This window comes from Rhodospirillaceae bacterium, assembly GCA_028819475.1.
Lineage (GTDB): Bacteria > Pseudomonadota > Alphaproteobacteria > Bin65 > Bin65 > Bin65.
Genome location: JAPPLJ010000008.1, coordinates 1 through 56596 on the forward strand (window position 1 = coordinate 1; position 56596 = coordinate 56596).

51 protein-coding genes (1 of these 51 cut by a window edge) are annotated in these 56596 nt (G+C 67.4%); 15 read left to right on the forward strand and 36 right to left on the reverse strand.

The window, feature by feature from the left end; genetic code table 11:
* Positions 1 to 179: 179 nt before the first annotated feature.
* Genes OXM58_01750 through OXM58_01770 form a run of 5 tightly spaced genes read right to left on the reverse strand, consistent with a single transcriptional unit; the run spans position 180 to position 6974 of the window.
* The gene (locus OXM58_01750) at positions 180 to 812 is read right to left on the reverse strand and encodes a precorrin-8X methylmutase (GenBank protein ID MDE0147070.1); all 633 of its coding nucleotides are present in this window, start codon (positions 810 to 812) and stop codon (positions 180 to 182) included.
* An 11-nt stretch (positions 813 to 823) separates the two neighbouring features.
* The gene (gene cobG / locus OXM58_01755) at positions 824 to 2158 is read right to left on the reverse strand and encodes a precorrin-3B synthase (protein MDE0147071.1); all 1335 of its coding nucleotides are present in this window, start codon (positions 2156 to 2158) and stop codon (positions 824 to 826) included.
* The gene (gene cobN / locus OXM58_01760) at positions 2155 to 5526 is read right to left on the reverse strand and encodes a cobaltochelatase subunit CobN (GenBank protein ID MDE0147072.1); all 3372 of its coding nucleotides are present in this window, start codon (positions 5524 to 5526) and stop codon (positions 2155 to 2157) included. The genes cobG and cobN overlap by 4 nt, the downstream gene beginning before the upstream one ends.
* Positions 5527 to 5529: 3 nt before the next feature.
* A complete protein-coding gene (cobW, locus tag OXM58_01765) occupies positions 5530 to 6567 on the reverse strand; it encodes a cobalamin biosynthesis protein CobW (GenBank protein MDE0147073.1) in 1038 nt (345 codons plus the stop codon).
* Positions 6564 to 6974, reverse strand: a complete 411-nt coding sequence (locus OXM58_01770; GenBank protein ID MDE0147074.1) for a DUF1636 domain-containing protein — start codon at positions 6972 to 6974, stop codon at positions 6564 to 6566. Before OXM58_01770 ends, cobW begins: the two co-directional genes overlap by 4 nt.
* Before the next feature lie 173 nt (positions 6975 to 7147).
* Between OXM58_01770 and cobU the strand changes: the two genes are divergently transcribed.
* The 3 genes from cobU to OXM58_01785 are packed head-to-tail and all read left to right on the forward strand — an operon-like array spanning position 7148 to position 9827.
* Entirely contained in the window at positions 7148 to 7669 is a 522-nt protein-coding gene (cobU, locus tag OXM58_01775) for a bifunctional adenosylcobinamide kinase/adenosylcobinamide-phosphate guanylyltransferase (GenBank protein MDE0147075.1), read from the forward strand.
* A complete protein-coding gene (gene cobO, locus OXM58_01780; protein ID MDE0147076.1) occupies positions 7666 to 8280 on the forward strand; it encodes a cob(I)yrinic acid a,c-diamide adenosyltransferase in 615 nt (204 codons plus the stop codon). The genes cobU and cobO overlap by 4 nt, the downstream gene beginning before the upstream one ends.
* Positions 8281 to 8312: 32 nt before the next feature.
* A complete protein-coding gene (locus tag OXM58_01785; GenBank protein MDE0147077.1) occupies positions 8313 to 9827 on the forward strand; it encodes a cobyric acid synthase in 1515 nt (504 codons plus the stop codon).
* On the opposite strand, the gene cbiB is transcribed toward OXM58_01785, so the two are convergent.
* Positions 9814 to 10797 carry an adenosylcobinamide-phosphate synthase CbiB gene (cbiB, locus tag OXM58_01790; GenBank protein ID MDE0147078.1) on the reverse strand — a complete coding sequence of 328 codons (984 nt, stop codon included), beginning with the start codon at positions 10795 to 10797 and terminating at the stop codon, positions 9814 to 9816. The genes OXM58_01785 and cbiB overlap by 14 nt on opposite strands.
* A 60-nt stretch (positions 10798 to 10857) precedes the next feature.
* Between cbiB and cobD the strand changes: the two genes are divergently transcribed.
* Positions 10858 to 11862, forward strand: a complete 1005-nt coding sequence (gene cobD, locus OXM58_01795; GenBank protein ID MDE0147079.1) for a threonine-phosphate decarboxylase CobD — start codon at positions 10858 to 10860, stop codon at positions 11860 to 11862.
* A 176-nt stretch (positions 11863 to 12038) separates the two neighbouring features.
* On the opposite strand, the gene OXM58_01800 is transcribed toward cobD, so the two are convergent.
* From OXM58_01800 to OXM58_01810, 3 genes are read right to left on the reverse strand one after another with little or no spacing between them, the layout of a single operon-like run.
* Positions 12039 to 12809: an adenosylcobinamide-GDP ribazoletransferase gene (locus OXM58_01800; protein MDE0147080.1), complete on the reverse strand. Its 771-nt coding sequence runs from the start codon at positions 12807 to 12809 to the stop codon at positions 12039 to 12041.
* A 15-nt stretch (positions 12810 to 12824) separates the two neighbouring features.
* Entirely contained in the window at positions 12825 to 13850 is a 1026-nt protein-coding gene (gene cobT / locus OXM58_01805) for a nicotinate-nucleotide--dimethylbenzimidazole phosphoribosyltransferase (GenBank protein MDE0147081.1), read from the reverse strand.
* Positions 13851 to 13908: 58 nt separating this feature from the next.
* Complete coding sequence (locus OXM58_01810; GenBank protein MDE0147082.1) at positions 13909 to 14751, reverse strand: MoxR family ATPase; 843 nt, start codon at positions 14749 to 14751, stop codon at positions 13909 to 13911.
* Between the two features lie 256 nt (positions 14752 to 15007).
* Here OXM58_01810 and OXM58_01815 point away from each other — a divergent pair, with 256 nt between their 5' ends.
* Positions 15008 to 15514, forward strand: a complete 507-nt coding sequence (locus OXM58_01815; protein ID MDE0147083.1) for a hypothetical protein — start codon at positions 15008 to 15010, stop codon at positions 15512 to 15514.
* 366 nt (positions 15515 to 15880) lie between these two features.
* Here the strand turns inward: OXM58_01815 and mfd are convergent, their stop codons facing one another.
* Together mfd and OXM58_01825 are read right to left on the reverse strand one after the other, a co-directional pair.
* Positions 15881 to 19438, reverse strand: a complete 3558-nt coding sequence (gene mfd / locus OXM58_01820; GenBank protein MDE0147084.1) for a transcription-repair coupling factor — start codon at positions 19436 to 19438, stop codon at positions 15881 to 15883.
* On the reverse strand, positions 19431 to 19709 hold the full coding sequence (locus OXM58_01825) for a succinate dehydrogenase assembly factor 2 (protein MDE0147085.1): 279 nt from the start codon (positions 19707 to 19709) through the stop codon (positions 19431 to 19433). Before OXM58_01825 ends, mfd begins: the two co-directional genes overlap by 8 nt.
* A 182-nt stretch (positions 19710 to 19891) precedes the next feature.
* On the opposite strand from OXM58_01825, the gene recG reads away from it, so the two are divergent.
* A complete protein-coding gene (recG, locus tag OXM58_01830) occupies positions 19892 to 21973 on the forward strand; it encodes an ATP-dependent DNA helicase RecG (protein ID MDE0147086.1) in 2082 nt (693 codons plus the stop codon).
* 121 nt (positions 21974 to 22094) lie between these two features.
* Positions 22095 to 22958, forward strand: coding sequence for a sterol desaturase family protein (locus OXM58_01835; GenBank protein MDE0147087.1), 864 nt, complete (start codon positions 22095 to 22097; stop codon positions 22956 to 22958).
* A gap of 6 nt (positions 22959 to 22964) precedes the next feature.
* On the opposite strand, the gene OXM58_01840 is transcribed toward OXM58_01835, so the two are convergent.
* From OXM58_01840 to OXM58_01880, 9 genes are all read right to left on the reverse strand, one after another.
* Positions 22965 to 23669, reverse strand: a complete 705-nt coding sequence (locus OXM58_01840; GenBank protein ID MDE0147088.1) for an SDR family oxidoreductase — start codon at positions 23667 to 23669, stop codon at positions 22965 to 22967.
* A gap of 222 nt (positions 23670 to 23891) precedes the next feature.
* Positions 23892 to 25211, reverse strand: coding sequence for an ABC transporter substrate-binding protein (locus tag OXM58_01845; GenBank protein ID MDE0147089.1), 1320 nt, complete (start codon positions 25209 to 25211; stop codon positions 23892 to 23894).
* Between the two features lie 20 nt (positions 25212 to 25231).
* Positions 25232 to 25930 (reverse strand): ABC transporter ATP-binding protein, encoded by a 699-nt coding sequence (locus OXM58_01850; GenBank protein ID MDE0147090.1) that lies wholly within the window; start codon positions 25928 to 25930, stop codon positions 25232 to 25234.
* Positions 25923 to 26693 (reverse strand): ABC transporter ATP-binding protein, encoded by a 771-nt coding sequence (locus tag OXM58_01855; protein ID MDE0147091.1) that lies wholly within the window; start codon positions 26691 to 26693, stop codon positions 25923 to 25925. Before OXM58_01855 ends, OXM58_01850 begins: the two co-directional genes overlap by 8 nt.
* The gene (locus tag OXM58_01860) at positions 26690 to 27736 is read right to left on the reverse strand and encodes a branched-chain amino acid ABC transporter permease (protein MDE0147092.1); all 1047 of its coding nucleotides are present in this window, start codon (positions 27734 to 27736) and stop codon (positions 26690 to 26692) included. Before OXM58_01860 ends, OXM58_01855 begins: the two co-directional genes overlap by 4 nt.
* Positions 27733 to 28590 (reverse strand): branched-chain amino acid ABC transporter permease, encoded by an 858-nt coding sequence (locus OXM58_01865; GenBank protein ID MDE0147093.1) that lies wholly within the window; start codon positions 28588 to 28590, stop codon positions 27733 to 27735. The genes OXM58_01860 and OXM58_01865 overlap by 4 nt, the downstream gene beginning before the upstream one ends.
* Before the next feature lie 189 nt (positions 28591 to 28779).
* Complete coding sequence (locus OXM58_01870; protein ID MDE0147094.1) at positions 28780 to 29643, reverse strand: DJ-1/PfpI family protein; 864 nt, start codon at positions 29641 to 29643, stop codon at positions 28780 to 28782.
* Between the two features lie 72 nt (positions 29644 to 29715).
* Positions 29716 to 33027 carry an efflux RND transporter permease subunit gene (locus tag OXM58_01875; GenBank protein ID MDE0147095.1) on the reverse strand — a complete coding sequence of 1104 codons (3312 nt, stop codon included), beginning with the start codon at positions 33025 to 33027 and terminating at the stop codon, positions 29716 to 29718.
* 10 nt (positions 33028 to 33037) lie between these two features.
* Positions 33038 to 34414, reverse strand: a complete 1377-nt coding sequence (locus OXM58_01880) for an efflux RND transporter periplasmic adaptor subunit (GenBank protein ID MDE0147096.1) — start codon at positions 34412 to 34414, stop codon at positions 33038 to 33040.
* 276 nt (positions 34415 to 34690) lie between these two features.
* Between OXM58_01880 and OXM58_01885 the strand changes: the two genes are divergently transcribed.
* Positions 34691 to 35143 (forward strand): pentapeptide repeat-containing protein, encoded by a 453-nt coding sequence (locus OXM58_01885; GenBank protein ID MDE0147097.1) that lies wholly within the window; start codon positions 34691 to 34693, stop codon positions 35141 to 35143.
* Between the two features lie 52 nt (positions 35144 to 35195).
* On the forward strand, positions 35196 to 35732 hold the full coding sequence (locus tag OXM58_01890; protein ID MDE0147098.1) for a gamma carbonic anhydrase family protein: 537 nt from the start codon (positions 35196 to 35198) through the stop codon (positions 35730 to 35732).
* A gap of 23 nt (positions 35733 to 35755) precedes the next feature.
* On the opposite strand, the gene OXM58_01895 is transcribed toward OXM58_01890, so the two are convergent.
* From OXM58_01895 to OXM58_01925, 7 genes are read right to left on the reverse strand one after another with little or no spacing between them, the layout of a single operon-like run.
* On the reverse strand, positions 35756 to 36874 hold the full coding sequence (locus tag OXM58_01895) for a 5-methyltetrahydropteroyltriglutamate--homocysteine S-methyltransferase (GenBank protein ID MDE0147099.1): 1119 nt from the start codon (positions 36872 to 36874) through the stop codon (positions 35756 to 35758).
* Complete coding sequence (locus OXM58_01900) at positions 36871 to 37881, reverse strand: 2-dehydropantoate 2-reductase (GenBank protein ID MDE0147100.1); 1011 nt, start codon at positions 37879 to 37881, stop codon at positions 36871 to 36873. Before OXM58_01900 ends, OXM58_01895 begins: the two co-directional genes overlap by 4 nt.
* A gap of 1 nt (position 37882) precedes the next feature.
* Positions 37883 to 38677: a class II aldolase/adducin family protein gene (locus OXM58_01905; GenBank protein MDE0147101.1), complete on the reverse strand. Its 795-nt coding sequence runs from the start codon at positions 38675 to 38677 to the stop codon at positions 37883 to 37885.
* A gap of 10 nt (positions 38678 to 38687) precedes the next feature.
* Positions 38688 to 39509, reverse strand: coding sequence for a hypothetical protein (locus tag OXM58_01910; GenBank protein MDE0147102.1), 822 nt, complete (start codon positions 39507 to 39509; stop codon positions 38688 to 38690).
* Between the two features lie 4 nt (positions 39510 to 39513).
* Positions 39514 to 39816, reverse strand: coding sequence for a hypothetical protein (locus tag OXM58_01915; protein ID MDE0147103.1), 303 nt, complete (start codon positions 39814 to 39816; stop codon positions 39514 to 39516).
* Between the two features lie 4 nt (positions 39817 to 39820).
* On the reverse strand, positions 39821 to 41341 hold the full coding sequence (gene hpaE / locus OXM58_01920) for a 5-carboxymethyl-2-hydroxymuconate semialdehyde dehydrogenase (protein MDE0147104.1): 1521 nt from the start codon (positions 41339 to 41341) through the stop codon (positions 39821 to 39823).
* Positions 41338 to 41748, reverse strand: a complete 411-nt coding sequence (locus OXM58_01925; GenBank protein ID MDE0147105.1) for a 5-carboxymethyl-2-hydroxymuconate Delta-isomerase — start codon at positions 41746 to 41748, stop codon at positions 41338 to 41340. The genes hpaE and OXM58_01925 overlap by 4 nt, the downstream gene beginning before the upstream one ends.
* A gap of 154 nt (positions 41749 to 41902) precedes the next feature.
* Here OXM58_01925 and OXM58_01930 point away from each other — a divergent pair, with 154 nt between their 5' ends.
* On the forward strand, positions 41903 to 42784 hold the full coding sequence (locus OXM58_01930) for a fumarylacetoacetate hydrolase family protein (protein MDE0147106.1): 882 nt from the start codon (positions 41903 to 41905) through the stop codon (positions 42782 to 42784).
* Positions 42781 to 43245: a homoprotocatechuate degradation operon regulator HpaR gene (hpaR, locus tag OXM58_01935; protein ID MDE0147107.1), complete on the forward strand. Its 465-nt coding sequence runs from the start codon at positions 42781 to 42783 to the stop codon at positions 43243 to 43245. Before OXM58_01930 ends, hpaR begins: the two co-directional genes overlap by 4 nt.
* Before the next feature lie 486 nt (positions 43246 to 43731).
* Here hpaR and OXM58_01940 read toward each other — a convergent pair whose 3' ends face one another.
* From OXM58_01940 to OXM58_01955, 4 genes are all read right to left on the reverse strand, one after another.
* A complete protein-coding gene (locus OXM58_01940; protein ID MDE0147108.1) occupies positions 43732 to 44931 on the reverse strand; it encodes a Fic family protein in 1200 nt (399 codons plus the stop codon).
* Positions 44932 to 45121: 190 nt separating this feature from the next.
* Positions 45122 to 45298 (reverse strand): hypothetical protein, encoded by a 177-nt coding sequence (locus OXM58_01945; GenBank protein ID MDE0147109.1) that lies wholly within the window; start codon positions 45296 to 45298, stop codon positions 45122 to 45124.
* Positions 45299 to 45370: 72 nt separating this feature from the next.
* Positions 45371 to 45646: a hypothetical protein gene (locus tag OXM58_01950; GenBank protein ID MDE0147110.1), complete on the reverse strand. Its 276-nt coding sequence runs from the start codon at positions 45644 to 45646 to the stop codon at positions 45371 to 45373.
* Positions 45647 to 45672: 26 nt separating this feature from the next.
* On the reverse strand, positions 45673 to 46722 hold the full coding sequence (locus tag OXM58_01955; GenBank protein MDE0147111.1) for a hypothetical protein: 1050 nt from the start codon (positions 46720 to 46722) through the stop codon (positions 45673 to 45675).
* A gap of 209 nt (positions 46723 to 46931) precedes the next feature.
* On the opposite strand from OXM58_01955, the gene OXM58_01960 reads away from it, so the two are divergent.
* Genes OXM58_01960 through OXM58_01975 form a run of 4 tightly spaced genes read left to right on the forward strand, consistent with a single transcriptional unit; the run spans position 46932 to position 51003 of the window.
* Positions 46932 to 47789 (forward strand): FAD binding domain-containing protein, encoded by an 858-nt coding sequence (locus OXM58_01960; GenBank protein ID MDE0147112.1) that lies wholly within the window; start codon positions 46932 to 46934, stop codon positions 47787 to 47789.
* Positions 47782 to 48279 (forward strand): (2Fe-2S)-binding protein, encoded by a 498-nt coding sequence (locus tag OXM58_01965; protein ID MDE0147113.1) that lies wholly within the window; start codon positions 47782 to 47784, stop codon positions 48277 to 48279. The genes OXM58_01960 and OXM58_01965 overlap by 8 nt, the downstream gene beginning before the upstream one ends.
* Positions 48276 to 50588 (forward strand): xanthine dehydrogenase family protein molybdopterin-binding subunit, encoded by a 2313-nt coding sequence (locus OXM58_01970; GenBank protein MDE0147114.1) that lies wholly within the window; start codon positions 48276 to 48278, stop codon positions 50586 to 50588. Before OXM58_01965 ends, OXM58_01970 begins: the two co-directional genes overlap by 4 nt.
* 34 nt (positions 50589 to 50622) lie before the next feature.
* Complete coding sequence (locus tag OXM58_01975; protein MDE0147115.1) at positions 50623 to 51003, forward strand: carboxymuconolactone decarboxylase family protein; 381 nt, start codon at positions 50623 to 50625, stop codon at positions 51001 to 51003.
* A gap of 7 nt (positions 51004 to 51010) precedes the next feature.
* On the opposite strand, the gene OXM58_01980 is transcribed toward OXM58_01975, so the two are convergent.
* The 5 genes from OXM58_01980 to OXM58_02000 form a co-directional block, all read right to left on the reverse strand.
* The gene (locus OXM58_01980) at positions 51011 to 52183 is read right to left on the reverse strand and encodes an isovaleryl-CoA dehydrogenase (GenBank protein ID MDE0147116.1); all 1173 of its coding nucleotides are present in this window, start codon (positions 52181 to 52183) and stop codon (positions 51011 to 51013) included.
* Between the two features lie 138 nt (positions 52184 to 52321).
* A complete protein-coding gene (locus tag OXM58_01985; protein ID MDE0147117.1) occupies positions 52322 to 53701 on the reverse strand; it encodes a sodium:alanine symporter family protein in 1380 nt (459 codons plus the stop codon).
* Between the two features lie 323 nt (positions 53702 to 54024).
* Positions 54025 to 55719, reverse strand: a complete 1695-nt coding sequence (locus tag OXM58_01990) for an NAD(P)H-dependent oxidoreductase subunit E (GenBank protein ID MDE0147118.1) — start codon at positions 55717 to 55719, stop codon at positions 54025 to 54027.
* A 143-nt stretch (positions 55720 to 55862) separates the two neighbouring features.
* A complete protein-coding gene (locus OXM58_01995) occupies positions 55863 to 56468 on the reverse strand; it encodes a hypothetical protein (protein MDE0147119.1) in 606 nt (201 codons plus the stop codon).
* Positions 56461 to 56596: the end of a sarcosine oxidase subunit alpha family protein gene (locus OXM58_02000; protein ID MDE0147120.1), read on the reverse strand. Its footprint extends 2879 nt past the window's final position; 136 of the gene's 3015 nt are visible here — the last part of the coding sequence; its start codon lies off the right edge, out of view; the stop codon is at positions 56461 to 56463. The genes OXM58_01995 and OXM58_02000 overlap by 8 nt, the downstream gene beginning before the upstream one ends.

Genomic DNA, 56596 nt, shown 5'->3' on the forward strand with positions numbered 1-56596 from the left:
CCCCCCCCCCCCCCCCCCCCCCCCCCCCCCCCCCCCCCCCCCCCCGCGGACCCTGGCGCAGTGCTGGGATCGGACGGCGGCGCAGCGGCAGACGACCCCTCCCCTAACCCCTCCCCCAAGGGGAGGGGGATTCGAGCGGCGCCCTGTTGCAGTAGCTTCCAAGGGACTTTCCCTACGGATCATTCGCGGTCGCTCGCCAGCGCATTGACCGCTGCGGTCGCCATGGCGCTGCCGCCGCGCCGGCCGCGCACGATGAGATGGGGCAGGTCCGTCCGGGCCGCCAGCGCTTCCTTGGACTCGGCCGCGCCGACGAAGCCGACCGGCACGCCGATCACCGCCGCCGGCGCCGGCGCACCTTCGTCCAGCAATTCGAGCAGGCGGAACAGCGCCGTCGGCGCGTTGCCGATGGCGACGACGGCGCCGGCCAGCCGCTCGCGCCACAGGTCGACCGCCGCTGCCGACCTGGTCGTTTCCATGCGCTTGGCGAGTTCCCGGACAACCGGCTCGTCGAGCGTGCAGACGACCTCGTTCCCGGCCGGCAGGCGCGGCCACGTGATGCCGCTGGCAATCATGTTGGCGTCGCACAGGATCGGCGCGCCGGCGCGCAGGGCCGCGCGCGCGGCTTCTGCAAAACCCGGCGAGAATCCAAGGTCGCCCGCCAGATCGACCATGCCGCAGGCGTGGATCATGCGTACTGCCACCCGCGCCTCTATCCCGGACAGGCCGGAAAGGTCGGCTTCCGCCCGGATCGTCGCAAAAGACTGTTGGTAAATCGCTTCGCCGTCGCGACTGTAGTCGTAGTACCGCGCCACGTTGCCCGTCCCTATTCCGCCGCGGTCCCGACGGTTTCCGGGACCGGGATTTTGCAGACCGCCGAAAGCGGGGTCGCCAGGGCCTCCGCCGCGGCTTCCCGCGCCAGATTCGTGAGGTCCGGCGCATCGCCCGCCCGTCCGTTCCGGACAAGATCGTAACCGCCCGGCATCGCGACCAGCGCCGCACCGGCCGGCGCCGGATGGGCGCAGCCTTTCGCGCAGCCCGAGACATGGAGCAACCCCGTTCCCGGCAGCCCGGCAGAGGCCAGGAAGGCTGCGTCGGCGCGGGTGTCCGCATATCCGCTCGCACAACGCGGCCGGCCGGCGCAGGCGACGATCCTGCGGCGCGGATCGTCGGGTTCCGCGACGAGCCCGATATCCGCGGCCGTATTTCGGAGGTCGAAGGCGTCCGCCGGCGAAACGCCCCACAGGACAAAGGATTTCCAGGGCGTTACCCGGATTGTGCCATCGGCATAGCGCCGCGACAGGCCTGCCAGCGCAACGAGCCCGTCGGCTTCCATGCTGCCGAACGGCGCGGCAATCGCGAAATACCCCCATGCCGCGTCCCGCACCGGAGCGAAGCCGGCCGGCGGAGGTTCCGCCGCTCGCGGCGGTCCGGATTCCACCAGCCGAACCCCGTTCAGGCCCGCCGCCTCGAAAACGGCATCGACGCCGCAGGCGGCAACCATCGATTTCATGCGCCGGGCCGAGGATGTGGCCGCCGCGTCTTGCGCCCCTTTTCTCCATGCCAGAAATGCCATCAGCAGCCGGCGGACCGCGTTTTCCACCGCATCTTCCGGCAGGCGGAGCGCACGGTCGCCGCCGGCCAGCTCGACCGTCAGGCGATCACCGTCGGCCCGGATCGCGATATCCGCCGTGCGGCCGGCGAGCGGCAGGGCGACCCCGGCGTCGACCAGCAGGCCGAACTTGTCCGGCAGCGCATGGAGGGCCTGATCGTTTTCCAGAACAGCGCTCAACCGGTGCGCCAGAGCATGCGAATCGAAGCGCACAGCGGGATCGTCTGGCCCCAGCGGATCGGCGAGGACGTTGCGCACCGCCTCCGCCTCCGGCGTCGCGGCGGCAAGCCCGATCCCGGCCATCGCCGCAGCGAAACCGCCGACCGTACCGTCCGTCAGGCCGCGGACTTGCAGATGGCCCCGGTTGGTCGGCTCGATCATGCCGTTGCCGTAGCGCCGGGCCGCCTGCGCGACAGCCTCCGCCTGCCCGGCCGTCAGCGTCGCCGCGCGCGGCTTGATGCGCACCAGCAGACCGTCGCCCGACTCCATGGGCGTCAACAGGGACGGGCACCAGCCTTTGGTTACCTTTTCGATTGACGGGCCGGTCATTCGACGTCCCCGCGCAGGACCGCCGCCGTCGAGTTGCGCCGCGGCTGCCACAGGCTGCGGTCGAGCGCCTCGTTGAACCGGCCGATCATGGCGCCGCGCGCCGCCGGGTTGTTCTCCCGCAGGAACGCATCGACATCGCGGTCGCCCAGCGTTGCGTCGAAAATCAGGTCGAACTGGCGGTCGAGCCGGTCCGGCATCGTCGCAGCGAAGGCGAACACGCCGTCGAGCGCGCGCGCAATCTCGGCGCCGCCGCGATAACCGTGACGCATCATGCCGGCGATCCACGCCGGGTTGGCCGCCCGTCCCCGCACGATCCGGGTGATTTCCTCGGTGAGAGTTCTGGCCCGCGGCATCCCGGGATCGGCGGTATCGAGGTGATAGACTTCGGGTTCCGCGCCCAAGCAGTTTGCCGCAGCGAGGAAACCGCCCTCATGGGCCGCAAAATCGGTCGAATCGAGCAGATCGACGTCGCGGTGATCCTGGGCATGGATCAGGGCGTCGGCAGTGCGCACCCGGTCGGTAAACCCCTCGGGATCGGGCCGGCCGTCGAGCCCCTGTCCGTAGGCGCTGGCCGACGCGATGAGGTAGCTCTCGCCCAGGTCTTCGCGCGCCGACCAGATGCCGCTTTCGATCAGCGGGGACACGCCCGCACCGTAAGCGCCGGGAGCCGATCCGTAGATGCGCGCGGTCGCCTTGCGGAAGGCGGTTTCGTCCAGATTGCCCGCGATACCGGCCAGCGGATTGACCTCGGCGCTTTCCTGCCGCCGCCCGATCGCCCGCACCACCGCGTCGAACATCGCGATCTGCGCTTCGAACGCGTCACGGAACAGGCCGGAGACGCGCAGGGTCACGTCGACCCGCGGCCGGCCCAGCCGGTCCGCCGGGACGATCTCGAAGCCGGTCACCCGGCCGGCGCCTTCGTTCCACACGGGCTCTGCGCCGACCAGCAACAGCGCGAGCGCCAGGTCCTCGCCGCCGGTGCGCATCGTGGCGCTGCCCCACAGGTCGATCATCAGCGCGCGCGGCCACTCGCCCTTTTCCTGCAAATGCCGGCGGATCAGTTCGTCGGCCGTGCGCCGGGCCAGCACCATTGCGGAATGGGTCGGCACGGCGCGCGGATCGACGGTGAACATGTTGCGGCCGGTCGGCAGCACGTCGCCCCTGCCGCGCGTCGGCGCACCGGATGGGCCCGGTTCGACGAACCGGCCGTCCAGCGCATTGAGCAGCGCGCGGCGCTCGGAGGCGGCGCAGGCGTCGAGCCGCGCCTCCAGCCCAGCCTGCCGCGCTTCCGGCGCATGCCGCTGCAACGCCGACAGCAGCGCCGTTCGGCGCTCGGCCGCCGGAACCCGGCCGAAGACATGCAGCCCGTCGCGGATTTGCAAATCCTTGACGTCGCACAGATAGGTATCGAGCCGGGCCAGCCGGTCGTCGTCGGACAGGTCGCCGCCGGCGCCGCACTCTTCGAGCAGGCCGAGGGTTTCCGCCCGCTCCAGGATTTCGCCGCGCAGCAGGCCGGTGCGCCGCCTGTCGAGCCCGTCCGCGCCGGCATATTCGTCGATCAGCCGCTCCAGTTCGAGACCGGCGCCGTGGCTCCCGGCAGCTTTCAGAGGCGGGGTCAGATGGCCGATCGTCACCGCGCCGAGCCGCCGCTTGGCCGCCGCCGCCTCGCCCGGATTGTTGACGATGAAGGGATAGGCGACCGGGATGCCGCCGAGCAAGGCCGCCGGGAAGCAGGCTTCGGACATCGCGACCGCCTTGCCGGGCAGCCATTCCAGCGTGCCGTGCGCGCCGAGATGGATCATGGCGTCGATATCCTCGACGCAGCGCAGCCACAGGTAGAAGGCGACATAGGCGTGGCGCGGCGGGACGTCCGGATCGTGATACAGCGCCTTGCGGTCGGCTTGCCGGCCGCGGTCCGGCTGGATCGCGGCGACAATCCCGCCGTAGCGCCCGTGGCGCAGGCAGAAACGGCCGTCCTCGACCGCGGGATCGTCCTCCGGCGCGCCCCAGGCTTCGAGAATGCGCGCCTGCGCCGCTTCGGGCAGCGCCGCGAACAGCCGGCGATAGGTTTCGAGATCGAGGACCGGGCGCGGCGGGCCGTTGCACAGGTCTTCGACCAGATCGAGCGCCGACACCCCCGCCTGAACGTCGTAGCCAGCCTCGCGCAGCAGATCGAGGATCCCGACGCCGCTCTCGATCGTGTCTAGGCCGATGGCATGGGCGAGCTGGCCGGCGGCCGGATAGTCGGACAGCACCATGCCGATCCGCCGCGCCTTGCGCGGGCGCTGCGCCAGCCGGATCCAGCGCACGGCCTGTTCCGCGGCAAGGGCGATCCCCTGCGAATCGGGGGCGTGGCTGGTCCGGGCATATTCCAGACTGTCCTCGCGCGCCTCTTCCGACTTGAAGGAAATCGCCGTCGTCGAAAGCCGGCCGTCGAGTTCCGGCAGCACGATCTGCATGGCGAGATCGGACTGGGAGAGGCCGCGGGCCGATTCGGCCCAGGCCGCGCGGGACGATCCGGCCAGCATCACCTGGAGCACCGGCACGCCGGCGGCGTCGAGCGGCGACCCCGCATCGTCGCGCCGCGCGGAAAAGGCTGTCGCGTTGAGCACGATGTCCGGTTCGATTGCCTTCAGGCGGTCGGTTACGAAGGCGGCAGTCTCCGGCTCCTTGAGGCTGTTGACATAGAGGCCGACCGTCCGGATTCCGCGTTCCGCAAGCCGCACCGCCAGATCGGTCAGCGGTGCGATATCTCCGGCCAGCAGATAGGCGCGATAGAACAGAACGACGGCCGTTGCCGTGCAGTGCTGCGGGTCCGGCGCCAGCGCCTGTTCGCCGAACGGCGGGACGGGCCGGAGGTGCATCTTCGGAGCGGGCCGCAGGCCGGCGAGATGCGCCATCCGCGCCAGCGCGAGACCGACATTGTGCGGGCCGCCCTCGGCGAAGCAGCGGTCCAGGCGCTCCAGGTCTCCGGGCGCGACGGTGGACAACCCGGCAAGCCGCGGATCGGGCCGCCCGTCGCCGGGCACCAGTGCCAGCGGGATGTTCCGTTCGGCGCAAGCCCGGGCAATTTCCTCGATGCCGTAGCGCCAGAAATCCAGTCCGCCGAGCAGGCGCGCCGCAACCGCGCGCGACCGCGCGATCACCTCCTCGACATAGACGTCGACGGACAGCGGATGCCGCAACTTTCCGATATTGGCGAGCCGCAGCGACGGCAGCGCTTCGCCCAAATCGCGGCACGCCACCGTGGCGGCCGCCAGGTCGGTATCCGCGAAGGACAGGAACACCATGTCCGCCGGGCTCTGGCCGAGATCGACGGCAACGTCGGTTTCGTCCAGGCTGTGGGCTTCGCGGAACAGCAGGTGCATGGGTCAGGCAGCAAGCGCCGCGGTAATGGCCGGGCGGTCCATGCCGGTCTGCCCGATGACGACCAGACGGGTCTCACGGCTTTCTTCGACAGCCCAGGGACGGTCGTAGTGATGGTTGATCCGTTGCCCGACTCCCTGAACGGCAAGGCGCATCGGCTTGCCGGCGACCGCGACGAACCCCTTGATCCGGAGGATGTCGTGCGCGGCCGCAATGCGCGACAGGCGGTCGGCGAACGACTCCGGCGACGCGATTTCCCCGAGCGCCACGTCAAAGGATTCGAAGTCGTCGTGCTCGTGGTCGTCCTCGCCGTCATGGTGCGACGGCCGGGCGGCCAGATCGTCCTCCGCCGCTGCGTCGAGGCCGAGCAGGATCGCCGGATCGACCGCGCCTTCCTGCGTTGCAATCATCCTGAGCGAGCGGCCGGCCGACTCGGCGATCGACTCGCGCAACTCCGGCAGCGTCTCCGCCTCCAGCAGGTCCGTCTTGTTGAGGACGACGATATCCGCCGCCATGAGCTGGTCTTCGTAGAGTTCCTGGAGCGGGTTGTCGTGTTCGATGGAGGGGTCTTCCCGGCGCATCGCCTCGACGGCCTCCAGATCGTCGGCGAAGCGGCCTTCGGCGACCGCCGGACCGTCGATCACGGCGACCACGCCGTCCACCGTCATGCGGGATCGGATGTCCGGCCAGTCGAACGCCTTTATCAGCGGCTTGGGCAGCGCCAGGCCGGAGGTTTCGATCACGATATGGTCGGGCGGTTCGTCCCGGTCGATCAGCGCCTGCATGGTCGGCAGGAAATCGTCGGCCACGGTGCAGCACAGGCAGCCGTTGGCCAGCTCGACGATATTCTCCTCCGGGCAGTCCTCGATCCCGCAGCTCTTCAGCGTCTCGCCGTCGACGCCCTCCGCGCCGAACTCGTTGACGATGACGGCGAGCCGCCGGCCGTTCGCGTTGCCGAGCAGATGGCGCACCATCGTGGTCTTCCCGGCGCCGAGAAAGCCGGTGATGATGGTGGCGGGAATTTTGGCGGCGGAATAGCTCATGCATTCTCTCGCGGTTCGGGGAGATCGTCGGGATGGGCCGGCACGCGGGCGACGATGACGTCGCGCAGGGAAGGCGCGCGCTTCGACGGCATGACCACGCCGGTCTTCGATGCGGCGTAGACCAGCGCGTAGTCGATCACGTCGTCCGCCAGCTCGGCCGAGAGGTAGCCGGCGAGATAGGCCCATTTGCCCGGCGCCGAGACCGCCAGGCTGCAGCCGTGCTCGCAGTTGGCCATGCAGGTGACCGGATTGACCCGGACCGAGTCCGCCAGATGCCGCACGTGCAATCGGTCCACGACCGCCGCGTGCAGCCGGGCGCCCGCGGTGTCCTCGCCCGGCGCGGCGGGTTCCTCCCCCGCCGGCTTGCAAGTCAGGCAGATATGCAGAACCGGGCGCCGGTCGGTCATCCTTATGTGCCCCTGTTGCACCCTGTCCGGCCCGGCTGCATCCAATTTGCGCCTAGGCTAAAGGCATCGTCGCCGCTACTTATGCGTGCGCCCGAAGGGGTGTCAAGCGAATGGCCGGGCCGGTTCCGGGCGGCGAATTCGGGAACCGCCGGACCGCACGATCCGGGAGCGCCATGACTCTCGATAACCTCACTCTCGTCCTCGGAGGCGCACGCTCGGGCAAGAGCCGCCACGGCGAGGCGCTGGTCGAGGCCGCGCCGCCGCCCTGGTACTACATCGCGACCGCCGAAGCCCTGGACGACGAAATGCGCCGGCGCATCGACAAACACCGGAAACGGCGCGGCGCCGATTGGCGGACGGTCGAGGCGCCGCTCGACCTCGCCGCCGCCCTGGACGCCGCCCCGGACGGCGCGCCCGTATTGGTCGATTGCCTGACGCTGTGGCTCAGCAACCTGATGCTCGAGGACCGCCCGGTCGGCCCGGCGGCAGACGGATTGATCGAGGCGCTGGAGCGCCGGAATGGCAGGACCGTACTGGTTTCGAACGAAGTCGGCCTGGGAATCGTCCCGGAAAACCGGCTCGCCCGGGACTTCCGCGATGCCGCCGGCAACCTGCACCGCAGGGTTGCTGCAATCGCGCAACATGTGCACTTCATGGTGGCCGGGATTCCCATGATCGTCAAAGGACCGCAATGAGCGACGACACCGAACAGAATGCCCGCCACAAGGCGAAGATGGCCCACCGCAAGGCGGTGCAGGATGCCGAGGTCGCCTCGAAGCAGATCGAGAAGGGCCTGCTCATGGTCCATACCGGCACCGGCAAGGGCAAGTCGACCGCCGCCTTCGGCCTGGCCCTGCGCATGATCGGCCGGGGCCGCAGGGTCGGCGTCGTCCAGTTCATCAAGGGTGCTTGGTCGACCGGCGAGAAGATCGCGCTCGAGGCGATGGCGCCGGACATGGTCGAGTGGCACGCGCTGGGCGAGGGCTTCACCTGGGAGACCCAGGACAAGGCGCGCGACATCGCGGCGTGCCGGAAGGCCTGGGAGACCGCGCGCGCCATGATGGCGAACCCGGACTTCGGCTTGGTGATCCTGGACGAACTGAATATCGCCCTGCGCTACGATTACCTGCCGCTCGACGAGGTGCTGGCGGGGCTGGCCGCGCGGCCCGAGACGCTGCACGTCGCGGTGACCGGCCGCAACGCCAAGGCGCCGCTGGTCGAGGCCGCCGATCTCGTCACCGAGATGACTCTCGTGAAGCATCATTTCAAAGCCGGCGTGAAGACCCAGGAGGGGATCGAATACTGATGCCCCCCAAGGGCGTTTAAGGCAGAGCGGTCATGGGCGGAGCGGTCATGGGCCGGGCGGTCATGCTGCAGGGCACCGGGTCGAATGTCGGCAAATCGGTCCTCGCCGCCGGCCTGCTGCGCGCCCTGTCGAACCGCGGTCATACGGTCAGCCCCTTCAAGCCCCAGAACATGTCGAACAACGCCGCGGTCACGGCCGACGGCGGCGAGATCGGCCGGGCCCAGGCGCTCCAGGCGCGGGCGGCGCGCGTCGCCCCGAGCGTTCACATGAATCCGGTCCTGCTCAAGCCGAGTTCGGAGACCGGCGCGCAAATCGTGGTGCAGGGCAAGGTGACGGGCGACGCCCGCGCCCGGGAGTTCCAGACCATCAAACCCCGGCTGATGCCGCAGGTGATGGAGAGTTTCGGGAAAGTGCGCCGGGGCGCGGATTTCATCGTCGTCGAAGGCGCGGGCAGCGCATCGGAAACGAACCTGAGGACCGCCGACATCGCCAACATGGGCTTCGCCGCCGCCGCCGACATTCCCGTGGTGCTGATCGGCGATATCGACCGCGGCGGCGTGATCGCCTCGCTCGTCGGCACCGGGGCCGTCATCGCACCGTCGGACGCGGCCCTGGTCGCCGGCTTCATGGTCAACAAGATGCGCGGCGACCCTTCCCTGTTCGACGACGGCATGGCGGAGATTGCCCGGCGCACCGGCTGGCCGGCTCTTGGGCTGGTGCCCTTCTTCGAACCGGCCCGCTACCTGCCCGCCGAAGATTCCTATGACCTCTCGGCCCAGAACGGAGACGGGAACGACGAGGGGAACGGCGACGGGGACACAGGTGGCGCGGCGGGCAAGCCTGTCCGGATTGCCGTGCCACACCTGCCGCGGATCGCCAATTTCGACGATCTGGACCCTTTGAAAGCCGAGCCGGATATCGACCTGAAGCTGGTTGAGCGCGGCGCACCGCTGCCGCCCGGCCTCGACCTTGTCATCCTGCCCGGCAGCAAGGCGACGATCGCGGACCTGTCGGCCTTACGCGACGAAGGCTGGGATATCGACATTCTCGCCCACCGGCGCCGCGGCGGGCGGGTCCTCGGCCTGTGCGGCGGTTTCCAGATGCTCGGGCGGACGATCTCGGACCCGGACGGTCTGGAAGGTCCGCCCGGATCGGTCGATGGCCTGGGCCTGCTGGAGGTCGATACCGTCCTGACCGCCCCGAAAACGGTCGCCGAAGTCACGGGCGAATCTGTCGGGGGCGGCACGCCCTTTTCCGGCTACGAAATTCATATGGGCCGGACCTGCGGGCCGGATGCGGAGCGGCCGGTCCACCGGCTGTCCGACGGCAGGCCGGACGGCGCGCGTTCGGCCGACGGCCGGGTTGTCGGCACCTATGTGCACGGGCTGTTCGGCAGCGACCGGCACCGTGCCGAATGGCTGCGCAGCTTCGGCGCGAAGAGCGGTATCGATTCGCACGATGCCCTGGTCGACCGGACCCTCGACGAGCTGGCCCGCCACCTCGAAGCGCATGTCGATCTGGACCGCCTGATCGCTATAGCGCGATAGCGAGAAACAGGATGCAAACCGCAGCGGCCTGGAACGTGCAGGCCCGGCGGTAGAGACCGAGCGCCCGGTCAATATCGTTCGGCGTCGCCGCCGCCCGTCCGTCGCCCATCCACGGGTCGTCGACGAAGGATTCGGCATACTGCCGCGGACCGCCGAGGCGCAGGCCGAGCGCCCCGGCCATGGCGGCTTCCGGCCAGCCGGCGTTGGGCGAATGGTGGCGGCGGGCATCGCGCCGGACCGCCCGGAGCGCGCCGGCCGGCGACGCGCCGGGCATCGCCATCGCCGCAAGCACGATCCATCCCGCGCTCAGCCGCGACGCCGGCAGGTTGACCAGATCGTCGAGCCAGGCGGCAAAGCGGCCGAACTGCCCGTAGCGTTCGTTCCTGTGGCCGATCATGCTGTCCGCCGTGTTGATCGCCTTGTAGGCCGCCGCGCCGGGCAACCCGAACAGGGCGCACCAGATCGCCGGCGCCGTCACGCCGTCGGAAAAATTCTCGGCGAGGCTTTCGATGGCCGCGCGGGCGACGCCGGCCTCGTCCAGGGCCGCCGGATCGCGGCCGACGATGCGCGCAACCTGCTTTCTCCCTTCCGGCACCCCCCCGAATGCAAGTCCTTCCCGAACCGCCGCCACATGGTCGTAGAGGCTACGCTGCGCGAAAAGGGACGACGCGAGAACGGCCAGGCAGAGCACGGCGGCGAGCCACGGCAGAAGCCCGACGGCCATACCCTGCAGTATGGCGGCAGCGCCGGCCGAGACGATCAGCATTGCCGCAACGCACCACACACCGTTGAGGCGCCGCTGCGGATCGGGCAAGGTCGGCCGGTTCCAGCGGCGCTCGATCCGCTCGACGAGCGCGCCGATCCACATAACGGGATGGCCCAGCAGGCGGGTCAGGCTCTTCGGATAGCCGAACGCCGCCTCGACCAGGAGGGCGGCGGCCAGGAGAAGCAGATTGGTCTCGAACCACATTTCGGCCGTCACGATCCCCGCCGCAGCCGGACGGGCCCCGAACGGGCTGGAGTCCGCCGCATGATTCGCCACGGCGGCGATCTCTCCCGTCTGCGCCGGCGGTTTCCGGACGCGCCGGAACCGCTGATCGACCTGTCGACCGGCATCAACCCCTTTTCCTATCCCGTGCCGGCAATCCCCGACACAGCCTATACGCGCCTGCCGGAGCAGGCACAAATCCGACAGCTCAAGGAAGCGGCAGCGGGCGCCTACGGCACACGCGATCCGGAGTTGGTCGCCGTCGCCGCGGGAACCCAGCTCCTTATCTCGACCCTGCCGCGCATTCTCCCGGCGGCACAGGTCTCCGTCCTCGCGCCGACCTATGGCGAACATGCCGCCGTCTGGTCGGCCGCCGGCGCCGCGGTCATCGAAGGCGGGGAACCGGACGTGCTGCATTCCGGCAGCGTCGCCGTCCTGTGCAATCCGAACAATCCCGACGGGCGAAGGCTGGATGCAGCGGCGATCGAAACCCTGCAATCGCAAAGGGCGCGGCGCGGCGGCCGGCTGATCGTCGACGAGGCCTTCGCCGAATTCGGCGACGCACATCTGAGCGTTGCGCCCGCCGTTCCGCTGCCGGGCCTGATCGTTCTGCGCTCGTTCGGCAAGGCCTACGGGCTGGCCGGCGTGCGCCTCGGCTTCCTGATCGCGGAGCGCGGCATCGTCGAGCGGGTGGAACAGGCGCTCGGGCCGTGGCCGGTTTCCGGCGTCGCGATACACATCGCCTGCATGGCGCTCAACGACGCGGCGTGGCGGCAGGAAACGGCCGGGCGGCTGACGACGGCCGGCGCCAGGCTGGCTTCGCTGCTGGCCGGATACGGCCTCGAATCGGTCGGGTACACGTCGCTCTTCCGCCTGGTGCGGCACGAGAAAGCGCCGGCCGTGGCCGACGCGCTGGGACGCGCCGGAATCCTGGTCCGCGACTTTCCGGACCGGCCCGACTGGCTGCGCTTCGGCCTGCCGCCCGACGAGGCCGCCTGGACCCGGCTCGACAGCGCCCTGGCGGCAGTGCCCGACGAATCGCAATAGCCGGCCCGGCGCGCGCATCGTGCGGCCACCATCGTAGGGGAGGGTTTGAAACCCTCCCCTACAGCGCCGGGTCAATGGGACGGAAGAGGATGCGAGGCGCGCGGCGGCCGGGCCACGACAAATCGCGATACATCACGACATTTCCCGACACGTCCGCGCGTCGTGACCTTCCTGCCTCAGAGGCAGGCCAGCAGGCCGAGATAGGCGCCGATCTCGCTGACCTGCTGGGTCGCGCCCAGGGTGTCGCCGGTATAGCCCTTCAGCTTCGGCTGGAAAAACGCCCGGGCCGCTACGTGGCCGCAGATTGACCCGATGAGCGCGCCGAAGGCGGCAGCCGGAGATGCGGCGAGTCCCAACAGGACCAGGCAGGCCAGCGCCGTCCCTCCGGCGGTCAGGTGTGCGGTCTGTGTGACCGGGCCGGCAACCGGGCTCGCGATTCCGGACGATCGGACATAATTCGCTGTCGCGATCACGACCACGACGCTCCACCGGCTGAGTCCGTGCGCAGCGATCAGGAGGGCGAAGCCGATCCACGGCGGCACGCCCGCGACGGCGAAAACCCTGACCGCGAGGATGAGTCCGAGCGCGAGCACGCCGTAAACGCCGATCCGGCTGTCGCGCATGATCTCCAGCGCGCGCTCGGCGGTACGCCCGCCGCCGATGCCGTCCGCCGTGTCGGCGAGCCCGTCCTCATGCATGGCGCCGGTCAGCAGCGCGGTGGCGGCAAGGGCCAGCACGGCCGCAGAGAACGGACCGAACAGGCCGTATGACGCCGCAAAGACCGCGCCGCCGGCCAGCCCGACAAGGATGCCGACCGCCGGATAGTAGCGCACGGCCGCGGCGTCGAGCTCGGGCGCGTAATCGATGCCCCGGGCGGCCGGAACCCGCGTCAGCATCTGGCAGGCGATCCGGAACAGGAGCCATTGGCGGGCGAGCGCGGACCGCATCCCACGCCCCCGGCCCTAGGCCGGCCCGCTGACGCCGGCGCTCTCGAAACTCGCCATGTCCGTGAGCATCGCCGACGACGCCCGGACGACCGGCCAGGCCAGCAGCGCGCCGGTGCCTTCGCCGAGGCGCATCTCCAGGTCGAGGATCGGCCGGGCGGCGAGCGCATCGAGCATCGTCCGGTGCCCGTGCTCGGCAGAGCGATGGGCGTAGATCAGGTTGCGTTCGGCCGCCGGTTCGATACCCAGGGCGACGACGGCAGCGGCGGTGGCAATGAACCCGTCGACCAGAACCGGCCTGTTCGATTGCGCCGCGCCCAGCATGGCCCCGGCCATCATCGCGATTTCGAATCCGCCATATTCCGCCAGCGCCTGCGCGGCACCCAGGTCCGGCGCGGTCCGTTCGGCGGCAGCTTCGAGAATGGCTGTCTTGTGCGCCAGGCCGGCGTCGTCCAGCCCGGTGCCGCGCCCGGCAAGGTCGGCGACCGGGAGGCCGAGCAGCTTGTGGGCGAGGAGCGTCGCCGCGGAGGTGTTGCCGATACCCATTTCGCCGAAGCACAGGACATCAGCCGGGCTTTCTTCGGCAAGCTGCCGGCCGGCCCGCAAGGCGTCGTCGCGCTGCGCCCCGGTCATTGCAGGCTCAACAAGGCAGTTGCGGGTCCCCGGCCCGATGCGCCGCTGCACGAGATCGGGATGATCGATCGGGTCGCCGCCCACACCGGCATCGACCACCCGGACCGACGCGCCGACCGCTTCGGCAAAGACGTTGGCCGCCGCACCGCGATTCAGAAAGTTCAGGACCATTTCCCGGGTTACAGCCTGGGGATACGCGGATACGCCTTCCGCCGCGATGCCGTGGTCCGCCACGAAGATGGTCAGTTCGCAGGAGTCGAGCCGGGGCGCGACGGTTCCGGTCGCGCGCGCCAGTTGCAGCGCGACCGCCTCGACCTGCCCCAAGGCGCCGAGCGGCTTGGTCTTGCTGTCGATCAGGTCCCGGACGGTCCGCTCAAAGTCGGCGTCCGGGCCGGCATTGCGATCCGTCATGGGATTCGGCGGCGCCCCGTACCGTCGCGTCTCTTGCCCGCGCCTTGTTGTCCCCGCCCTATTGCCCTCTGCGGGCCATGAAGATCAGGCGCTCGAACTGGTGGACGTCCTGCTCGTTCTTGACCAGCGCGCCGTAGAGCGGCGGCAGGATCGCCTTCATGTCGTCGGATTTCAGCGCCTCGGGCGGGATGTCCTCGACCACCAGCAGCTTGATCCAGTCGAGCAGTTCCGACGTGCTCGGCTTCTTCTTGATGCCGGGCACCTCGCGGATGTCGTAGAACGCCTTGAGCGCGGCGCGCAGCAGGTTCTTCTTCAGGCCCGGATGGTGGACATCGACGATCTGTTCCATCGTCTCGTGGTCCGGGAAGCGGATATAGTGGAAGAAGCAGCGGCGCAGGAAGGCGTCCGGCAGTTCCTTCTCGTTGTTCGAGGTGATGATGACGATCGGCCGGTGCCGGGCCCGGATCGTCTCCCGCGTCTCGTAGACATGGAACTCCATGCGGTCGAGCTCGAGCAGCAGATCGTTCGGGAACTCGATGTCCGCCTTGTCGATCTCGTCGATCAGCAGGACGGGCGCGTCGTCGGCCTCGAAGGCCTCCCACAGCTTGCCCTTCTTGATGTAGTTGCGGATGTCGTGCACCCGCTCATCGCCGAGCTGGGAATCGCGCAGCCGGTCGACTGCGTCGTATTCGTACAGGCCCTGCTGCGCCTTGGTCGTCGACTTGATGTGCCATTCGATCAGCGACTTGCCGAGCGCCCGGGCGACCTCCTGGGCCAGCACGGTCTTGCCGGTGCCGGGCTCGCCCTTGATGAGCAGCGGTCGTTGCAGGGTCACGGAGGCGTTCACCGCCACCATCAGGTCTTCGGTCGCGACATAGCTGTCGGTGCCGGTGAAACGGATCTGTTCGGTCATCGAAAGGCCTGTGGTTCGGGACTGAGCGCGCTGGCGGCGGCGCACCCGCATGGGTGGCCGCACCCTAGGCGGGACCGGCGCGCCGATCAAGCGGCGGTCTGTCCGCCGGCCTTGAGCCGGAAAGCGGCGGTCCGGAGCGGCGATCGGGCAAGGGCGGCTAATTTGGGTGTCGTTCGAACCCGGAATTTAAATCGATACAATATCGGTGTCGACAGCTGCGCAGCGGCGGTGATAATGTTGCGCCATGATCGTGAACCTGGCCGGATTCGTTGCGCTCGGCGCCATGCTGCTCACGCTGTTTACGTGGCTGCGCCAGGATAATCGTGCGCTGCGCGCCGAGATGCGCGCCGAAATCAAGGAACTTCGCGCCGAAATGAACGCCCGCTTCGCGAAGCAGAGCGAAGAAATGAACACCCGCTTCGAGAAACAGGGCGAAGAGATGAACGCCCGATTCGGGAAACAGAGCGAAGAGATCGGCCAGTTGCGTGATCGGACGGCGCGCATCGGCAAAGAGGTCGACCAGCTGCACGAACGGACGGCGCGCATTGGCGAAGAGATCGACCAGCTGCACGATCGGACGGCGCGCATTGGCGAAGAGATCGGTCAACTTCGCGAACGCACGGTACGCATTGGCGAAGATATCGGCCAGTTGCGCGAGCGATCGGCGCGCATCGAGGGTCTGCTGGAGGCAAACATACTGCGCGGCAAAAGGGGCGCCGCGCCGGAACCGCCGCATCCCGAAGCCGCCTGAACCCGCCCGAATCCGCCTGCGGCGCCGAAGCGATTTCGGCGGCCGGCCCCTTTCGCGGAGGACTGCCGGCGGCACGGGCGCGGTGCGAGGAATAATATTATCCGGAATACGAAATTATCTCTTGACATTTCCAGTTTTGTTCTCTATTTGATCTCTTATCAGCGCCCGGAGTGCGTCTGCCGCAGTCCACAACAATATAGGTATAAATACCTTATTGCGATTAAATTGCATCTTTCCCGAGGAGATTTTTCCGGCAATTCCAAGGAGTTAGAAAGAACGGGCTGCAAAAAAATTGGAAAAATCAGACCGGTCTGTCCATTTTAAGCCGGCAAAAAATCGGGCAATTTCAACCGGCCCGCGGCTCGGTCAAGGCCCGCCGCCGGTCTCCGCGCCGCCGGTCTCCGCGCCGCCGGTCTCCGGGACGCCGGACCCCTCCCTTCCGCCCGCCAGCCCGGCCAGAATCTTCAGGATGGTCTTGACGCCGCGCATCCGGGCGGCGGCATCCTCCCAGTTGCGGCGGAACAGCAGCGTCTGATCCGGGCGCAGGGTCACCGTGCCGCGCTCGCCGGCGATGTAGGCGACCAGGGCGTCCGCGTCCGGAAACAGGTCGTCGTGGAAGGCGATCGCCGCGCCCTTGGGGCCGGCGTCGATCTTCGCGACATGGGCGGGATAGCACAACTGCTTGATCGCAACGGTCTCGATCAGGTTTTCGACCTCGGGCGGCAGGGCGCCGAACCGGTCGACCAGTTCGGCGGCAAAACCGTCGAGATCGGCGGGCTCGGCCAGGTCCGACAGGCGGCGGTACAGGCCGAGACGGGCGCCCAGGTCCGGAACGTAGGTCTCGGGAATCAGTACCGAGGCGCCGAGGTTGATCTGCGGCGACCAGCGCGCCCGGGCGGGGGCGGCATCGGCATCCTCTCCCTGCCGCGCTTCGGCGACCGCCTCTTCCAGCATCTGCTGGTACAGTTCGATCCCGATTTCCCGGATATGCCCGGACTGCTCCTCGCCCAGCAGGTTGCCGGCGCCCCGGATGTCCATGTCGTAGCTGGCGAGCGAGAAACCGGCGCCCAGCGTATCCAGGGTCTGCATGACTTCCAGCCGCTTCAGGGCCGTGCCGGTGATCTTCCGGTCCTCCGGCAGGGTCAGATAGGCGTAGGCGCGGGTCTTCGAGCGCCCGACCCGCCCGCGCAGCTGATAAAGCTGGGCGAGGCCGAACCGGTCCGCCCGGTGCAGGACGATGGTGTTGACCGTCGGGATGTCGAGGCCGGATTCGATGATGTTGGTCGAGAGCAGGATGCGCACCTCGCCGTCGTAGAATCGCGCCATGACCTGCTCGAGGTCCGCCGCCGCCATCTGCCCGTGGGCAATGGCGTAGCGTACGCCGGGCGCCAGGCGCGTCACCCGCTCGGCCAGAAGATCGAGGTCGCGGATGCGCGGGCAGACCCAGAAAACCTGCCCGCCGCGCAGCAATTCCCGGCGGATGGCCTCCTCGATGACCACCGAATCGTAGGGCAGCACAAACGTGCGCACGGCGAGCCGGTCGACCGGCGGCGTCGCGATCAGGCTGAGGTCACGCACGCCGGCGAGCGCCAGTTGCAGCGTCCTCGGGATTGGCGTTGCGGTCAGCGTCAGGACATGGACGTCAGCGCGCAGCGTCTTCAACCGCTCTTTCTGGGCGACGCCGAAATGCTGCTCCTCGTCGACGACCGCCAGGCCGAGCGTGCGGAAGCGCACGGTCTTGCCCAGCAGGGCATGGGTGCCGACGACGATATCGAGGGTCCCGGCCTCCAGCTCCTTTCGGGTGCGCGCCGCCTCAGCCGGCGCCACGAGGCGGGACAGTTGGCCGACCCGGACGGGAAACCCCTCGAACCGCTCCCGGAAGGTCCGGAAATGCTGGCGCGCCAGCAGGGTCGTGGGGACGATCACGGCGACCTGCAACCCGGCCATGACCGCCGCGAACGCCGCGCGCAGGGCGACTTCCGTCTTGCCAAAGCCGACATCGCCGCACACCAGCCTGTCCATCGGCCGGCCGGACGCCAGATCGTCCAGGGTCTCGTCGATCGCACGGATCTGATCGTCGGTCTCGGCGAAGGGGAACCGCGCGGAGAACTCCCGGGCCGGGCCCTGCGATCCGTCCGCGACCGGCGCCTTGCGCAATTCGCGCCGGGCGGCAATCGCGATGAGCTGCCCGGCCATTTCCGCAATCCGGCCCTTCACCCTGGCCTTGCGCGCCTGCCAGGCCGTGGTGCCCAGCCGGTCCAGCGTGGCGGTTTCCGAATCGCTGCCGAAGCGGGACAGCACGTCCATATTCTCCGCCGGCACGAAGAGCGTGTCGCCGCCCTGGTAGGCGAGGCGCAGGCAATCGTGGTCCGCACCGGCGGCGGCGACGGTCTCCAGCCCCTCGTAGCGGCCGATGCCGTGCTCGCGATGGACGACCAGATCGCCCTGGCTCAGCGTCGACAGTTCGGTGAGGAAGGCGTCGGTCCTGCGGTCTCTTCCGGGCCGGCCGCGCAGCCGGTCGCCGAAGATGTCCTGTTCGGTGATGACGACCAGGTCGCCGCTCTCGAAGCCGTGGTCGAGCTCCGCCACGGCCAGGAACAGGCCCTTTTTCTGCCCGTCCCACCGGTCGATCCGTTCGGGCGACAGGCCGCCGGCCTCATTCAGGAGGCGGGCGAGCCGCTCGCCCGAACCGGCGCTGCCGGCGAGCAGGACCACCGGCCGGCCGGAGCGCCGCACCGCCTTTATGTGCCCGCTCACCGCTTCGGCGACCGGAACCTTCTCGCTCGCCCGGATATCGGCGAAACTGCGGCCGGCGCGGCCGGAGATTGTAGCATCGGGCACGTCGGAGGCCATGCCCTCCGGTGCGGCAAAGGGCGAGAAGGTGCCGGCGTTCGTGCGGCGGAGCAGCCCGGTCCACTCTTCCCCGTCCAGAAAGAACCGGCCGGCCGGCACGGGTTTGTAGACGAACTGTCCTGCCGATTTCGGCGCATCGTCCATATGGCTGCGCCGCGCTTCGAAATAGTCGGCGATCGTATCGAGCCGGGCCGCGACCGCCTCGGCCGCCTGAAAGTCGAGGGTGACGCGTGCATCGGGCACATAGTCGAACAGGGTGGCCATCCGGTCGTAGAACAGCGGCAGCCAGTGCTCCATGCCGGGAAAGGCCTGGCCCGCCGAAACGGCCTCGTACAGCGGATCGCGGGTCGGATCGCCGGAAAAGGCCGCGCGGTAGGAATCGCGGAAACGGGTGATCCGCCGGTCGGTCAGCACCAGTTCCGACACCGGCCGCAGAACGACCCGGCCGCTCGCCCGGATCGTGCGCTGGGTCAACGGATCGAAGCGGCGGATCGCCTCCAGGTCGTCGCCGAAAAAATCCAGCCGCACGGCGTAGTCCAGCCCCGGCGGATAGATGTCGAGCAGGCCGCCGCGCAGGGCGTATTCGCCCGGCTCGCGCGCGGTGCCGACCCGCCGGTAGCCCTGCCGGAGCAGATAGCGCAGCACCGCCGCCATCGGCGTGCGCTGGCCCTTCTGCAGGGCCACCAGCGACTTGTGGAAGGTTTCCGCCGGCGGCACGCGCTGCAGGGCGGCGCTCACCGTCGTAACGACCAGCCTGGGCTTGCGCCCGCTTCGCCCGGCCAGCCGCGCCAAGGTCGAGGCGCGGGCGGCGAGGATATCGGCGTGGGGCGAGGCGCGGTCGTAGGGCAGGCAGTCCCATGCCGGAAAGCGCAACAACGCAGCCTCCGGCCGGAAGAAGCGGACCAGGGACACGATCTGGCTCAGGCGGCGATCGTCGGCCGCAACATGGACAACGTCGCCCCCGGCCGACAGCGCCGCCAGGATGCGCGCGTCGATACCGGCGGGCGCGCCGTGAATGACGCCCGCGCCGGCCCGGTGACGCGGCCGTTCCTGCGCCTCGGCCTCAGGCATGGCGTGTCCGTTGAAAGGCGATCACGTCACGCAGCACCGGCGTGTCGTAGGCCGGGTCCGGCGGTTCAAACCCTACGATCCAGCCATAGACGTCGGGATCGGGCGCCATCAGCAGATCCTCATACTGGGCGAGGGCCGCCTCGTCGTAATCGGCCAGCCGGGCATCGGCGAACGGCCCGAACAGCAGGTCCAGCTCCTTGGTCCCCCGGTGCCAGGAGCGAAAGGTCAGCCGCCGCCGCCAGGTTTCGATGTTTTTGTTTTGTTCCGCCATAAAACCTGTTTGCGCCCCGAAACCGGGCGTCCCCGCGGCACATTCCATAACCCGCAACGGCCGGCTCGTCACACGCGACGCATCGGCGCTCCGCCATCGTCCGGCAGATTCGGCCGTTCGTCGGTGGCCGGGCGCGCTCTCCGCTCTTGCGCTGCGGGCCAAGCCTTCGGACACTCTCCGTCATGCGTCCGCAATCCCTGTTCCCGATCTTCGGCGATATCGGCGCGCTGCCGGGCATCGGCCCGCGGCTGAAGGGGCTGGTGGCGCGGGTCGCCGGGCCGCGCATCGTCGACCTGCTGTGGACCCTGCCGACCGGGCTGGTCGACCGTCGCCATGCCCCGAAGGTCGCCGAAGCCGTGATCGGCGAGATCGCCACCATCACCGTGCGGATCGACGCGCACGAACAGCCGGGCGCGCCAAAGCGGCCCTATCGCGTCATCTGCTCCGACGAAACCGGCTTCCTGACCCTGGTGTTTTTTCACGCCAAACAGGACTGGCTGGAAAAGACCTACCCGGTCGGAGAGACCCGGGTGGTCAGCGGCCGGGTCGACGAGTTCGGCGGCGGCCGGCAGATGACCCATCCGGATTTCGCAGTCCCGGCGGCACAGGCGGACAGCATCCGGATGGTGCATCCCGTGTATCCGCTCACCCAGGGTTTGACGCGCACGGCCATGAAGCGGGCGATCGACGGCGCGCTCGATCGCGCTCCCGTGCAGCCGGAATGGGCCGATGCAGCCCTGATCGCGCAGCGGCAATGGCCAGACTGGCGCGAGGCCCTGCAACGGGCGCACCGGCCGGAAAGCGGGCCGGACCTGCTGCCGGATGCTCCGGCGCGGGCGCGTCTCGCCTATGACGAACTGCTGGCGACCCAGCTCGCCCTGCTGCTCGTGCGCCGGCGCCAGCGGCGCGTCCAGGGCCGTGTGCAGGCCGGCGACGGCCGCCGGCGCGCAAAGATCGCCGGCGCCCTGCCCTATTCCCTGACCGGTTCGCAGGAATCGGCGTTGGTCGAGATCACCCGCGACATGGCGGCGCCGGCGCGCATGGCCCGGATGCTCCAGGGCGATGTCGGCAGCGGCAAGACAGTCGTGGCGCTGCTGGCGATGGCAGCGGCGGTCGAGGCCGGCGGCCAGGCCGCGCTGATGGCGCCGACCGAAATCCTCGCCCAGCAGCATTGCGAGACACTCCGGGGCCTGGGCGCGCCGGCCGGTCTGCGGGTCGAACTGCTGACCGGGCGGCTCAAGGGCGCCGGACGAAAGGCGCTCACCGCGGACATCGAAGCGGGAAACGTCGACATCGTCGTCGGCACCCACGCGCTGTTCTCGGAGGACGTGAATTTCCGCGACCTCGGGCTGATCGTCATCGACGAGCAGCACCGGTTCGGCGTCCAGCAGCGCATGGCGCTCGCCGGCAAGGGCAGCGGCGTCGACATGCTGACAACGACGGCGACGCCGATCCCGCGCACCCTGATGCTGGCGGCCTACGGCGATATCGACACCTCGAAACTGACCGAGAAGCCCGCCGGGCGCCAGCCGGTGGACACCCGCGCCATGCCGCTCGACCGGCTCGAACAAGTCGCCGCCGGCATCCGCCGGACCATCGACGGCGGCGCACAGGCATTCTGGGTCTGTCCGCTGGTCGAAGAATCCGATGTCCTCGACGTCACCGCGGCGACGGCGCGGCACGCCTGGCTGCAGGAGCGCTTCGGCGGGACCGTCGAACTGGTCCACGGCCGGATGAAGCCGGCGGAGAAAGACGCCGCCATGCAGCGCTTCCTGGCGAACGAGACGGCCGTTCTGGTCGCCACGACGGTGGTCGAGGTCGGCGTCGACGTCCCGAACGCCAGCGTCATGGTGATCGAACACGCCGAGCGATTCGGCCTCGCCCAGCTCCACCAGCTGCGCGGCCGGATCGGGCGCGGCGCGCGCAAGTCCTCTTGCGTGCTGCTTTACGAGCCGCCGCTCGGCGAGACAGCGCGGGCGCGGATCGACGTGCTGCGCAAGACCGACGACGGCTTCGTCATCGCCGAGGAAGACCTGCGCCTGCGCGGCGGCGGCGAGGCCCTGGGCACGCGCCAGAGCGGCATGCCGGCCTTCCGGCTGGCGCGCTTTCCCGAACATGGCGGCCTGCTGGAGATCGCCCGGACCGACGCCCGCGTTGCCCTGGAACGGGATCCGGAACTCAAAAGTCCGCGCGGCGAAGCCCTGCGCACCCTGCTCTATCTGTTCGAACGCGAGGAAGGCGTCCGGATGCTGCGCTCGGGATAGGCGCCAATTGGCGGCGACTCCTTCGGATTCCTCCGGCCGGCACCTATATTCCGGAATCATCGGCCCGTCCGGTGGAACCCGAACCGGGTCACGGGCTCGACAAGCTTCTCGGGAAGCAGACATGCCGGAGTTCATCAGCGCCAGCGAACCGGCCATCAGGCTCGGTTTCTTTCTCGGCATTTTCGCCCTGGTCGCGCTGTGGGAGATCGCCGCGCCGCGGCGGTCGCTCTCCCGGCCGCGCTGGCTGCGCTGGTACGGCAATATCGGCATCGTGGCGCTCAACACGGTCCTGGTGCGGTTGATCTTTCCGCTGGCGCCCGTCGGGCTGGCCCTGCTCGCAGCGGAACGCGGCTGGGGCCTGCTCAACGCGGTCCCTCTGCCCTTCTGGCTCGAGGTCGCGATTGCCGTCGTCGTGCTGGACTTGGTCATCTATCTCCAGCACGTCATGTTCCACGCCGTGCCGGCGCTGTGGCGGCTGCACCGCATGCACCATGCCGACCTGGATTTCGACGTGACGACCGGCTCCCGGTTCCATCCGGTCGAGATCGTCCTTTCTGTCCTGCTCAAGCTGGCCGCCGTCGCCGTGATCGGCCCGCCGGCCGTTGCCGTGCTGATTTTCGAGGTGCTGCTGAACGGCACCTCCATGTTCAATCACGGCAACGTGCGCCTGCCCGCGGCGCTCGACCGGGCGTTGCGCTGGATCGTCGTGACGCCGGACATGCACCGGGTCCACCATTCCGACATCCCGGCGGAGACCAACAGCAATTTCGGCTTCAACCTGCCCTGGTGGGACCGGCTGTTCGGCACCTACCGGGCGCAGCCGGCACTTGGCCACGAGGGAATGACGATCGGTCTCGATACCTTCCGCGACACGGACGAGCTGCATTTGCACCGAATGCTCTTGCAGCCTTTCCGGCGCGGCAGGGGCGGCTACGCGATCAACCGCCGACCCTGGGACGGCGGCGGGGACGGCGGGGACTCCTGACCCCGGCTACACCGAGCGCGTGATGCCGCCGTCGACGCGGATATTCTGGCCGGTGATGTACGCGCCGCCCGGCGATGCCAGAAAGGCAATGGTTTCGGCAATCTCGCCGACCGTGCCGTAGCGCTGCATCGGGATTGTCGCGCTGAATTCCGCCTGCTCCGGGAAGCTGTCGATATAGCCCGGCAGTACGTTGTTCATGCGGATATTGTCGGCAGCGTATTTGTCGGCGAAGAGCTTGGCGTAGGCGCCGAGCCCGGCCCGGAACACGCTCGACGTGGGGTAGGTCGGCGACGGCTCGTAGGCGGCATAGGTCGAGATGTTGACGATGGCGCCGCCGTCCTGGCGCTGCATGACCGGCGTCACCAGCCGGGCTGCGCGCACGACGCAGAGGAAATAGACCTCCATGCCGGTGTGCCAGTCGTCGTCGCTGATCTCCAGGATCGGCGCCCGCGGGCCGTGGCCGGCGCTGTTGACCAGCACGTCGATCCGGCCCCAGGCCGCTATCGTCTTGTCGACCAGCGCCTGGAGATCGTCGTTCGACCGGTTGGACCCGGTGACACCGACGCCGCCCAACTCATCCGCCAGCGCCTCGCCCTTGCCGGAAGAGGACAGGATGGCGATCCGGTAGCCCAGTTCCGCCAGTCTGCGGGCCGCCGCGGCGCCCATGCCGCTACCCGCCGCCGTCAGCACGGCAACCTTTTCGTCAGCCATCGTAGCCCCTCTCCCCGGAAATCGTTTCGCCGCGGACCGGTTGTAGCGGAACTGCCAGGTCAGTCACCGGAAAATGTCAGCGCGCCGGGGAAACCCGATGCCAAGCGGCGCAGGCCTCCCGCCCCGCCGCATCGGATGCGGCGGCCCCGGTGGCCTGGATTGCCGAGCGGCGACCGGTGGACGCCACCCCCGGAAGGAGCAGCGCCCAAGGCCGTCCGTTGCCTACAGCTTCTGTTTGCGGAAGTCGAAGCGCGGCGGCAGCAAGGATTCCATTTCCGCGCGCGGGATCCGCCGCTTGACGACGAATTTGTCGCTCAGAACTTGGCTCATATAGCAGTCGATCATGCCGCTGTGATCCTCGCCGCGCAGCAGCTTGGCCCCTTGCGGATGCGCGAGGGAATTTTCCATCTCCAGGCCTTCAAGCGCCTGGATGGCGCCCGGCGTGTCCTTCTTGCGCTGCCAGCCCGACGCTTCGATGGCCTTTTTCAGCACGAAAAAGTTCTCGTAGGACTGCCAGGCATGGCTCTTCGCCATGACCCGGTCGGAGCCGTTTTCCTGGGCATGGACCGGATCGATATTCATCATTTCGATGAATTTCTTGTGGTGCTCGTCGTTCTTGTACTCCAGCGGGCGCGGGAAGTTCTCGAGGAAATAGACGTTTTCCGCGGCGCCGTTGATCGCTTTCGGGTGGATCGCCTCGATCGTGCCACTGACGGAGTACATCTTCATCTTCTCGTCGAGCCGCATTGCCTTCGACTGGGTATAGAAGGCGACCGACAACGCGCCGAAAAAGACCGAGAACAGGACCTCGGTTTCTTCCGGAATCTTCGCGAGATACGGCACCAGATCCTTCGTACCCAGCGGCACCGCGATCGGATCGTTGACCTTGCCACCCATCGATTCGATCAGCTTGCGATGTTCCTGGTGATGACTGTGGCCCCAGGCATAGTCGGGGAAGATCATCGTCCAGTTCTTGCCGAGATTCTTGAAAGCCCAGGGAGCGCCCGCCGCCGCCAGGGCGTAGGTGTCGGTGCCGGTGCGGAAACTGTAGCGCGAGCCCCTGGAGCCGGTTGCTTCGGTCGCCTCGCCGGCGGAGAAATAGGGCGTCTTCAGTTCGGTCGCGATCGGGATCGACGCGAGCATGATGCCGGAATGGACGGAGCCGACGACGAAACGCGCTCTTGAGCGCTGAATCAGCGAACGCAGCTTGCGCGCGCCCGCAGCCGGATTCGATTCCGTATCGACCACCGGCACTTCGAGCTTCCGGCCGGCGATGCCGCCGCCCTCGTTGATCAGCGTCGCGGCAGCCTTGGCGCATTTGTCGTGCCAGTAGCCCCACGACGAAAATCCGCCCGTCAGTTCGCATTGATGCCCGATCACTATGGGTCCGCTCTCCTTGGCGACGAGATCGCGGGTGAGCGACAGATAGGCTGTCGACGCCACCGCGCCGCCGGCCAGGGCGGTCTGCAAGAAAGACCGGCGCGGCAGTTCCGTCCGAACCTTCTTTGCAGTCGAATTGCTTTTCTCGAATTTGCGGGTCATTTCCTTACTCCCTAAAGTTTCTAAGCGGCCATACCGAGATACCGATGAATGACATCGGGCTGGGTCTTGAGGTCTGCAGCGCTCGACCGATGGACGATGGCCCCTTTTTCCATCAGGTAGATGACGCTGCAAATCTTGAAGGCTGTCACCAGATTTTGCTCGACAAGAAGAATGGAAACGCCGGTCTTGTTGATCTTGCGGATTTCGGACCGGATTTCCTTGATCAGGATCGGCATGATTCCTTCGGTCGGCTCATCGAGTATCAGCAGTTTGGGCTGCATGACGAGGCAGCGCGCGATCGCCAGCTGTTGCTGCTCGCCGCCGGACAGCGTGCCGCCCTTTTGAGTGAGCCGTTCCTGCAATTGCGGGAAGCGACCGAACACCAGGGCGCGTTGCTGCGCCGACGGTTCGCTCCTGAGGCCGAGAAAGAGATTCTCCTCGACGGTGAGATTCGGAAAAATCCCCCGCCCCTGGGGAACATAGCCGATGCCGTGAGCCGGCACCCTGTGCGCCGCAAGACCGGTAAGGTCGACGCCGTCGAACGTCGCCCGCCCCGCCGAGGCCCGGACAAGACCCATGATCGCCTTCAGCGTGGTCGTCTTGCCCACGCCGTTGCGGCCCAGCAGACCGACGATTTCGCCGTCGGCGACATCCAGCGAAACGCCCTGGAGCACTTCCACCTTGCCGTAACTGGCGTGAAGGTCGCGCACCTCAAGCATCGGGATCGTCCTCGTCGTCCTCTTCTTCGCCGAGATAGGCTTCCCGCACAGCAGCGTTGTTCGCGATCTCGTCCGGAGCGCCCCGGGCGAGGATGCCGCCCTGCGCCATTACCGTGATCCTGTCGGCGAGATCGAACACGACCGGCATGTCGTGCTCGATGACGATAATATCGACCGCCTCGGCCAGATGGCGGATTTTCTCGACCGTCGCCGCGGTTTCCGCCGGCCCCATCCCGCAGATCGGCTCGTCGAGCAGGAGAAGGGACGGCCCGGTGGCCAGGGCTATGCCGATTTCCAGCAAGGCGACGTCGCCGTAGGACAGTGTGCCCGCCGGGACGCTGCGCAGCCCGGAAAGGCCGGTCTGTTCCAGGATTTCGTCGACGCGCTCGGCGGTCCGGCCGAAGCGGGAGCGGCTGGCGAAGGGATGCATGACGCCCTGCCTCGCCTGCGCCGCGATCCACAGATTTTCCGCCACGGTCATCGAATCGAAGACGCTCTTGATCTGCAGCGACCGGCTCATGCCGAGACGGCTGATCCGGTGCGGCGCCATCCCCGAGATATCCGTGCCGCGAAACCGCACCGTGCCGGAATCCGATTTGAGCATGCCGGAGATCGTGTTGAACAAGGTCGTCTTGCCGGCCCCGTTCGGGCCGATAATCGCGTGCAGCACGTCCGGTTCGAAGTCGAGCGTCACATGGTCCAGCGCAACCAGGCCGCCGAAGCGCTTGGTCAGGTTGTCGATCTCCAGCATGGGCGCGGTCATGAGCGACCTTCGCCGCGGACCGGCGCGGCGGCGGCGTCCTCTTCGTGCGGCGGCTCCCCTCCGGCCGCCCGATTCGGGGACGGCTGGGTCAGGCGGTCAAGCAACGCATTCCAGAAACCCATCAGCCCCTTGGGCGCGAAGATAACCGTCAGAATGACGACGATTCCGACCAGAATGGGATAGTGCTCCCACATATTGGAAAGTTCTTCGCGGACGACGATCAGGAGCGCGGTGCCGACCACCGGGCCGAACAGCGTCCCCGCACCGCCGATGATCGTCCAGACCACGCCCTCCCCGGACACATGATAAAACATGTACGTCGCCGAAGCATAACGCCCGAACATGGCGAACAGGCACCCCGCCAGCCCGGCGAACGCGCCCGCGATCACGAAGGCCGACCAGCGCAGGAAGTAGACGTTCAAGCCGATCAGGGATGCGCGAACATCGTTCTCCCGTACCGCCATGAGCGCCATGCCGAACGGGCTCCGGACGATCAGGAACTTCACGAAATAGGCCGCTGCTACAACTGCGAGAATAAAGAAATACTGCACCGTCTGGTCTGTGAGGCTGAGTTCGAATTCGCCGATTTCCAGCATGGCCGGCATGACAAAACTCGTTCCGTCGTCGCCGCCGGTCAGCGGTTTCGCGCTCAAGGCGATAAAGTAGAAAATCAGCGAGAAGACGACGGTGATGATCGCGAAATAATGCCAGGTGAGCCGGACCGCGAGCGCGCCGGTGATCGCCGCCGTTCCGACGGCAACCGCCATGCCGAGCCCCAGGGCCGGCCAGAATCCGAGTCCGAGCTTGGCGATGCCGATTGCAACGCCGAACATGCCCATCCCGAAAAACAACGCCTGCCCGAAAGACAGCAGCCCGGCATAGCCGAACAGAATATTGACGCTTGCCGCGAACAGGGACCAGATCAGGACTTCGGCCAGGATATCGAGCCAGAATTCGTGTTCGAGCGCCTGCAGGATCCAGGGCGCCACGATCAGAAGCGCCACAACGGCAAGCAGGACGGTACGGTCGATGCGCGCCTTCATCGCGTTGCGCCGGTGAAGAGCCCGTGCGGCCGTGCAATCAGAACGGCGCTCATGAGGCAGAGCGATACGATGCGCGCGACTGTCGGATCGGTGAAGCTGGTCACCACGCCTTCGGTAACGGCAAGAAGAACCGCGGCGGCCACCGTTCCCGGCAGGTTGCCCAGGCCCCCGATTATGACCGCCATGAAGCAGAAGGGCAGCACATCGACGCCGGTCTGGAAGTCCACGGTTGTGATCGGCGCGGCAACCGCCCCGCCGAGCGCGGCCATCGAGAATCCGAGGGCGAAGGTGACCATGTAGACAGTGCGCGCCGGCACCCCCATGGCAAGCGCGGTGTCGCGGTCGAAGCGGACGGCGCGCATCCACGTACCCAGCTTCGTGCGATGCAGGAAGGCGAAGAACACGAAGATCGCGACGACGGAAACCGCCGCCGCAAAGATCCGGTAGTAATCATACTCTATGCCGAAGAGCGGTATCGTTCCTTCGATCGGCGGCAGAATGCGTTTCGGGGCGGCGCCATAGCCCGCCCGCACGACTTCCTGAATGATGATCGAGAGGCCGAACGTCGCCACGATGGAGAGCGCCGCCATGCCGCGGATCGGCTGAATGACCGAGCGCTCGACCAGGGCCCCCAGCAAGAAGCCCAGCAGCGGCACGATCAGGAACGCGAGCCAGTAGTTCCCGGTCGCTTCGAGCACGAACCAGGTGAGGACCGTCCCCACCATGAAAAAATCGCCGTGCGCCAGATTGATGATGTCGAGCAGACCGAAGATGATCGATAGGCCAAGCGCGATCAGCGCAATGATCAATCCCCAGACCAGGCCGTTCAGGGCCAAGGCGATGACAAGATCCATTGGCCGGCTGCTTACCCGAAGCGCTTTCCGCTATGCCGGAACCCGCTTCCGATTACGTCCGCGAGAGAGTTCAGGGTGAGATACAATTGGTAAAGTGTCCCCCGGTTTGAAAAAATGCGCGCAATCGAGGAATTTCCCGATCACCGCGCAAACGGTTCTCCGATTTGGAAAAGCTGGTTTGAACCGGCCCTATGCTGCCTGGACTGCGGCGCGAACCGCCGCCTCGCGCTGGGCCTGACGCTCGCTCGCCGCGGAACGGGCCGCCGCCTCGATGTCTGCGCCCGCCGCTTCCGGCGATCCGGCATCGAACGGCGGCTGCGGATTGTATTCTATTGCGAGTTGTATCTTTTTCGCGACATCCGGGCCGAACAGTTCGCCGGCAACGGTCAGGGCGAAATCGATCCCGGCCGTCACCCCGCCGCCCGAGATGATGTTCCCGTCGATGACGACCCGGGACGGGTCCGGAATCGAGCCAAACGCCGACAACATTTCCCGCGACATCCAATGGCACGCCGCCCGCCGCCCCTTCAGAAGCCCCGCCGCTCCGAGGACCAGAGAGCCCGTGCAGACCGACGTGACGTAGCGCGCGCCCTGGGCCTGCCGGCGAAGAAAATCCAGAGTGTCCGTATCCGTCAGCAGGGCGTTCATGCCGGCGCCGCCCGGCACGCAGACGAGGTCCAGCTGAGGACAGTCGTCATAGTTCACATCCGGCAGAATCCGCATTCCGCCGCCGGACCGCACCGGGTCGAGGGATTTCGAGACCAGCAGCACCTCGGTGTCGGGAAAATTGCAAAAAACCTCATGCGGCCCGGTCATATCGAGTTGCATAATGTCGGGAAAAAGCAGCAAGCCAATTCGAAATGCCATGTCAGGACCATCGATTTCCATCCACCCGACAGGATGATTCCACGATTTAGAAAGCCTTGCAACCTGCCGACTCCCAAGGCTTTGCAACGCTCCGGCAAATACGATCGGTTCGCGGATTCTCCCGGCCGCGGCGCGTCGACGGAACGTCTCCGACGAGCCTGAGTCCGGCGAAAGATGCGTCCGCACGAATTCCGGTCGCCTTCGCCGGCGGGACTTTAGCGCGGTCCCGGTTTCCACCGGCAAAGCCGGCGGGCGACGTCACTCGGCCGGAACCGGCACCCCGGCGGCGCGCGGGTCGCGGCCCTGGAATACGCGCCCGAAATCGGCCTGGATGGCGATCAGCGACGGCACGACGAACAGGACCAGCAGGGTTGCGACCATCAGGCCGAAGACCAGCGTAATCGCCATCGGGATCAGGAACCGCGCCTGGAGGTCGGTCTCGAACAGGAGCGGAGTCAATCCGCCGATGGTCGTCGCCGAGGTCAGGATGATGGCGCGCAGACGGTCGCGCGCGCCGTTGGCAATCGCATCGTAGACCGGCTCCCCGGAATCGATGCGTTCCTTCACCACCGACACCAGGATGATCGAGTTGTTGACCACGATGCCCGACAGGCCGATCAACGCAATCAGGCTGAGGATGCTCAGGTCGAAGCCCATCAGATAGTGGCCGAGCACCGCACCGATGAAACCCATCGGGATCACCGACATGACGACCAGCGGCCGCAGATAGCCGGCGAACACCCAGGCGAGGATGATGAAGATCAGGGTGAGGCCGATGCCGGCGCCGATCTGCATGTCCTTGAAGGTGCGCCTCTGCTCCTTGTCGCGCCCTTCGAAGCGGTATTCGACGCCGTATTTCCGGGCGATGTCGTCCAGTCCGGACTTTTTCATTTCGGCGACCGCCTGCTGGGTCGTCATCACGCGGGTGTTCAGATCGGCCGTCACGGCGACCTCGCGCAGCCCGTCCTCGCTCTTGACCCGGGCGAATCCCTGTTTTTCCCGAATGCTGACGACGGCGCCCAGCGGCACGAATCTGCCGTTGGGCGCGCGCAGATGCAGGCTGTGCAGCGCTTCCGAACTCAGCCGGTCTTTCGGGAAGCGCACCCGGACGACGACCTCCTCGTCGCCGCGCGCAAACCGCTTGGCGATCGCGCCCTCGAAGGTGTTGCGGACCTGGCGGCCGACGCTTTCCGTCGTGAAGCCGAGTGCCCGGCCGCGCGGGGTCAGTTCGAGGAGCGTCTCGATCTTGCCGTAGGGCAGATTGTCTTCCGTCGCCCGGACGCCGGGAATCGTCTTGAGGACGAGCTTCAGTTCCTCGGCCGCCTTCTTGAGTTCGACGGTCGAGGCGCCGGTCAGGCGGACATCGACATCCCGGCCCGGCGGCCCGCCGGTTGCCGACTTGATCTTCAGTTGCTGCTGCCCGGGCATGCTGCGAATCCGCTGTTTCCAGGCCGCGATGAATTGTTCTGACAGGATCGTGCGCCGGTCGGCCGGGACGAGCTGCACGAACATGCCGCCGACATGGCCGCCCCGGACCGGCGATTCGTTCGGCCGGGTGCCCAGGGGGTAGCCGATCACGCTGTAGCTGAAGCGGACCAGGCCGTTCTTGCCGCCGGTCAGGTGGCGTTCCGCGGCGCGCATGGCCCGTTCCATCTCCTCGACCATTGTCTTTGTGTGCGCCCGCGGCGTCCCGGCGGAGAACTCGACGGTGGCGAAGACGTTGTCGACCTCGGGATTGGCGAAGAAGACAAAATTCATGCGTCCGCCCGCAACGATGGACGCGGCGCCGATCAGGGCGGCGAGCGCCAGCGCGACGGTCGTATAGCGCCAGCGTATCGTCGCGCGGACGATCGGGAGAAAGATCCGCTCGCGGAAAAATTCGAACGCGCGGTCGAAGCCGCGCTTGAACGCCATCAGGATGCGGACAAGCAGGCGAAGAGCCAGAACCAGGGGAATCACAGGCCAGAGCCAGACGAGCGGGATGCCGAACAGGGGTGCGAACCAGCCCGCGCGCCCGCGCCGCCGGGCGGTGAGTTCCAGCGCGTGGCGCATATGACCGGGCAGCACGAGGAAGCATTCGACCAGGCTGGCGATGATCACGGCGATCACCACCAGCGGGATCGTCCGGATGATCGAGCCGATGACGTCGGTAATCAGCAGCAGCGGCAGGAACGCCGCAATCGTCGTCAATGCCGCGCAGATTACCGGCGTCGCCATGCGCCGGGCGCCCGCTTCGGCGGCCAGCTTGTTGTCGTAGCCCTGCCGGTGCAGCGCCTCGGAATGCTCGCCGACGACGATGGCGTCGTCGACGATGATGCCGATGGCCATGATGATGCTGAACAGGCTGACCATGTTTATCGACTGGCCGGACAGCCACATCACCAGCATCGTCGCCGCCAGAGAGATCGGGATGCCGGCAGCCACCCAGAAAGCCACCCAGCCGTTCAGGAACAGGAACAGGACGATCAGCACGATGATCAGGCCGGACGCGCCGTTCTCGAGCAGCAGGTTGATGCGGCTGCGGACCAGTTCCGCCTGGACGTCGAAACGCTCCAGTTTCAGGTTGGGCGGCAGGGTCGGGCCGATTTCAGCGAGATACCGGTCGACCTCGTCCGCCAGGATCAGGGCGTCGTCCGCCGGCGTGCGCTTGGCGTGCAGTTCGATGGCGCGGTTGCGGCCGCGCCAATAGGTCCGCCCGTCGTCGTCGAAGGCCTCCCGCACATTCGCGATGTCGCGCAGCAGGATTTTCTCGCCGCTCGCCAGCGATTTGATCTCGATCCTGCCGAGTTCCCGGGCCGATTTGACGTCGCCGACGCTGCGCAGCTGGCGTTCCGCCCGGCCCGCGACGTCGCCGGACGGGACATCCTGCGTGATCTGGCGGATTTTCTGGGCAACCTCGTTCAGCGTAAGTTCGAGGCGGCGCAGCGTTTCCGGCTTGATTTCGACCAGAATTTCCTCGTTGCGACCGCCGCCGATGTCAATCTTGTCGATGCCCCGGCGGAGCAGACCGTCGCGGACCTGCTTGGCGTAGACTTTGAGCGCGGCCTCCGAATACGGCCCGGACACCAGGATGCGCGACAGGGTATCGTAGCGTACGATGCGCCGGACGGTCGGCGTCTCGGCATCCTGCGGCAGGGTGGTGACCTGACCGACCGCCGTTTCGATGTTCGAGAGCGCGCTCTGCATGTCCGAGCCCGCTTCGAATTCGACAGCGACCGAGGCCCGCCCTTCGAACGCCGACGATTTCACCGCCTTTACGCTGTCGATAAAACGAACTTCCCGTTCGACGGCCTGAACGATGTTGCTGTCGACATCGCTGGCGCTGGCGCCGGGCCATGCGACGGAGACCAGCACGACATCGATGCCGAAATCGGGAAAGAACTGCGTGGTCATCCGGTACAGGCCGAAGAAGCCGGCGACCAGCATCAGCACCATCAGCAAATTCGCCGCCGTGCGATGCCGTGTAAACAGGCCGATCAGATCGTTCTTGCGGCGGATATTGCGCGGCCCGTATCCGGTCTCGGACCGCGTGCTGCCGGGCTCCCCGGAACGATCTGCCGAAGCGCTCATCGGGGCGGCGTCACTGGGTCTTGCGGGCAGACGCAGAGGGCACGTTGACCTTCAGGCCCGGCCCGATTTCCGGAAATGTACGTGCCACGACCCGGTCGCCGTCGGCGATTTCGCCCCGCACCAGGATATCGTTGCCGACCCGCCCCGCCACAGTCACCGGCCGCCGGACCAGGCGTTCGTCGACCGCGATATACACGAACCGGCCGTCGTCGAGGGCGTCATCCGGCAGCCGGAACACATCCCGGTAGGTCGTGTCCGCCATCCTGACCTCGACGAAGACGCCGGGCCGCAGCAGGGTCGTGGTGTCCGTCGCCTCCAACCGGGCGAAGAGGTTGACCCCGCCGCTGGCGCTCGACACCAGGCCGGAAACGCGGGCGATGGTCGCGGGAAAGGCAAAATTCCGGCCGCCGGTCTGCCAGACGACCGATGCGGGCCGGCCGATCACCCTGCCCTCGCGGACCAGGCGGCCGTACTGGGCGTCGCTGACCTGGAACTCGACCTCGAATCGCCCGGCGTCGGTCAGGCGGGCGATCTTGTCGTTGACGCCGACCTTCTTGCCGATTTCGGTGAAAATGTCGCTCAGGAATCCGTCGAACGGGGCGACGAGCCGGGTATCGCGCAGGTTGCGTTCGGCGCGGGTGAGCGCCCATTCGGTGCGCGCAATGACCGCCTTCTGCTGCACGAGGCGCGCTTCCAGCGTCGCGGCCCGGCGGATGCGTTCGTCGAGCTTTTGCTGTTGGCTGCTCAGCGCAAGTTTCGAATCGTCGAGCAGTTTCGCGGTGCCGGCGCCGCGTTCGAGCAACGATTTCCGCCGGGCGAGATCGCGCTGACGAAGTTCGATCTGGTTCCGTGCGTGCCGGATCAGGGCCTTTTCGCCCTTCAGGTCCGCCTCGATTTCGGTCAGGCGCGCCTGCGACTCGGACAGCTGGGTCTTCCGTTCGGTTACCGCGATCCGGTAGTCGAACGGATCGATCTCGACCAGCAGATCGCCTTTTCGGACGATGCCGCCATCGGAGAAGGTCGTGGCGACGCGGACGACCCGGCCGGAGACCAGGGGCCGCAACTCGACATCGCGCCCGGCGACGATATTGCCGTAGAGCACCAGCCGCGGCACGACCGTGGCCTTGGACGCCGTGACGGTGTCGATGAAATAAACCTTCTCCGCCACCGGCTTGCGAACGACCTCCGGCCGGGTGGCCATCATATACTGGAAGGCCAGGAACGCGCCGCCGAGGACGGCCACCGGGACGGCCGCCTTGAACAGCAGGAGGATACCGCGGCCGAGCGCGCGGAAAAAACCGCCCTTGCGCGTCCGGGGCGCGGCAGCCGCCCCGCTATCTCCCGACGGCTGAGCTGGACGGTCTTCTCGTTGAGCTTCGGCAGTCATGAGCGCCGACTTTCCTGAATTTGCGGCCGGGCAATCGGCTTGCGGACCGCGCGTTCGACAAATTGGTGAACGACCCGCGCATTGCGAGTCCGTCGCAGCTTTATACGGCAAGTTACGTCAAATTCTGCAATTTTTCCATTGCGTCGAAATCAGGAACGATGCGGGGGACAAGCTTCCTCCTTCGCCCTGCCGCCTTCCCGTCCGCCACGAAAGGGCTTGACCTTTGCGGCCGGTCGGGGTCCGTCTGGCGCTTCCGGACAGGAGCCGCAGCCAGCGATGACACGCGCGGAATTCGACGACGCCTTTCAGAGGCACATGACCTGGCTGCTCACCGGCGGCAAGGCCGGGGCGCAGGGAAATTTCCGCGGCGCGGCGCTCGACGGCTTCAACCTGCACGGCCATACGCTGGAAGGCGCCGACTTCGAGGGCTGCTCGCTGCGCGGCGCCGAACTGATCCGGGCAGACCTTTCGCGCGCCAACCTGAGGGGGGCGGACCTGTCCGGCGCGTTCATGCACCGCGCCCTGCTGGTCGAAGCCGACCTGACCGGGGCGGATCTGACGGCCGCCGAGATCAACCATGCCGATCTGGAACGCGCAAGGCTGGCCGGCGCCAACCTCGCCGGCGCCGATCTTCACGAAGCTCGGCTCGACAATGCGGATCTCGCCGGCGCGCGGCTCGACGGGGCAATGGTCGACGGGGCCCTGGGCCTGGCCGGCGGGACTGCATGACGGCCGGCGTCCGGATCGACAGTCCCTTCGCCGTTTGAGGAGCTTGCGCCCCATGACCCTGTACAGCCTGAACGGATTTTCGCCCGACTGCCATGAATACAGCTGGGTGGCGCCCAACGCCACGCTGATCGGAAAGGTAGTCCTGGGGAGGGACGCCAGCGTCTGGTGGCAGGCGGTGCTGCGCGGCGACAACGAGCCGCTTGTAGTGGGCGAAGGCAGCAACATCCAGGATTTCGCCATGCTGCACACCGATCCCGGCATTCCCCTCACCGTCGGCCGGGACGTCACGATCGGCCATCATGTCACCCTGCACAGCTGCACGATCGGCGACGGTTCCCTGATCGGCATCGGCGCGACGGTCCTGAACAATGCGGAGATCGGGCCGAACTGCCTGGTCGGCGCCGGCGCGCTCGTCACCGAGGGCAAGGCGTTCCCGGAGGGCTCGCTGATCGTCGGGTCGCCGGCCAAGGTGGTCCGCCGGATGGACGAGAAGCAGATTGCCGCCATCCGGCTCAACACGACATACTATGTTCAGAATGCCCGGCGTTACCGGGACAGGCTGAAGAAACTGGCAGAGCCCGGCGGGTAGCGCGCCGGGCCGGCCGCCCGGCCCTATCCCCACACCTCGCGGGCGACGTCGGCGATCAGGCCGAGCTTCGCCCATTGCTGCGCGGCGCTCAGTTCGTTGCCGTGATGGGTGCTCGAGAAGCCGCATTGCGGGCTGAGGCACAGCCGGTCCAGCGGCAGGAAGGCCGACGCTTCATCGATCCGCCGCAGCAGGTCGCCCCGGTCTTCCAGGTCGCCGGTCTTGGTCGTGACCAGGCCGAGCACGACATGCTTGTCGTCGGAAGCGTGCGCGAGCGGTTCGAAGCCGCCTGCGCGGCCGGTATCGTATTCCAGGAACAGACCGTCGACGGCCAGGGTCGGGAACAGGGTCTCCGCGACGCGGCCGTATCCGCCTTCGGCGACCCAGCTGCTCTTGAAATTGCCACGGCACATATGGGTCGTGACGGTCAAGCCCGCCGGCCGGTCGCGCAGCGCCTCGTTGGTGACGTCGCGATAGAGGTGCAGCACCTCGTCCGGGTCCTCGCCGCGGTCGCGGAAGCCGGCGCGCTGGCTGTCGTCGCACAGATAGGCGAAGCTGACATCGTCGATCTGCAGGTAGGTGCAGCCGGCGTCCGCCAGCGCGGCGATCTCCTGCCGGTAGGCCGCCGCGAGGTCGGACCAGAACAGGTCCATGTCGGTATAGGCCGCCGGATCGACGGCTTTTCTGCCGGCGCGCAGCTGCATCATGCCGGGACCGGGAATCGTGATCTTCGGCGTCGCGCCGGGCGCGAGTTCGTCGACCGCCGCCTTCAGCCGCCGGAACGCCCCGACGAAAATGCCGCCGTCCGGCCAGCCGACCTTGCCGATGCAGCGGACCAGCGGCGGCTGTTCGGCAATCTTGAATCCGCCGCCCAGTTCGGTGTGCCACAGTTCCATGCCGTCGAACCCGGCGAGAAAATCGAGATGCCACCAGTCGCGCTGGTATTCGCCGTCCGTGATCGCCCGCAGGCCGGCGTCACGCTGGCCAGCCACGACATCGCGGATCGCCTGCCCCTCAATGCTGCGGAATTCGTCCTCCGCCATCGCTCCGGCCTGCCAACGCCGCCGGGCGTCCGCCAGCACCTGCGGCCGGAGCAGGCTGCCGACATGGTCGGCGCGGAACGGCGGACTCGTACGCTCGCTCATGCTGTTTGGTTCTCCTCAGCTGGGCCGCCGTCATAGCGGTACAGGCCGGCAATCGCCGCCTTCTGGGCCGCCAGGGCGTAGACGATATCGATGGTCGGCGTGTCGATACCGGCGATGTCGCCCATTTCGCGCACGGCATTGACGATAACGTCGAGTTCGACCGGCCGCCCTTGCTCGTAGTCCTGACGGGTCGAGGTCTTGAAGCCGGCCAGCGAACCGCCGAGATCGATGCGCGCCTCGGCCGTCATGCCGGGTTCGAGGCCGAAATGCATGCCGACCGCCGCCGCCTCCTCGAACATGTCCAGCATCAGCCGCCGGATGTCCGGCGTCGCGGCCAGGACATCGTTGATCGCTCCCGTAATCATGCTGATCGGCGCGAATGGCAGGTTGCCGAGCAATTTGATCCACACCTCCTGTTGAATGCCTGCCGTCGCTTCGGTGCCGATTCCGGCAGCGGTCATGGCGTCGGCCAGGCCTGTGACCCGCGAACTCAGCGTGCCGTCGGGTTCGCCCAGGATGAAGCGGTTCAGTTTGTTGTGCCGGATCAGGCCCGGCTCCGGCACGTCGCAGGCGATATGGATGACACAGCCGACCAGACGTTCCCGGTTGCCGAACCGGGCGAGCGCCCCGTCGCCGTCGACCGTCCGAAGCGTCAGGCCGTCATGGTCGCCGAATCCGTCGAACATCCACCACGGAATGCCGTTCATCGCAGTCACGACCGGCGTTTCCGGCCCCAGCAGCGGGCCGAGCACCGGCAAAATGCCCGGCAGGGACGGCGCCTTCACCGCAACGATGACACAGTCGTGCGGGCCGAGGTTTGCCGGATCGTCGGAAGCCTCGACCGCGGCCGTTATCCGGCGCCCCTCGAAATCGAGGCGAAGGCCGCCGTCGCGTATGGCATCGAGATGGGCGCCGCGGGCGACGACCGAGACCTCATGGCCGGCTTCGGCCATCAATGCGGCGATGAAACCGCCGATCGATCCGGCGCCGACGATGCAGAGCTTCACGCTACGCCCTGTAGCTTGGATCGACCGCGTCGACGGTCCGGCGCAGCGCGTCGAACACGTTCTGGCCGCCGCCGTATTTCCGGTCGAACTGCAGATTGACCCGGGCGCACTGCTGGCGGACTTCCTCGGCCAGCGGAATCGACGGGCCCGGTATCCCTTCGGCGGCCATCTGGATTTCGCAGGCCCGGTTCAGGGTCCACAGGCGGGCAAAGGCTTCGGCAATGGTCTCGCCCCAGCTCAGCAGGCCGTGGTTGCGCAGGATGAGTTGGCGCTTGTCGCCCAGGCTGGCGAGCAGGCGGACCTTTTCGCCGGGATTGACCGTGATGCCTTCGAAATCGTGATAGGCGACCTGGTTGTAGATCTGAGCCGAATAGAAATTGTTCCAGTCCAGCCCGGCTTCCTTGCACGCCACCGCCATGCCGGCGGTCGTGTGGGTATGCATGACGCAATGGGCGGTGGGGTGATGGCCGTGAATGGCGCTGTGGATCGGCAGGCCGGCCGGATTGATACCCCAGGCGCTGTCGCCGATGACGTTCCCCTCGAGGTCGATCTTGACCAGGTTGGACGCCGTCACCTCCCGGTACATCAGGCCGAACGGATTGATCAGGAAATGGATGTCGATGCCCGACGCGCTTTGCGGCACCCGGGCGGTGATGTGATTGAAGATCAACTCGATCCAGCCGAGATGGTCGAAGATGCGGTAACACGCCGCCAGTTCGACCCGCATCAGCCATTCCTCTTCCGCGATATGCGCGGGCCGGTTCGCGAGATCGTCCAGCGTTACGGAACCGTCCATCCTTGCCTCCTTACTGAACGCTCATCGTCGCCACCGTGCACCCGACGGCGAAGATCGGGATCGGCGCGTAGAACAACAGCTCGCCGGTCGCGCCTTCCGTCGCCGCGGCGACCGTAATGAAGGTGCGGATCTCGAAGCCGCCATGGCCGGCCTCGCGATACACCTCCTCGTCGGTATATGCGAGCAGTTCGTCCTTGCGGTTGTTGACGAACTTGTCGAGGAAATCCCGGTCGAACGCTTCGTTGACCGTGCCGCTGTCCGGCGTGCAAGGCCAGTGGGAAATGCCGCCGGTGCCGATCAGCGCGATGCGCTCCGGCGCCGCGTCGCAGGCCTCGCGCAGCGCCCGGCCGAACGCCCAGGTGCGGTGCAGCGGGGTGAGCGGCGGTTCCTGGCAGTTGATGTTGATGGGAACCACCGGCAGGTCGTAGCGCGGCGTCAGAAAATGCAGCGGCACCGAGATGCCGTGATCGAATTTCCACTCCTGGGCATAGGCGACATCGCAATCGTCCATGATCCGGGTGATGAGCCGCTTCGAAAGGTCCGGCGCGCCGGGAATCCGCCGCCGCTCGATGCCCAGCCACGCCTCGTCCTCGATCGGGCCTTCGTAGAAGTCCGCCATGCCGATGCAGTAGGCCGGCATGTTGTCGAAGAAGAAATTGGCGAAATGCTCGGCGCCGACGACCACGAGGGCGTCAGGCCGGCTCGCTTCCAAGGCGTCGCGCAGGCGGTGGTAATTCGCATAAAACTCGTCGCGAATCGCCGGATCGGCCAGATGCGCACGGCCGGTGATCCCGGGGGCGTGGCTGCCGACGCCGGCAAAGACCAGCGGCATCGCGCTAGTCCTCCAGCATGGCGTAGAGCCCTTCGCGCACCCTGCCGTGTTCGGCAACGCCGTCGCGCATGGCCTGGATGTAGTCCGCCCAGGGATATTGATGCATCGCCGCATAATGCATCAGGAGCTGGCCGTTGACGCCGAGCACGAACAGCAGGCCGATATCCGGCTTGCGGATCGCCTCCAGCTCTTCGTCTGTCAGCTCGTATTCCCCCAACACGCTTTCCGGATCGGCCTCGAAGCGCTCGCGCACCCGGCGATCGCGGTTGAGCTGGTACATCAGTTTCTGGACGTAATAGAGGCTCATCGTTTCAGGCGCCCAGTCTCGGGATTCGGTGATCGCCCAGCGCGACGCAGATATTCTTGGTCTCCATGTAGAAATCGAAGCTGTAGTCGCCGCCGTCCCGACCGATCCCGCTTGCCTTGGTGCCGCCGAAGGGCGACGGCAGGTGCCGGATATTCTGGGAGTTGACCCAGATCATGCCGGCGTCGAGCGCATTGGCGACCCGGTGGGCGCGGCCGACATCGCCGGTCCACAGATAGCCGGCCAGCCCGTAGCGCACGTCGTTGCCGATGCGCACGGCCTCGTCCTCGTCCTCGAAGGGAATGACGGTCAGTACGGGGCCGAAAATCTCCTCCTGGGCGATGCGCATATCGGTCCGGGCGCAGGTGAACAGGGTGGCGCTGACGAAATTGCCGGCATCCGAAAAGGCCGAGCGCGCGCCGCCGGCGGCAACGGTCGCACCGTCCGCCTTCGCCACGTCCATATAGCCCAACACCTTGTCGAAATGGACGGGATGGATCAGCGGGCCGACCTCGGTCTCCGGATCCAGCGGATGGCCGACCCGGATGTTGCGCACCCGCGCCGCCAGCTTCTCCACGAAGGCGTCGTGGATGCTGCGCTGGACGAGGAGCCGGCTCGACGATGTGCAGCGCTCGCCGTTCAGCGAGTAGATCATGAACACGGCTGCGTCGAGCGCCCGGTCCAGATCCGCATCCTCGAACACGATCACCGGATTCTTACCGCCCAGTTCGAAATGCACCCGCTTCAGGGTCGGTGCGCCCTGGGCCATGATCTTCGAACCGGTCGCCGATTCGCCGACGAAGGCGATGGCCCTGATCGCCTCGTGCTCGGTCAGCGCGACCCCCGCATCCTCGCCCAACCCGTGCACCAGGTTGTGCGCGCCGGCGGGCAGGCCGGCCTCCTGGCTGATTTCGGCGAGGATCGTGGCGGTGAGCGGGCTCCATTCGGCCGGCTTGTGGACGACGGTGCAGCCTGCCGCGAGGGCCGGCGCGATCTTCCAGGTCGACAGCATGAAAGGCGTGTTCCACGGCGTGATGACGCCAACCGGGCCGATCGGCTGCCGGGTCGTGTAGTTCAGGTGCTCGTCGGCCGGCAGCGCCAGACCGTCCGCCGCCTCGGGCGCGCGGTCGGCGAAATAGTGGTAGTTGGCCGCCGACCGTTCTGCCGCCGCTTTCATGAAGCGGATCGTCTGGCCGGTATCGAGGCATTCGAGCAGGGCGATCTCCTCGCGGCGCGCCACGATGAGGTCGGCGATCCGGTGCAGGATCTGCTTGCGCGCCTTGCCGGAGGCCGTACGCCAGTCCGCAAACGCCGCCTCGGCCGCTTCGGCGGCCTTGCCGATCTCCGCCGCCGTGCCACGGGCAACGTCGCAGAGTTTGGAATTGTCGACCGGGGTCAGGTTCTCGAAGGTCTTGCCCGACGCACCCGGATCCGGCGCGCCGCCGATATAATGCGGCAGGATGCCGGCGCAGATACGCTCCCGGTAGGGTGCCAGCTTCGCCAGATGCTCGGTCAGCATATCGGTCATTCGGCCGCCTCCGCGGTTTCCGCCCGCGCTTTCATATGGTCCCGAATCGTGCCGGCCTTGAAGTTCAGGTCCGGATGAATCTCGGCGATTTCGAAGGAAAGGGCAACCGGCCGGCGCGCCAGTAGGCCCGCCATATGATCGTTGAGGGCGGCGAAAACCGCTTCTCCGGCGCCGCGCAAAGTCCGAATGTCCCGCCCGGCGCCGACCCGCAACTCGACATGGACGAAGCCGTTGTCCGGATGGCCGTCGGCGACCCGGTAGGAGTCCCGCGGCAGCGCCCGGCAGCGGATGCCGGCCAGCGGGAACACGCCGGTGCCGGCCGCAACCCCGGTCAGCCGTTCGAACAGTTCCGGCAGGTCCAGGGCCTCTTCCAGATTGCGCGAATACTCGATCCGGAAATGCGGCATGTCGGGAGTCCCCGCTCCTCGCGGCAGCACCGATTGACCGGCCGCCGCCAAACCATTAACATGTTAAGTAATATGGCCGGCCGCTTCCGCTGTCAATCGGATGGCCGGCGTGCGCAGGCCACAAAAACAGACCCGTAACCGGAGAAATTTTCCTTTGAAACTTTTGAGCTTTCGTGCCGACGGGCGGGACCGGTGGGGCGCGGCCGACGGCGCCGGCGCAATCGATCTCGGCGCACGTCTGGGCCGCTATCCCGATCTATTGTCCCTGTTGCGCGCCGAAGCGCTGGCCGAGGCCGAAAAGGCCGCCCGCGGCGCGCCAGCGGACTATGCGCTGGAGGATATCGCCTTCCTGCCGCCAATTCCCGACCCGGACAAGACGGTGTGCATCGGCGTGAACTACGCAAACCGGGACGACGAATATGTCGACAGGTCGGCGCAGGCGAAATATCCCAACGTCTTCATGCGCACGCCGGGGTCGCTGACCGGTCACGGCCAGCCGGTCCTGCGGCCGCCGGAATCCGAACAGTTCGACTATGAGGGCGAGATCGCCATCGTCATCGGCAAGCCGGGCCGGCGCATTCCGCAGGACCGGGCCGAAGACCATATCGCCGGCCTGACCTGCATCAACGAAGGTTCGGTCCGCGACTGGATGCGCCACGGCAAGTTCAACATCACCCAAGGCAAGAATTTTGAGCAATCCGGCGCCGCCGGCCCCTGGATGGTGACGGCCGACGAATTCGACGGTTATGACGATCTGCGCGTCACGACGCGGGTGAACGGCGAGGTCCGGCAGGACGATACCACCGCCAACATGATCTTCGGCTTCCGCTATCTGATCGCCTACGTTTCGGCCTTCACGGCGCTGAAACCGGGCGACGTGATTTCCACCGGCACGCCGACCGGCGCCGGCGCCTTCTTCGACCCGCCGAAATGGCTGGTGCCCGGAGACATGGTGGAGGTCGAGGCGGCGGGCATCGGCACCCTTGCCAACAGGGTCGCGGACGACGAGAGTCCGCCCGCCCGGTTCGGCGGATGAACGGCGACGGTCTTCCCGATCCGCCGATGCGGGATTTTTCCCGCTCGCTGCCGATGGCGCTGCTCAGGGCGCGCGAAGCGGTGATGGACCGGTTCCGGCCGTCGCTGCGCGATTTCGGCATTACGGAGCAGCAATGGCGGGTGCTGCGCGCCCTCCATGACCGCGGCGAGGTCGAGACCGGCGCGCTGGCCCACCTGTGCTGCCTGCTGACCCCCAGCCTCAGCCGCATCCTGAAGCATCTTGAATCGACCGGTCTGGTCTCGCGCCGCCCCGCGCCGTCCGACCAGCGCAGGACTCTTGTCGCCATTTCGCCGGAAGGCCGCGCGCTGCTCGAACGTCGGGCGCCGTATTCGGAAGCCCAGTACCGCGCCATCGAGGACGCGTTCGGCAAGGACCGGGTCGACGCCCTGTACGAGACGCTCGAAAACCTGCACGACGCGCTGGAAAAGGAAAAATCGTGATTTGACTGATAACCGGTGCGGGTTGACACTGTTCGCCAGCTGTCGATGCGGCAGCGCGGTGACACCCTGTCGAGGAGGCGCCGTATGACGAACGATCCACCGGACGAACTTCCGGGCCGTCGGCTCCGTCGACACCCCGAACCGGTCGACGGACGATACGGCCCGCTCCCGAAAGAACATCCAGTAAATTTGCGCGACTCTACAAGCTGAGTCGCTGTGATCGGTCCGAGAGACCGTTACGCGCAAAGGCGCTGAACCCCGTCTGACTTCACGCCCGCTTCAACCCGAAGCCGGCGTCGCAAGCGGCGGGGTTCTTACGTTTTTTCCGGGAAAGATCGGGATTTGTGTCCTTTCCTGCGACGGCGGGACGAAGCCGGTGGATATTGCTAACGCTGCTCTTTCGTTGATATTCGGCCCGACCGATCATCCCGCCCCGGATTTGTTCCGGCGCCCAGGGCCGTGAAGCGAGGCCGGCCGGGCCCGCCGCTACGATGGATCGATATCTGCAAACAGGTTCGGGAATAGCCGCTCGCGATAGTCGAGCGGGAACGACGGGCGCACCGGCGTCTTCGGCGATGCAGAGGCCAGAAATCCGGCCTCGACGAGTTTCCGCAGCGTATTCCGGGCTGTTCGCTCCGAGGTGTCGAGGGCGATGCCCGCCCGACCCCGCTCCAGTTCGCCGTTGTGCAGCACGGCAGCCGCGAGGGCCGGCGCCCGCCTGTCGTCGACGACGTCCGCGACAAGGCGGCGATACCGACGCTCCAGCCCGGCCAGATCGAAGAGCTTCGTCGAAAAGGCGATCTGGTCGAGCATCACCTTCAGGAACCAGATGCTAAATTCCCGAAGCGCCGCTTCGGAGAGGTTGCCGCGCCCGTCGCGGTCGCCCCGGCGTTCGCTGTCGGCATGATCCATCATCCGCCTGTACTCGCCCCGGTCTTCGAGACCGCGGGCCAGCCCGCGCGAAATCGACCACAGGCCCTGGGCGCCGATCCCCGCGTTCAGTGCCATGGCGTGCGACATCAGGCGGCTGACACGCCCGTTCCCGTCCGGAAAGGGGTGGATGTAGTTCAACCGATGATGCGCCGCGGCGATCGCGATGATCCGGCCGCTGGCCGACCCCTCGGCGGACCCGAAACGCCGCTCGAAATACGCCATGAAGTCCGGGACGCGGTCGGACGAGGGCGGCCGGTGCCGGCCGACCGCAACCTCTGCGTCGCCGTCCCGGCGCATGCGGCCCGGCACGATCTCCTCTCGCCGGCCGTCCGGGTGTTCGACGAACCGGAATTCTTCCGGCATCTCCCCGTAGAATGCCCCGTGGATCCAGGCGAGAAACGCCACCGAGGTCGGCGATGGCAGCTCTCCCGCCAGGTGCACCTCGTCTATCCGTTGCTGGACGATGACGTGGGCGCGCGCTTCGAGCGCCAGAGGGCGGGTTTCTTCGTCGAGTTCGGCGCCGGCAAGGGCGCGTTCGATATCGTGCGGCCGGGTGTTGTGGCCTTCGATCAGGTTGGAATAATAGCAGTTCATCAGCCGCACGAGGCCGGCCAGTTCCGCGGCGCTGCCCGGATGCAGGCCGGTTCCCAGGCCGTGCGCGGCCCGTTCGACCTCTACCGCGAGGTCGGCCAGTTCGGCCGGAATATGCTCCTCGAACAGGCACGGTTCGATCCTGCCGGGTGTTTCGAGCATATATGTTGCCGATCTCTATTTGCAAGAATATTCAAATAAATAAGCATTTTATATATCACTGGCAAGATATTTTGCCGATCTTGATTGCCGGTTTTGCCTGCCGGTCTCCGATCTTGCTTCTCGACTGTTGTTCGGCGCGGTGCCACCGGACCGGCGACCGGCGGCGCCGGGAATTCAGGACCAGCCGCCGCTAGGCGTCCGCGCCGGTAAGCAGCCCCGCACAATCGGCGGCGGCGCGCTGCGCCCGGTCGGCGAGCGCCGGACCGTCGGCGCTGCTGATCGGGTGTTCGATCACGACGAAGGGGTAGCCGTCGGCACCGAGCACACGGGCCATCAATTCGGCCGCGCTGACGAAGGATTCCGTCATGATGCCGGCGGAGGGAATCCCGAGGCGTTCTCCGGCAACCGCATCGTGCAAACTGCACGACGAGCAGCTGCCTCAGTCGCCGACCCCGGCGACCAGCGCGTGCCAGCGCTTCGCCTCGTCCATCAGCGCCGCGTCCGCCGGCGCGCTGAAGTTGGACTTGGTGCGCAGCACGACCTGCGCGACGCCGTAGCGCTGCCGGAGTTCCGTCTCGAAGGCCGAGAAGAAGCCTTTTGTGCCTTCCTTGCCGTTGGAGATCACCCCGACGATCGCGCCCTCGAGCGCGGCAAGCCGGGCTGCCGGCGCGAACGCCGTTGCGCCTTCCTCGTGCGACGGGTCGAGTAGCTGCATCTTCTCTTCGCCTCCGGGCTGGCCGGTCAGGGTATTTCGCAATCGACGCAGGCGCCGATGGCGACGGTCACCGCCCGGCTCTTGTCGCCCAGCCAGGGCGGGATAACGGCGCCGAAGCCGCCCGCCGGGCCGCCGGCGGCGACCACCAGCAGGTCCTCCGGCGCGGTCAGGGCGGCATATTCCCGATCGCCCCGGTCGCGCACCACGGCCGCTTTGCCGCACTCGGCCCACTCGGCCCGTCGGATGCGCGCCTTCTCAAAAATGCAGGCACGGATATCGGCCTTGGACCAGCCGGCGGCGTTGAAATGGGCGCGCAGCTGCGGCGGGACGACGATCGCGTAGTTGCCGGGCCAGATTGAGTAATGGCGCATGTTGGCGCGCATTTCGGCTGCGTAGGTATCAAGAATTTCTTCCGGAACCGTGGTCCATTCGTTCATCAGCTGACGCGGCGCGCCGGCCGCCATGACCGTGACGCTGGACGCGCCGGGCGGCACGCCGCGCTCGTCGGCAAGCGGCAGCCAGTCCGAACCAGCCTCGTCCTCGGCCAGGCAATAGCTGAACTTGCCCGGATGGCCGAGCGACGAGCGGTCGATGGCGCCGGGCCGGACATCGAGCAGGTTGATCAGGCACAGGCGGACCGCCCGGCCGATAACCGTCGAGGCGCGGTCGCTCGATGCCAGCGCATTGAAGGTCGGGTCCATACCGATCTCGGCGGCGATCGGCCCGTTGACGATGACCAGCACGGCGCAGCCGCCCGTGCTGGCGGTCGCGCCGTGCAGCAGGAAGGGTTCCTGGAGCATTGCCGTGAATGCCGCCACGACGACCGGGAAATGCATCGGCAGGCAGCCGGCCATGACGGCGTTGACCGCCAGCTTCTCGGCGGTCAGCGCGCGGGCGCGCACCGGCTCGATGCCGACCAGATGGTCCGGCGCGAGCATCGCCCATTCCAGGCATGCTTCGACGGCCTCCGCCGTCGGCGGCACGACCGGCAGGCCGTCGGTCCAGCCCCGGCTGTGGTAGAATTCCTGCGCCGCCACGACATCGGCGACATCGTAGCGCCGGGATGCGAGCTCCATCGGTCCTCCAGGGGCCGGGCATGGCCGTCGGTCGGAAAATCGCACGCATCGTGGCGCGGCACGTCTACAGGCGCAAGCGCGGAACCTTCGCGCCGCGTCTGCAGGGCGAGTAACCGGCCCGGAAACAGGTTCAGGGTGACAGGCCGCGGACGAGCGGATAGCGTTGCCGGCGCTCCTCGGACCCCGAATTCGGAAGGATTGCCGCGCGCATGTATGAAGTCGCCCAGTCCGGGCTGATCGCCACTTCCTACCGGGACATCCCGCCCTTTCCGGTGATCGCCCCGGAAAGCGTGGACGAGGCGGTCGCGGCGATGGCCGACGCAGAGGGGCCGGTACCCTATGCCGGCGGCACGGACCTTTGCGGCGCGGTGCGCGAGGGCAAGCCGATCGGCACGCTGATCTGGCTGAAGCGGCTCGGCGAACTGCGCGGCGTGCGCGTCGAGGGAGACACGCTGTCCATCGGCGCGCTGACGACCCACGCGGAAGGAGCGGCGTCGGACGCGACGGCGGCGATTCCGGGCCTGGCCGAGGCCTGGTCGAAGCTCGGCAAAATGCGCATCCGCCTGAGCGGCACCGCCGGCGGCAACCTGATGGCGCGCCACACCCGCTATGAATTGTCGATCCTGCTGACCGCACTCGGCGGCACGGCGCGCTTCGTTTCGGGCGAGGGCGCGGCCGGGCTGACATCGGCGGAAATCTGGGACCGGGCGGAGCCGCCGCGGTCGCTGCTGACGCGCCTGTCGATCCCGCTCGCCACGGATCTGCGGCTCGATTACGACCGCTCTCTGCGCCCGCTGATGACCCAGGCGCTCGCTACGTGGCGCGACGGCGCCGGCAAGCCGTGCGGCCGGGCCGTCATCGCCACCGAATATCTGCGGCCGGTCGCGCTTGATCTCGACCTGGCAGGGACGGGAGCCGGGACGGGCGCCAAGGCCATCGCAGCAGCGGCGTTCGAGGCTCTGCCGACCGATTTCGCCGACCCGGCGAGCGGTAACGCCTGGCTGCGCCGGGCCGGTGCTGCGATCCTTGCCCGGCAACTTAGCCGGATGGAGGCGGCCCGTGCCTGACCGCCTCGACCCCCGCTTCGACGTCTCCTTCACCCTGAACGGGGCGCCGGTCGATGCCGCGACGACCACGTCGACCACCTTGGCCGACCTGCTGCGCGAACGGCGGGACGGGCGCGGCACCAGGCTGGCCTGCGAACGCGCGGTGTGCGGCGCCTGCACGGTCCTGGTCGACGATGTGCCGCGCGCAAGCTGTTCGGTCTTTGCCTTCGAGGTCGCGGGCAGTGCGGTCAACACCATCGAAGGACTGGCCGACGATGGCGAATTGAGCCCCGTGCAGGCCGCCTTCGCCGACAACTCTGCCTTTCAGTGCGGCTTCTGCACCGCCGGCATGATCCTGCTCACCGAGGCGCTGCTCGCCTGCGATCCGGACCCGGACGAGGCGACGATTCGCGACTGGATCAGCTCCAACATTTGCCGCTGCACGGGCTACAGCCTGATCCTGGAGGCGGTGCGCGACGCCGCGCGGCGTAAACGGGAGACGGCCCCATGACCGAATTGCCGCTGCGCAATATCGGCCGGACGGACCGGCGCGTCGACGCCGCCGAGAAGGTGTCGGGCCGGGCGGCCTACACGACCGATATCGACCTGCCGGGCATGCTGCACGCGAAGGTGTTGCGCAGCCCGCACGGCCACGCCCGCATCCGGTCAATCGACGCTTCGGCGGCGCGCGCCATGCCGGGGGTCCACGCCGTGCTGACCCGGAACGAGACCGCGGCGATCCCGATGCCGGTCTACGGCTATTTCATCAAGGACCAGCCGATCGTCGCGACCGACAAGGTGCGCTACGAGGGCGACATCGTCGCCGCCGTCGCCGCCGAAGACGAGGGCACGGCCAACCGGGCGCTCGCGGCGATCCGCGTCGAGTACGAGCCGTTGCCCGCCGTCACCGATATCGAACGCGCCTCGGACCCCGACGCCCCGGAACTGTTCGAGGAACCGCCCATCGGCATCGTACCGAAATACGGTACCGGCGCCTCGGGCGAACTGCGGCCGCGCAAGAACGTCTGCTACCGCTTCTCCTACGAGACCGGCCCCGCCGACGCCTTCGCCGAATGCGATCACGTCTTCGAGGACGTGTTCCATTTCTCGCGCATGCACCACTTCCACCTGGAGCCCTTCGTCTGCGTCGCCGACTGGGCGCACGAGGACCGGATCGAGCTGTGGACGAGCTGCCAGAACCCGTTTCCCGTACGCAAGGAGATCGCCCGCATCTTCGGCATCGCCGAGAACCGGATCACGGTGCGCGTGCCTTATATCGGCGGCGGCTTCGGCAGCAAGAACGGCTGCAAGACCGAGCCGGTGGCGCTCGCCCTCTCCCGCCTCGCCGGACGGCCGGTGCGCTTCTGCCTGACCCTGGAGGAAGGCTTCCTCACCAACACCCAGCACGCCGCGATCCTGAAGGTGAAGACCGGCGTCATGGCGGACGGCACGCTGGTCGCCCGGGAAAGCGAGATCCTGCTCGATTCCGGCGCCTATTCCGACGGCAGCCCGCTGGTCGCCGAGAAGGCCGGCTACCGCATTCCCGGCCCCTACCGCTACCGGCATATCAAGACCGACTGCTACTGCGTGATGACCAACACGGCGCCGGCCGGCCCGTTCCGCGGCTTCGGCGGCACCCAGACCAGCTGGGCCTGCGAATCCCAGATCGACATGATCGCGCATCGGCTCGGCATCGACCCGTATGAGATGCGGCGGAAGAACCTGATCGACCTGGGCGAGCCCTTCGTGCCCGGCGAGAGCGGCATGGACAGCGACCTGCGCGAAGGCCTCGACCTGGTCGTGCGCGAACTGGGCTACCGCCGGCGGGGCGAATTGCGAGACGACGGACCGGTCAAGCGGGGCATGGGCCTCGCCATCGGCTTCAAGGACGGCGGCGGGGTCAACAAGCCGGCGCTCGCCCGGGTCAAGGTCTCGACCAACGGCGACATCTTCCTGCAATGCGGCACCGCCGAGATCGGCCAGGGCGCGCACACGGCGCTTTCCGCCGTGGTCGCCGAACGTCTCGGCGCCGACCGTTCCCGGGTCCGCTACATGCCGGTCGATACCGACCACTCGCCCTTCGACCAGGGCACCAACGCCAGTTCGGCGATCTCGGTGATGGGCCAGGCGGTCGACCGGGCGGCGCTGGCCGCGCGCCGGCAGATCCTCGATTTCGCCGCGGACATGCTGGACTGCCCGGCCGAAGAGTTGAATTTGCAGGACTGGGAAATCCGCCGGGGCAACGAGGCCCATCCGCTCGCGCCGATGGTCATGGGCCATTTCGGCGGCACCGGCTGGGAATTCGTCGGCGAGGGTTTCCACAAGGCGGAGAACAGCCACGCCGCACCGCTCGAAGCGCCCTGCGTGTTCTGGGAGATCGGCTGGGGCGGCGCCCAGGTCGCCGTCGATACCGAGACCGGCCTGGTCACGGTCGAGAAGCTGTTCGTGACCGGCGATGCCGGCCGTGCGATCCATCCCCTGGCCTGCCGCGGCCAGGACGAGGGCGCCGCCCTGATGGGCCTGTCCCAGGCCCTGTTCGAGCGCATGATCTACGACGGCCCGCGGCTGGTGAACGGCGACGCGCTGACCTATCGGGTGCCGCTCGCCGACGACCTGCCGGCGGATTTCCGCTCCGTCACCCAGGAACAGGGCCACGGGCCCGGCCCGTTCGGCGCCAAGGGCATGGGCGAAGGCGGCATGCTGCCGGTCGCCAGTGCGATCGCCAACGCGATCTACGACGCCGTCGGCGTCCGCCTGACCGAACTGCCGCTCACGCCGGAACGGGTTCTGGCCGCGCTGGCGGACAAAGAGGACGTGTAACGGGCCCGACATTCAACCCAACCCAGGAGAAACCATGGATCAGGATCTGTTCGAGACCGGCCTGGCGCAGCGCCGGGCGACCCTCGGCGCGGAGTATGTGCAGAAAGCGCTGGACAATGCCGACGATTTCACCCGGCCGTTCCAGGAGGCGATGACCGCCTGGTGCTGGGGCTTCGGCTGGGGCGACGACGCTATCGACCCCAAGACCCGCTCGCTGATGAACCTCGCCATGATCGGCGCGCTCGGCAAGATGACCGAGTGGGAGACCCATTGCCGGGGCGCGCTCGGCAACGGCGTCACCAGGGAGCAGATCCGCGCGGCGTGCCACGTCGTCGGCATTTATTGCGGCGTGCCCCAGGCCCTCGAATGCTTCCGCGTCGCCCGCAAGGTGCTGGAGGAAAAGGGCGAACTGTAACGGCGCCCTACGCCGTCTCCTCGAACAGCTCCCGGCCGATCAGCATGCGGCGGATCTCGCTGGTGCCGGCGCCGATCTCGTAGAGCTTGGCGTCGCGCAGCAGGCGGCCGGTCGGGTATTCGTTGATATAGCCGTTGCCGCCTAGGGCCTGGACCGCCTCCAGCGCCATCCAGGTCGCCTTCTCCGCGGCGTAGAGGATGGCGCCGGCGGCATCCTTGCGGGTGGTCTCGCCGCGGTCGCAGGCCTTCGCCACGGAATAGACGTAAGCCTTGGACGCATTCATCGTCGTGTACATGTCGGCAATCTTGCCCTGCATGAGCTGGAACTCGCCGATCGGCCGGCCGAACTGCTTGCGCTCGTGGATGTAGGGCACGACGACATCCATGCAGGCCTGCATGATGCCGAGCGCCCCGGCGGCGAGCACGGCGCGCTCATAGTCCAGGCCCGACATCAGGACGTGGACGCCCTCGTTGACCTCGCCGACGACATTCTCCTCCGGCACCTCGCAGTCCTGGAAGACGAGTTCGCCGGTCGGCGAGCCGCGCATGCCGAGCTTGTCGAGCTTCTGGGAGGTCGAGAATCCCGCGAAGCCCTTCTCGATCAGGAAGGCGGTGATGCCGCGCGGGCCGGCCTCCGGGTCGGTCTTGGCGTAGACGACCAGCGTGTCGGCCTCCTCGAAATTGGTGATCCACATTTTCGAGCCGTTGAGCACGAAGCGGTCGCCCTTGCGGTCGGCGCGGGTGCGCATCGAGACCACGTCCGAGCCCGCGCCCGGCTCCGACATGGCGAGCGCGCCGACATGCTCGCCGGAGATCAGTTTCGGCAGGTAACGGCGCTTCTGCTCCTCGTTGGCGCAGCGCCGTATCTGGTTGACGCACAGGTTGGAATGGGCACCGTAGCTCAGGCCCACGGAACCCGAGGCGCGGCTGACTTCCTCGACCGCCACGGCATGTTCGAGATAGCCCATGCCCGCGCCGCCGTATTCCTCCTCCACCGTGATGCCGTGCAGGCCCAGATCGCCCATCATCGGCCACAGATGGCGCGGAAAGCTGTCGGTGCGGTCAATCTCCGCCGCCAGCGGCGCGACATGGTCCGACGCAAAGGTCATCACCGAGTCGCGGATCATGTCTGCGGTTTCGCCGAGGTCGAAATTCAGCGAGGGAAGCTGGTTCGGGATCATGGCGGATCGTCCCGTGTGTTGTTCGGCGCGCCGGCTTAGCGCCGACCGGCATGACTACATAACGATTCCGCTCGCCGCTATGGAGTCAATTACCGACGCGGAACGACACCGGGAGGCGGCGCACGCAGCGCCGCCGCGTTACCCGAGCGGTTTGCCGATATCGTCGAAATACTCCCGCGTGACCTTGAAGACCATGGGCGCCAGCAGCAACAGCCCGATCAGGTTGGGGATTGCCATCAGCCCGTTAAGGGTGTCCGACAGGTTCCACACCAGATCCACCTTGACGTTGGCGAAGGCGAGCGCAGCGGCCACCCATAACCCGCGGTATATGAACAGACTCTTCTCCCTGAACAGGTATTGCCAGCACCGTTCGCCGTAATAGGACCAGCCGAGAATGGTGGTGAACGCGAACACCGCCAGCGCGATGGTCACGATATACTGGCCGCCGGCTATGGAGGCCTGGAAACCGGTCGAGGTCAGCACCGCGCCGGTCAGCCCGCCGCCGTCCGAGCCGGTCATCGTCCACGCCCCGGAGGTCAGGATCACCAGCGCCGTCATCGTGCACACGATGATGGTGTCGATGAAGGTGCCGAGCATGGCGATGAGGCCCTGGCGCACCGGGCTGTTGGTCTGCGCCGCCGCGTGCGCGATGGCGGCCGAGCCCAGGCCGGCCTCGTTCGAGAACACCCCGCGCGCGATCCCGAAGCGGATCGCGGCGGCGACAGCCGCCCCGGCAAAGCCGCCCGTCGCGGCGGCCGGCGTGAAGGCATAGGTGAAGATCATGCCGATCGCGTCCGGGATCGCGGTGACGTTGATGGCGAGGATCAGCAACGCCGCGCCCAGATAGAGCACGATCATCGCCGGCACCAGCTTGCCTGCGACATCGCCGATCCGCCGGATTCCGCCGATGACGACGATGCCTACCAGCGCCGCGACGACCACCCCGGTCACCCATGTCGGCACCCCGAAGCTGTCGATCAGCACGGCCGCCATGGAGTTGACCTGCACCGCATTGCCGATTCCGAACGCGGCGACCGCTCCGAAAACTGCGAATGCGATTCCCAGCCACTTGCCGAGCTCGGGAGCGAATTCGCCGACGCCGTTGCGCAGATAGTACATCGGCCCGCCGACATACTTGCCCGTCGCGTCGACCTCGCGGTAGGTGACCGCGCACACCGCTTCGGCGTATTTTGTGGCCATGCCGAACAGCGCGATCAGCCACATGTAGAAGATGGCGCCCGGTCCGCCCAATGCAATCGCAGTGGCGACGCCGGCGATATTCCCCGTTCCGACGGTCGCGGACAGCGCCGTCATCAGCGCGTTGAAGGGCTTGACCTCACCCTCTCCGACTGCCTGGTTCTTGTCGAACAGCAGCCGGAAGCCATAGCCGACCTTCCGCCACGGCATGAACACCAGGCCCAGCGTCAGCAGCAGCCCGGTCACGCCGAGGATGCCGAGCATCGGCGGGCCCCAGGCGAAGGCGTTGATGGAATCGATGATTGAGTTAATCCGGTCCATGCCGTCTCTCCCGCAATTTGCGCCGGGAAAGAAAGCCACGGCGCAGGCCTCTCGGATGCCAACGCCTGCGCCCGTGGCACTACCGGTCCAGATCGCGGAAAGCCCATCATGTCATCGAAGGGGCGTCAATATCGTTCCCGACGGACATGAGCCGGCGAAGCCGGCGGCAACTTTCCGATGCCCGGCGGACGGCGGATTTTTTTGAGGCGCAGCGTGGCCTTCAGCGCACCGGTCGGCCTCGGCCGGCACGACCCCGTATCGACTTCACGAGTTCTTGAGAATTCGAAAGCACGCGCCGGACCACAGGTGCCGGCCGGTGGCGCTCAGGTCGTCGATTCGTCCGGGAAATGCCGGAAGATCGACAGCAGCGGGTTGGCCGCCGCCTGGCCGAGGCCGCAGATCGAGGCGTCGGTCATGGCCGCCGACAGTTCCTGCAATAGCGGCTCGTCCCAACTGTCGCGCTGCATCAGCTTGACCGCCTTTTCGGTGCCAACCCGGCAGGGCGTGCACTGACCGCAGCTCTCGTCTTCGAAGAACTGCATCAGGTTGAGCGCGCAGGCTTTCATGTCGTCCTTATCGGACAGTACAACCACGGCGTGGGAGCCGACGAAGGAGCCGAATTTCTCCAGCACGCCGAATTCGAGCGGCTGGTCTGCCATCGACGCCGGCAGGATGCCGCCCGACGCGCCGCCGGGCAGATAGCCTTTCAGCGTGTGGCCCTCGGCCATGCCGCCGCAATATTCGTCGATCAGTTCGGTAAGCGTTATGCCGGCGGGTGTCAGCTTGACGCCGGGTTCCTTCACCCGGCCCGAGACGGAATAGCTGCGCAGGCCCTTGCCGCCGTTGCGGCCGTGACCGGCGAACCAGTCCGCGCCCTTCTCGACGATGACCCGAATCCAGTACAGGGTCTCGACATTGTTGACCAGGGTCGGCCGGCCGAAAATCCCGTTCTGCGAGACATAGGGCGGGCGGTGCCGCGGCAGGCCGCGCATGCCCTCGATCGATTCGATCATCGCCGATTCTTCGCCGCAGATATAGGCGCCGGCGCCGCGCCGCAGATGGATTTCGGTGTGCGGCGCCAACCCGGCCGCTTCAAGCGCGGCGATCTCGGCCAGCAGGATCTCGCGGTCCTGGGGATATTCGTCGCGCAGGTAGAAATAGACCGCTTCCGCCTCGACCGCCCAGGCGGCGACCAGCATGCCCTCAAGCACCTTGTGCGGTTCGGTGTCCAGATAGTAGCGGTCCTTGAACGTGCCGGGCTCGCCCTCGTCCGCATTGACCGCCATCAGGCGCGGACCCGGCTCAGCGCGCACAAAGCGCCACTTCTGCCCGGTCGGGAACCCGGCGCCGCCCAGGCCACGCAGCCCGGCATCGCTCAGGATCTCGATGATCTCATCCGGCGTGCGCCGGCCGTCCAGGCAATCTTCCAACAGGCGGTAGCCGCCCTGCGCCCGATAGGCCGCCAGGTCCTGATAGGGCGGCACGGCCGGGTGGGTGTCGCCAGCGCGGATGGCCGCCTCGACGGTCTCGACGGTGGCATCGACGACATGGTTGTGGCCGACTTCGGCGACCGGCGCGGACTCGCAGCGGCCCATGCAGGGTGCGCGCACGATGCGCACCGCGGCCGGGTCCACGCCGGCATCCAGCGCTTCTATCAGGTCGTCCGCGCCCGCGATCATGCAGCTGATGCTGTCACACACCCGGACGGTGAGGGCCGGCGGCGGCGTCTCCTCCTCCTTCACCACGTCGAAATGGGCATAGAAGGTCGCGACCTCGTAGACCTCGGTCTGGGCCAGCTTCATCTCCTGGGCGAGCGCCGCGAGATGGGCCGCCGACAGGTGGCCATACGCATCCTGAATCAGGTGCAGGTGCTCGATCAGCAGGTCGCGCCGGCGCGGCGCATCGCCGAGCAGCGTCCGAACCCGGTCGAGCGCTGCCGGATCGACCTGGCGGCCCTTGGGCGTCGGGCGTGCTTTGCGCCGCCCCGTCTTGGCGGCCTGGCGGGGGACATCCGTCATCGAAGAAACCTAGGGTTCCAGCCGGTCCGGTCGATATCGTTTCTGTCCGATGGAGAGGTGACTAACCGATCGGGCGCGTCCGGTCGAGGCGCGAAAGCCGCCGCCTGTCGCGACCAAACAGCCGCTCGCCCGGTGATTCCGTTTCAGGCGCCATCGCCCGCGGCCGGTTTCAGGGTGAAGCCGTATTCCCGGGCCGCATCGGCCAGCCAATTCCAGAGGAAACGCGCATTGGACCGGCTGACGGTCACGTCGAAGACCGCCGGTTCTCCGTCTTCGAGACGCGCGATGACGACCGTGACCCGGCCGAACAGCGTGCGCGCCGCGGACCCGGCCGGGAAAGCGTCCGGGTGCAGGTCGACGGTCGCCGCCTTGGCGAGAACCTCGCGTGCCCGCGGCCCGGAAACGCCGATGGCGAGCCAGGCGTCGGAAATGTCGGTCGCGCCGACCGGGCCGCCCGCGTCGGTCTGCAAGAGCCGGTCGGCAAGCTTGCGATCGGCGCAGCGCAGCTGCCACCAGTCCGGCCCGAAGCGGAACAGCGTGCCGCGGGCGCCCGATACCGCCCGCGCAACCGGTGGCGAGACCAGCCCCGCCGGCTTCTTCAGGAAGCCATCGAGCGATGCGCGGTCGCGGCAGCGCAGATCAAGCAGGACCATCGGCGGCCCGGCCGTCAGGACAACGGCAGCCGGGTCCGGCCCCCGTTCCCGTGCCGGAAGGGCGAGCGGATGGATCGGGGCGAGCGGCTCAGCCACGCAAGCGTCCTCCGTCACGGTCGTAGAAGACCGGGTCGACGACCCGCGCGGCGTCTGCGCCCTCTTCCAGCTTCAGGACATGGACGGTATCGCCCGTGCGGTTGCGGCCGTTCTTGAGCAGGGCGAGC

What these genes read in the sequence shown, in the direction of transcription:
- OXM58_01850 (MDE0147090.1), bottom strand. Translation starts at nt 25,930, where the DNA reads ATGCTTGAGGTGCGCGACCTTCACGCCAGTTACGGCAAGGTGGAAGTG.
- OXM58_01975 (MDE0147115.1), top strand. Translation starts at nt 50,623, where the DNA reads ATGGATCAGGATCTGTTCGAGACCGGCCTGGCGCAGCGCCGGGCGACC.
- OXM58_01880 (MDE0147096.1), bottom strand. Translation starts at nt 34,414, where the DNA reads ATGACTGCCGAAGCTCAACGAGAAGACCGTCCAGCTCAGCCGTCGGGA.
- cobO (MDE0147076.1), top strand. Translation starts at nt 7,666, where the DNA reads ATGAGCGACGACACCGAACAGAATGCCCGCCACAAGGCGAAGATGGCC.
- OXM58_01945 (MDE0147109.1), bottom strand. Translation starts at nt 45,298, where the DNA reads ATGACGGAATCCTTCGTCAGCGCGGCCGAATTGATGGCCCGTGTGCTC.
- OXM58_01905 (MDE0147101.1), bottom strand. Translation starts at nt 38,677, where the DNA reads ATGGACGGTTCCGTAACGCTGGACGATCTCGCGAACCGGCCCGCGCAT.
- OXM58_01875 (MDE0147095.1), bottom strand. Translation starts at nt 33,027, where the DNA reads ATGAGCGCTTCGGCAGATCGTTCCGGGGAGCCCGGCAGCACGCGGTCC.
- OXM58_01915 (MDE0147103.1), bottom strand. Translation starts at nt 39,816, where the DNA reads ATGAGCCTCTATTACGTCCAGAAACTGATGTACCAGCTCAACCGCGAT.
- cobN (MDE0147072.1), bottom strand. Translation starts at nt 5,526, where the DNA reads ATGCACCTGCTGTTCCGCGAAGCCCACAGCCTGGACGAAACCGACGTT.
- OXM58_01925 (MDE0147105.1), bottom strand. Translation starts at nt 41,748, where the DNA reads ATGCCGCATTTCCGGATCGAGTATTCGCGCAATCTGGAAGAGGCCCTG.
- mfd (MDE0147084.1), bottom strand. Translation starts at nt 19,438, where the DNA reads ATGCCTGAGGCCGAGGCGCAGGAACGGCCGCGTCACCGGGCCGGCGCG.
- OXM58_01950 (MDE0147110.1), bottom strand. Translation starts at nt 45,646, where the DNA reads ATGCAGCTACTCGACCCGTCGCACGAGGAAGGCGCAACGGCGTTCGCG.
- OXM58_01800 (MDE0147080.1), bottom strand. Translation starts at nt 12,809, where the DNA reads ATGCGGTCCGCGCTCGCCCGCCAATGGCTCCTGTTCCGGATCGCCTGC.
- cobG (MDE0147071.1), bottom strand. Translation starts at nt 2,158, where the DNA reads ATGACCGGCCCGTCAATCGAAAAGGTAACCAAAGGCTGGTGCCCGTCC.
- cobT (MDE0147081.1), bottom strand. Translation starts at nt 13,850, where the DNA reads ATGACGGATCGCAATGCCGGCCCGGACGCCGACTTTGAGCGGACCGTC.
- cbiB (MDE0147078.1), bottom strand. Translation starts at nt 10,797, where the DNA reads ATGTGGTTCGAGACCAATCTGCTTCTCCTGGCCGCCGCCCTCCTGGTC.
- OXM58_01980 (MDE0147116.1), bottom strand. Translation starts at nt 52,183, where the DNA reads ATGATCCCGAACCAGCTTCCCTCGCTGAATTTCGACCTCGGCGAAACC.
- OXM58_01845 (MDE0147089.1), bottom strand. Translation starts at nt 25,211, where the DNA reads ATGACCCGCAAATTCGAGAAAAGCAATTCGACTGCAAAGAAGGTTCGG.
- OXM58_01985 (MDE0147117.1), bottom strand. Translation starts at nt 53,701, where the DNA reads ATGGACCGGATTAACTCAATCATCGATTCCATCAACGCCTTCGCCTGG.
- OXM58_01835 (MDE0147087.1), top strand. Translation starts at nt 22,095, where the DNA reads ATGCCGGAGTTCATCAGCGCCAGCGAACCGGCCATCAGGCTCGGTTTC.
- cobD (MDE0147079.1), top strand. Translation starts at nt 10,858, where the DNA reads ATGATTCGCCACGGCGGCGATCTCTCCCGTCTGCGCCGGCGGTTTCCG.
- OXM58_01990 (MDE0147118.1), bottom strand. Translation starts at nt 55,719, where the DNA reads ATGACGGATGTCCCCCGCCAGGCCGCCAAGACGGGGCGGCGCAAAGCA.
- cobU (MDE0147075.1), top strand. Translation starts at nt 7,148, where the DNA reads ATGACTCTCGATAACCTCACTCTCGTCCTCGGAGGCGCACGCTCGGGC.
- OXM58_01785 (MDE0147077.1), top strand. Translation starts at nt 8,313, where the DNA reads ATGGGCGGAGCGGTCATGGGCCGGGCGGTCATGCTGCAGGGCACCGGG.
- OXM58_01860 (MDE0147092.1), bottom strand. Translation starts at nt 27,736, where the DNA reads ATGAAGGCGCGCATCGACCGTACCGTCCTGCTTGCCGTTGTGGCGCTT.
- OXM58_01895 (MDE0147099.1), bottom strand. Translation starts at nt 36,874, where the DNA reads ATGAGCGAGCGTACGAGTCCGCCGTTCCGCGCCGACCATGTCGGCAGC.
- hpaR (MDE0147107.1), top strand. Translation starts at nt 42,781, where the DNA reads ATGAACGGCGACGGTCTTCCCGATCCGCCGATGCGGGATTTTTCCCGC.
- hpaE (MDE0147104.1), bottom strand. Translation starts at nt 41,341, where the DNA reads ATGACCGATATGCTGACCGAGCATCTGGCGAAGCTGGCACCCTACCGG.
- OXM58_01940 (MDE0147108.1), bottom strand. Translation starts at nt 44,931, where the DNA reads ATGCTCGAAACACCCGGCAGGATCGAACCGTGCCTGTTCGAGGAGCAT.
- OXM58_01815 (MDE0147083.1), top strand. Translation starts at nt 15,008, where the DNA reads ATGATCGTGAACCTGGCCGGATTCGTTGCGCTCGGCGCCATGCTGCTC.
- OXM58_01865 (MDE0147093.1), bottom strand. Translation starts at nt 28,590, where the DNA reads ATGGATCTTGTCATCGCCTTGGCCCTGAACGGCCTGGTCTGGGGATTG.
- OXM58_01910 (MDE0147102.1), bottom strand. Translation starts at nt 39,509, where the DNA reads ATGCCGCTGGTCTTTGCCGGCGTCGGCAGCCACGCCCCCGGGATCACC.
- OXM58_01960 (MDE0147112.1), top strand. Translation starts at nt 46,932, where the DNA reads ATGTATGAAGTCGCCCAGTCCGGGCTGATCGCCACTTCCTACCGGGAC.
- OXM58_01955 (MDE0147111.1), bottom strand. Translation starts at nt 46,722, where the DNA reads ATGGAGCTCGCATCCCGGCGCTACGATGTCGCCGATGTCGTGGCGGCG.
- OXM58_01970 (MDE0147114.1), top strand. Translation starts at nt 48,276, where the DNA reads ATGACCGAATTGCCGCTGCGCAATATCGGCCGGACGGACCGGCGCGTC.
- OXM58_01825 (MDE0147085.1), bottom strand. Translation starts at nt 19,709, where the DNA reads ATGGCGGAACAAAACAAAAACATCGAAACCTGGCGGCGGCGGCTGACC.
- OXM58_01770 (MDE0147074.1), bottom strand. Translation starts at nt 6,974, where the DNA reads ATGACCGACCGGCGCCCGGTTCTGCATATCTGCCTGACTTGCAAGCCG.
- OXM58_01855 (MDE0147091.1), bottom strand. Translation starts at nt 26,693, where the DNA reads ATGACCGCGCCCATGCTGGAGATCGACAACCTGACCAAGCGCTTCGGC.
- OXM58_01840 (MDE0147088.1), bottom strand. Translation starts at nt 23,669, where the DNA reads ATGGCTGACGAAAAGGTTGCCGTGCTGACGGCGGCGGGTAGCGGCATG.
- OXM58_01885 (MDE0147097.1), top strand. Translation starts at nt 34,691, where the DNA reads ATGACACGCGCGGAATTCGACGACGCCTTTCAGAGGCACATGACCTGG.
- cobW (MDE0147073.1), bottom strand. Translation starts at nt 6,567, where the DNA reads ATGAGCTATTCCGCCGCCAAAATTCCCGCCACCATCATCACCGGCTTT.
- recG (MDE0147086.1), top strand. Translation starts at nt 19,892, where the DNA reads ATGCGTCCGCAATCCCTGTTCCCGATCTTCGGCGATATCGGCGCGCTG.
- OXM58_01890 (MDE0147098.1), top strand. Translation starts at nt 35,196, where the DNA reads ATGACCCTGTACAGCCTGAACGGATTTTCGCCCGACTGCCATGAATAC.